The following is a 57671-nucleotide window of genomic DNA, read 5'->3' as shown; positions in this document are numbered from 1 at the left end:
CCGCTTCCGTAGCGGCGATCCGGCTCTATGGCGATGTCGATGCGATCCAGAGCCGAACCGAGCTGGTCGGCAAGCGTAGGCGTGACTTTGCCGTTCGCCGGCATATCGAAGCCCGCAGCCTCCAGCATGTTGCGCATCTTCGTGCTGGCGCGTTTGTGCTCGCCCATCGAGCGATGCATCTTTTGGCCGAAGAGGTGAATGCGGCCATCCGCAGGGTCTTGTTGCAGCGGCTCCGGCAGCAAGAGTGCAGCCTGCATGGATTCGCGGGAATCCGGACGCCGTCCGACGAAGCGACTGAAGCTGTCGAGTTCGTCCGTGCACTCCTGCACCATCCTCTTCAGATCGGCCGAGCCCTTTCCCGAAACCTGACAAATGTCCGGATATCGCTCATGGCCACCCGATATGGAAACCTCGAACGCGCCGCTCGCGGCCTTATAGCTGAGGCGGATGTTGCCGGTCGCTCGCAGCGCAAGGCCGCTGGGATAGCGCTCGTTGAACCGATAGCGAAAGAGCCGCTCGAATTCCTCGAAGCACCGAACTGCGGGCGTCCGAAGATAGACATCCGGAATTGCGAGCGCCCAGAGCAAGGCTTCGTCGGCTCCGAGCGCTCCGTTCCGCTGAAGCGCCTGCCCCAGATGCAATCGGATCGCGACATCCACTTCGGAGGATACTGTCCGCTCCGGGGAAGGAGTTGGCGGCGAGATCGGGATCCCGGCGGCTATTCTGGCATAGCTCAAAAAGCGCGTGGCGTAGCCGCGGAAGGAGTTGTTGTCCGCGTAGACAGTTAGCAGCCGCTCCACTTCCTGAACGAGAGCAGGCAAGGATGTAGGATTCGTCTCGATGAAGGCGCGGTGCTCCAAACCGTAGAAGAACAGGAACACGTGCCCGACCCCGTAAGCTCGGCTGCTGCGCCCTTCCGCCATCCAGTTCAGAAATGCACGACGAGCGGCGGGCGTGACGCCGGCATAGGACGGCCAATAGGGCATCGAGCTTCCCTCGACGTCCGGCCGAGCCGCGCTTGCGGAAAGCTTCGGATTGATCGCGTACTGATCCGTCGACCGCCCGTCGTCCAACTGGACGAAATCACCCAGATAGAACAACCCGCCCGTGATCTGCGCGCCCTGCACGACCACAGTCTCCGAAGGACCCACCCACCGCGCTGGAGCCCGCTTTGCTGCCTGCCGGTTCACCGGCGCCGCAACGGAACGCTGGTCGGTCTGCGCGGGCAACGGCGGGGGAGCTTTTCGCGAAGACAGCGCACGCGATCCTATCGACCAGATCAGGAGTAGCACCCCAACAACAATCGCAAACGCCGCGATGGCGGCACCATTCTGCAGGACAAAGTGATACGCCGCGCTCAGGGCCAAAAAAATGAGCCCTAGAACGACAAGAATACCCATCCCAAAGGAGTTGCTGTTGCGTCGCCCCATCGCTCAATTCGTGATGCTGGTCGGCCCCCGCCAAACGCAGGCTCCGGTGGGAGAAGGTCCCATGGAGTTGCCGCCGGTCGCAAGTGCAATCGCGGAGCGCCCTTCCCGTTTCCACGTCTTTCGACAAGCGTGAGCGGGATATGATGTTGAGTTAGCAGCAGGATTTATGCGCGCTCACCGCCATCAGATCGCCCTCGCCGCCGTTTCAGAAACTCCCTCGCTGCCTGCTCCATGATGTCCCAGGCCGCCCGATGCTCGTCGATGGCGACCTGCTTGATGTCGGCGATAACCTCCGGATGCATCATCGTCAGGAACTGAACCCTGTCCCCGATCGGGGTTCGCTTTCCCCGTTTCGGCGCCCTCTTTTTCCCGACCATCCATCCATCCGCTGCGCGAATCCCTGTCGTTAACCATACGGCGGCAGCGGCGCCGGCACCAGACTAGGTCGAGATCGTCTTATATAACAAGGCGATGGCTTCTTATATAAGAAGGAAGCGCTAAGCCCTTGACTCCAGCTGACCTTCCTGCTTTGACTGTTCTCGTTATGTTCACGGTGGCGTTGAGGTCGGGATGTCGGGCGTCGTTGGAAATTGGAGGGTTGAGCTCATCGAAGCTCACCGCGACCTCTTCGATCCGCCGGCCGACGCCCTGCTGGCGGCCCAAGGCTCGCCCGAATGCGATGCTGGCTGGCGCGACCTGCTCGATCGCCTGTGCGTCCGGATCCGGACGGCGGTCCAGACCGACCGCGGCACCTTCCGCTTCTCACAGATCAAGGAAAAGTACGGCACCCTTCGCGTCTACTGGGACGGCAGGCTGTCTCCGGAGGCCGACGCCAAGGTCGAGGAAGCCATCGATCTGGCCGAGGCGCGCAGCGCCGTCACGTGCGAGGTCTGCGGCGAGCCCGGCGTGCTGCACGGCCCTGGCTGGTTCACCACGCGCTGCGGGGCTCATGCCGAGGGTCGGCGGGCGATCGAGGCGCAGCCTGGAGACGATATCCATGTCATCGAGCGCGTTGTCGAAGGCCGCCGGCAGACGCTGCGCCGCCGCTACGACCGCGACAGCGACAGCTTCGTCGAGGTCGATCCGTTCACTCTGGGCCCCGAGGAGGACTGAGATGGCAATGGATTGGGGGCGCGACCTCATGCTTTGGCATCCGCGGTTGTTTCTGACGATGGCGGAGGAGCCCAGCCGCTCGATCGGCTACCCGCACTGTGAACGCGGGTGGCAGGACATCCTGGTGCGACTCTGTCGCCGGATCGAAATGGCGCTGCGCGGTCGCGGGACCTTCGAATTCGTCCGCATCGCGCAGAAGATGGGCATTCTCCGGATCGACTGGAGCGCCGAGGCTTCGCAGGACACCGAGTCCAAGATCGGGCATGCCGTCGATCTTGCCGTCGCCCGCTCAGCCTGCACCTGCGAAATCTGCGGCCGCGAGGGACGCCTGTACAACAACAAGGGCTGGCTCGAAACCCGCTGTACAGAACACGCCGTCGGCGAGCCCGTCCCGCCCCGGTACGGACCCGGCTTCGAGAACGTGCGCCGGCTGCGGAGATGGCGGGGCCAGGCCGACATGTACTTCGCGAGCTACGACCGCTCGACCGACACGCTGACCGAGGTGCCGCCGCCCTCGTTCGGACAGGAGGGATAGCGTTGGCCAAGTTTCGCTGCCGCGCATGCGGCAAGGAAGGCACCTGGGTCTACGACCCGAACCGCTTCACGTGCCCGGTCTGCGATTCGATCGATGTGCACTTCGAGGTCTCGAGGCAGGAGCTGCCGGATGACGACCCGGTGGCTCAGAAGATGGACGCGCTCGCCGAGGCGGAGCGCGAGAAGAGTTCCCAGAGCGGAGCGGAGGACTAGCGATATGGCCAGATTCCGCTGCGGCGCCTGCGGCAAAGACGGCGAGTTCACCTACGATCCGACGCAGCACAAATGTCCGCGCTGCGGCTCGAACGACGTCGTGTTCGCGCTCGCGATGGACGAGTTGCCGGATGAATTCGCGCAGGCGATCAGCCGGGCCGAGCCGCTGGACGACCATCCGAACGATGAGGACCGCTGACGTGCGCCTTTGGACCGTTTCCGATCTGCATCTCGAGATGACCCGCGGCTGGGACCTGCCGGCGCCGGCGGACCGCCCGGCGTTCGACGTCATGATCGTCGCCGGCGACCTAATCCCGCGCATGGAGAGGGGCGTCGCCTGGTTGCGCGAACGAGTCCAGGATCGGCCAGTGCTCTATATTCCCGGCAATCACGAATTTTACGGTTGCGACATCGACAGGACGGTCGAGAAGGCGCACGCCGCCGCAGCCGGGACGAACATCCACGTACTGCAGAACGATGCTGTCACCATCGACGGCATCACCTTCCTCGGCGCCACGTTGTGGACGGACTTCGATCTGTTCGACGACCCGGCCTACGCGATGTCTGTCGCTGGCGACGTCATGAACGACTACCGCAAGATCAGGCACGGCAACTACGAATTCCGCCTGCGTCCGGAGCACACGCTGTCGCGGCACCTGCAGTCGCGCGACTTCATCGCGCGCGAGCTGCGCAAGGACGGCCGGCATGTCGTCGTCACGCACATGGGGCCGGTGCCGGAGGCGACGCGGCGCGGCTGCGAGCGCGACATCTCGTCGGCCGCGTACACCAGCGATCTCCGAGGCGTGATCCGCGAGGGTGCGCCCGAACTTTGGGCGTTCGGCCACACGCACGAAAGCCGCGATTTCGAGGTACGCAGCACGCGCATGGTCAGCAACGCCAAGGGCTACGGCCCCTGGCCCGGCCAGCAGGCCACCTGGGACAATCCGAACTTCGATCCGAACTTCGTCATCGAAATCTAACCGAGGGGACGGCCATGACCGACGCCGACAGCGAGAAGCACATCACCGAAACGCGCCCCGCCCTTTCCATGGTTTCGGATGCTTTCGCATGTTCCGCCCCAAGGCCCGCAGCGGCCACCCCCATCTCTTCTCGTCCGCCAAAACCGCGTCCCCGGTCCCAGCTCGTCACGCTGCGCTCCGAGAAGCGCTCGCGCACGCATCGCTCGATCCGACGGTGCTCGCGATCTCACACGTTGCGTCGGCGCATGCTGGGTCCCCGCAAGTAGCGGTCGAGGTCGACGCCGTCGTTCTGACGAGGAACGACGGCCGCTTCTACCTCGACGTGGTCCCGGCCCGGCGGGTCCGAGACCTCGACGAAGAAGGCCTTGCCTTGATCGCGCTGCGCGAGCTCGGCCTGCAGCAGCTCGTCGTCACGGCCGAGGATCTGCGGTCCGAACCGCGCCGGTCCAACGTCCGCCTGGTCTGGTCCTACAAGGACCGGCCAGTCGCCGTCCCGCTACGCCTTCGCATCCTCAAAACTCTTGTCGACGAGGGGCCGATGCAGCTTTCCCAACTGCTCGAAATGGTCCGCAGCGACCTCGATCCCTCGCCGGCGGTGATGTCACTCGCCTGCTCCGATCTCCTCGAACTCGACCTGAGGTCCGAACCGCTCGGACCGTCCACCATCGTGAGGTCTCGCACATGAAGAAGACGACACGACGTCCCTCGCCCGGCATCACGGTCCGCATGGCGCCCAAGCGTCTCGTCGACCAGCGCTGCCTGCCATCGGGCTCGGTTCTGATCGACCGCGTCTTCGACCGGAAACTCGGCCGCTTCGAGGAGCCTGAGGACGAGCCCGAGATCGAGGGAAATTTCTACCTGGATCCGGAGGAAGCTCCCCCGCCTGCCCGGGGCGCGCGGCAAGAGGCCATGGCGGCCGTCGTCGGGGCGGCGTTCGAGGCCGCAGCGTCTCCCGATCTGCGGCGCAAGTTGCGCCACGGCCAGGCGCTTTCCGTCATCATCCTGGTGCCGACTGTTGCCTGGGTTCTGCCGGTCTCGGACCACTTCCGCCGCGCCTTCGGCGACCGCTGGCTGCAGCACACAAGGAGCGGTCCGAACTTGCATGGCGTAGGAGGCTCATCCGGCTCGAGCGCGGTGTCGGCGGCCTTGTCCGGCGGCCGGTCTGTGGTGGGCATTTCCGCCGACGTCGGCCTGCTTCCCCGGGCCCTGGTCGGCGCCGCGGACCTCACGATCCGGCTTGCGCCTCCGACCGGCGCCGTCGTCAAGGCGGCGATCGGGCGCTTCGCCGGGCGGGCCCCGGTCGAGATCGACGACGCCACCCTCGCCGAGCTCGACCTCGACGACCTGCTCGCGGCCTTCCGTCCCGGAACGGGCGCGCAACGCATCGCACAACGGCTCGCGGCGGCGACAGCCGCCCTGAGGGCAATCACCGATATCAAGGAGGACAACACATGCTCGTCGTGAAAGTAGAACTCTGGCCGTCAGGCAACGGCGCGCTGCGTCAGCCGATCGGCACGATGCATATCGGGAACGTGAGCAACCTGGCCGACCTGAGCGACTACCAGGTCATCGCCATGGAGACCGCCAATCCTTTGACCGGCACGCCGCCCGGCATCGCAAGATTTTCCGTCCTGGCCCATGCGCGCCGGCAGCGCGTCTGGGCTCTTCTTCAGCGCGCATGCGAAGCGGCGATGGCCGCCGACTGGACCAAAGTCTGAGGCGGAGAGCAGCAATCATGTGGCTTCAGAACCAATTAGACGGCTTCCGCAGCGCCAAAAAAATGGAGCGCGCGGGATACTCTTCGGCCCCTCGAGAGGAAGAATCGGTCCCCGGGCAGCGGGGACGCCGAAGTTTTCCACGCCTTTGTCGACCCCTGTTGAAATCCGATTTTCGAGGCGTGCCGGCGAAGCGCAGCAGCCGAAAATTGCTCGCCCGCTCCACCGGTCGGCGGAGTCCGATCGCGTTGGGATTTCAAGGATTCGAATTCCGGGCCGGCAAAGAGGAAGTTTCGATTCCGCGGCCTCGGAGCGCAGGCTCGCATCACGCGACGTACTGCAAGTCACAAGCCGGCTTGCGGCCGTGCGATCGGCCCCGAAAGCGGCGTCGCCGGTGCCTCCGCGAGCCTGTGCGGCGCCGCCCAATCTACGATCGTCACTTTCGAGAATACAACTGTCTGGTTGAATCCGGCCAAGAATCCGATTGCGCCGGGCAATCGCGATCGTCACCTTCCCGCTCGTAGACGCAACCCAGGGCCCAACCGGAAAGGAGACGGACAACCCCGATAGGCCCGAACGAAAAAGGCGACCCTGCGCTAACAGGGCCGCCCTTCGTCAGGGGTAGGCCGAACCTGGAGAGAAACCAGGGGCGCGCGCAGACCACCTCACAGAGGCCCGCAGTCGAGCAGCTCGACGCGGGAAAGGCAAGTCTGCGCGCGCCCGGTTTCTCTCAGATCCCCGCAATTCACCGCTCACCGACGGGAACAACCTTCCCGGCGACCGGCGGAGTCTTGCCCGGGCCCGGCCGATCCGCAGCACTATGTCCAAGAAGCGTCCCAAACTTGAATCCGTCCGGATCGTCCGCGCGAAGGGCGGCGGTCCGATCAGGACCGTCATCCAGGCCGTGCGGAAGATTCCGACCGGCGACTTTCCTTCGCTGAAGGTCGGCAGGCCGCTGCCCTGGGAGGGCATTCCCGAACGCCACTTCCTGTGGGTCTGCGAGGCGGACTGGAACGTCCGCAAGTTCATGACGCAGCCTATGCGGATCGAATTCCACATGAGCGACGGCAGCGTGCTCATCTACTTCCCCGACGTCGAGCGCCTGCTCGCCGACACCGCGATCGAGGTCGTCGAGATCAAGAAGAAGGAAGACGAGGCGCGGAAGGATCCCGAGTACGCGTTCAAGCTCTGGCTGGCCCGCCGGGTGTGCGAGCTCCGCGGCTGGAAATTCCGCATCGTCACCGCCGAAAAGTATCTCGCCGAAGGCCACCGCCTGGCCAACTCGAGGCTGATCAGGATGGACCGGTTCACCGCCATCTCGGCGGAGGACTACATCCGCCTCGGCGACGCGTTCCGGCGCACCGGCGCCGAGATCACATGGGGCGAGGCCGTCGCCGTCCTCAGCCGCACCGATGACGAGTGGAGCCCGAACGGCCTCGCGCGATTGCGTGCGCTGATCGTCCGCCGTCACGTTCGCATCGACATCGATCTCCGCATCACCCAGCAGACGCCGGTCATCCTGACCGAGAGCGCCGCCATTCAGGTCGGCAAGTAAGGAGTCCCCAAATGTCCCAGCATCTCTCGCGCCCGCAATCGACCGTGGCCATCGACGCCGAAACCCGGATGATCCTCGGTCATCATATCGACTTCGAGCCGCCCGGCATCCGTACCGCGCTGCTCGCGATGCAGCAGGCCATCCAGAACGCCGATCCTTGGTACGGCTGGGGCCGCCCCGCGGAAATCCTGATCGACCGGTCGGGCGAGTTGCAGTCGGCCTCGCTGCGGCAAGCGCTGAGCCGGCTCGAGAACGACACCACGCCCAAGACCGATCCGCAGTCCTGAGTGCCCGCATGCCCACGATCGACATCAAGAAAGGCGACCTGATCCAGCACTTCGAGAAGGGGCTCTGCAGCTTCGACCGCTGGAAGGCCTTCAACGTGATGTGCTTCGAAAAGGTGGGCGGCGGCGAGGTCAAGTTGCCCGAGCACAAGTTCAACGAACTGCACGCGTTGCGCAAGATCAGGATGGTCGAACAGGACAAGGACGGCAATCCGATCGAACTCCGCGAATTCGGCCCCGACGAGTTGTGGACCGACTCCGGCGACGCCGAGCAGGCGAAGCTCACGCCCGAAGGCCGCAAGGCCCTTGCCCGGCAGTTCTACACCAGGAAGTGGGACGAAGAGGGCAACGGCACGCTGGGCGACGTGGGCCTGCAGAGGGTCATCAACAAGTGGCGGAAGAGGGTCTTCAAGCTCGAATACGAAACCAACGAGATCGAGGAGGGCGAAAGCGAGCCGTACCGAGTTAAGGTCGCTCGTCTCCGCCACTGCGTCAAACATTGCGGCCGGCCCGGCGCGCGCCCCCTCGAGGCCTTCAGGGACAACCGCGGCAAGAACTCGCCGCGCCGGCTCGCCGACGAGATCGAGACCGAGATCCCCAAGGCCATCGACCACTATTACAGCGCACGCGGGGTCGACTACAACGACGCCTATGGTCGCTTCCGCGAAGCGATCAAGCAGCTCAACAAGAAGCGACCCGAGACCGAGCAGCTCAAGTATCCGCGACCGGAGGTACTACGGCGGCGCATCAACGATGCGCTGACCTTCGACAACTGGGCCCGCAAGACCAGCCGCAGCGAGGCCTGGCGCAAGATCCACGGCCACCGCGGGCATATCGCGGCGGAGCGGCCGCTCGAACTCGCCATCATCGACAGCACCCCGCTCGATGTCCATGTGCTCGACAGCAAGCGCCTGCTGCCGCTGGGCCGGCCGTATCTCACGGTCTGCCTGGACGTCTATAGCCGGCTGCTGCTGGGCTTCTTCATCACGTTCGAACCGCCGAGCCTGTACTCGGTGTTGGCCACGCTCAAGCGGGTCAACCGCCACAAGGGGTACGTGCAGAAGCTCTATCCCCAGATCAGGAAACCCTGGGACGGCTGGGGGCATCCGACGGAGATCCTGGTGGATCGCGACTGGTCTCAACAGTCGCCTTCGTTTCAGCACTCGATGGCCGAACTCGGCACGGAGGTCCACTACGCGCCGGCGGACACGCCGCAATACAAGGCGATCTGCGAGCGCCTCTTCGACACCATCAACAAGGGGCTCATCCACAAGCTCGCCGGCGCCGTGCGCTACAACGTCTATGTCATGCGCCAGGTCGGCCTCGACCCCGCAAAAGGCGCGCTGATCACGCTCGAAGACCTCAACGAGCTGCTCCACGAATGGAACGAGGTCTACAGCTACCGCCCTCACGATGGCATCAACGCCGTCCCTGCACGCGTCTGGCAGGAAGGACTCGCAATCCAGCGCCGCCGCTGGATCAAGGACGTCGCCGCCCTCGATCATGTGCTCGGCGCCGTCCACACCGCGAGCATCTCCGGCAACGGCATCAAATTCAAGAACATGCGCTGGCACGACGAAGCCGTCACCTCGCTGCTCCTGAACGATCTCGTCCGCTTCGAGAAGAAGCGCTCTCAGGATCCGCGCACCTTCGGCCAGTCGCGCGCACGCGTCGTCGTGAAGTTCAATCCCGCCGATGCATCGAGCATCAGCGTCTGGAATCGCGGCGGGGAGCCGCGCCCCTACTGGGTGAGGATGCCCAACGTCAACGCCGAGGCCTTGAAGGGCCTGACGTTCTGGCATCTCGATCGAATCCGCGAATTTGCGAAGGAACGAGATCTCGAGTTCAGCCCTGAGGATGATCGCTGGGACGCCGCCAACAGGCTGCGCAACCACTGGGAGACGCTGGCGGGCCAAATGCCCATGCGCCAGAGCCGCCAGGCTCGTCGCGGCCTCGCCTTCGAACTCGGCCAGTTCGACGACACCACGGTCAACGAGCCCATCGACATCACCATCGACGACATCAAGGACGTCGAGGCCGAAGCCTCGACCGCCGGGCTCAACAAGGTCGAGCCGGAGGGCGTCCCCGACCAGATCGCCGCCGAGCTGCTCGACCGCGACAACAAGCCGAACAAGGGCCGCACCCCCAGCAAGGTCGCGGTCGCGAAAGGCCAGCGGACCGTGACGCGCAAAAAGGCGGAGCAAGAGCGCGCCGAGCACGAAGCCTACGTCAAGGAAGCGCGGGGCGATCCGACCGGCCAGCCCAAGGCGCGCGGCTCCCCCGTCATGGACGACGACACCGACGACGAGGGCTGGACCGAGGCCACCGAGGCCCCGACCACGGCCCCCATCGAGCCACCCGACGACGAATTCGCAGACGACGAAGGCTGGTAGCAGCAAAAAGGACTGGAAGACATGCGTAACCTCATCCGGAATATCATCGAACGACTGCGCGGCTTCATCCGCAACGACGCACACGACACGACCGAGCCCAAGGTCAACGACTCCACGCACCCGATCTCCGACGAGGCCGAACTCGACGTCGATCGCGGCTACACCAGCACCGCCGTGCTGACGCCGTCCGGCATCCTCTTCAAGGGGATCCGCTACAACAGCGCCGCGCTCGCCGACATGCTGCCGAGGATGCCATCCCGCAGCCGCGTCGAGGTCAGGATCAAGGATCCGTCCGACGCCTCCAGTATCTTCGTGTGGGACGGCACAGCCCACCCGGCTCCACGCTGGATCACGGTGCCGGCGGTGGACGTTCCGGAGAAGATGTCGTTCGCAGAGCACGCGCGGCTGCGCGATTACGCAAAGAGCCGGGACCTCGCGTTCGGCTCCGAAACCGAGCGGGCGGAAGCGCTGCAAAGGCTTAGGCGGCAGTGGCAGGAGCTCGCCGAACCGCCGCCCATGCGCGAGCGCCGGACCGCGAGTGCGTGTGGCGACCCGACCAAGGACGACATCGGGATCGCACCGACCGAATCGATCTCGTTCTCGGCGGCCGAGAAGCTCCCGAAGGATCGCAAGCCGGGCAAGCCCGCTCTCGCCAAAGCCAAGCGCACGAAGGCGCGCAAGATGGCCGAAGCCAAGGCGAAGGTCCCCACCCGAGTTTCCCGCACCAAGCGCAAGTAACAGGAGTACACGATATGACCGCCAAGGAACTCGCCGACGCACATCAGCGCTTGCGCGCCTTCAGGAAGATTCTCATCAAGCATCCCCGCCTCGACGTGGTCAGAGGCAAGATCCATTGGCTGTTGACCGAGACCGCGAGCGTCGTCGAGGACAATGAGGCGCGCCGCGTGGCCGCGCGCCTCCGCCCCATCAAGATGGAAGAGCTCTGGATCCTGCCCATCGTCGGTCCTTCCGGCGCCATGAAGAGCACCTCGATCCGCATGGTGGTGGACGAGATCAACGTCGACGAGCGCTTCCCGGCCGACGACATCCCGGTGATGGTGGTGTCCATGCGCGAAGTGAAGAACACCCGCGCTTTCCTGGGCGTCGTTCTGGAGCACTATGGCGATGCCGCCAAAGACGTCGTCCCGAAGTCGGGCCCCATCGACGCCCAGGTCGTGACGCGCGCGATCTATCACATCGCGCGATCCCGCCGCACGCTGCTCCTGATCATCGATGAAGCCCACGAGCTGCTGCGTCACGACGGCGGCAAGACCGGCACGGCCATGGCGATGATGCTCAAGTCGCTCGTCAATGAGGGCGCGTTCAGCATCGTGCTGGTCGGCACCGACGAGATGCTGCAGCTCTTCCACATCTCCAAGGAGCTCAAGAACCGCTGCGTTCCCGAGGAAGTTACGCTCCAGGCCTGCGATATCAAAACGGGGAAAGACCGCTACTATTTCTTCAAGTTCCTCAAGCGCATCGAAGAGGAAATGGTCGCGGCCGGCGTGGTCGACACGGCTCTCGGCTGGGTCGATACGCTCGAGGATCGCGCCAAGATCTTCGACATGTGCGAGGGAATTCCCGGAGTGGCGTGCCGCGTGCTGCGCATGGCGCTCGAGCGCGCTTTCCGCAACGGCCGCTCGTCCCTCGAATGGAGCGATATCGAATCCTCCTTCCGAGCGTTCAACAACAATCAGAAGAAGCCTGGCTTCGATCCGTTCGCCGAGGGTCCGAAGAAGGACACGCTCGCGCGCCTCAAGGCGGAGGCCGAGGCCAAGAAGAAGTCCGGCGGCAAGAAGGCGGCCTGATGCTCGCGAGCCCGCCCCGGAAATTCATCGCGACCGTCGGCGCCCCGTTCGCCGACGAGAGCCTGCGCGGCTATCTCGGCCGCGCGCTGTCGGTGACTGCCGTCAGGAACGTCGTCAAGATGCTGAAGCTCGCCGATGCCATCAAGCCCAACGCGGTGGCGCTCGCGACGACCCTGACGGACGAAGACGAGATCGCGCGCATCGCCGCGCTGATCGGATGCACGCCCCAGGACATCGTCGCGCGCACGTACCGGACGGGCGAGTTCGCGCATTCCGGCTCCGAAAGCATCGACTTCTTCGACACCCAGGTCCGGCTTCACTTCCGCGAATGCAAATTCAGGCGGGTGTCGCCGCGCGCGCTCGAGACCGCCCAGTATCACCGGGCGATCTGGGAGCTCCGCCCCATCGCCTTCGACCCGCAGACCAGGGAGAAGCTGCTCGGCGTCTGCCCGGCCTGCGACCGCAAGCTCGGCTGGCTGCGCGCCGACGTGCCGACTCTCTGCGACAAGTGCGACGTCGATTTGCGAGATTTCCCGCAGCCGGTCTCGCCCGTCGAAGACGAGGAGGCCTACAACTTCGTGGTCGGCCTGATCGATCCGGATCCGACCAAGAAGGCAGCGGCCCGCCGACTGCTGCCGGACGCGTGGCGCGAGTTCTCCAGCGGCGACCTGTTCGAGACCGCAATCGCGCTGGCGTCCGGCCTGACGATCGATCCGGCCCGGACGGCGAAGAGCGCCCAGGGCCGCGGCAAGAGCACCGAGCAGTTCGAGGCTCTGACGCCCGAACTGCTCGCCCTCGCCGGCCGCGCCATCATCGGCGGCGAGGCCGGCTTCGCCGCCCTGTCCGGACGCTACCGCGCCGACATGGAGGAGCGGCCCCAGCACTACGGGAGGAGGAAGGAGCTGGGGCCCCTCGCCTACATCACCTACGACAAGCACATCGAGCCGAAGATCCGGGACCTGCTCGGCGCCCTGATCGACGCCGACATGAAGACCACCTCCCGCGATCACTCGCTGCGCAGGGGCGCGGACGCGGACAGCTCGATGCTGTCGATTCAGCAGCTCGCGGCGACCTTCGGCGTCGAGCGCCCGATCCTGCAGCGCCTGGCCAACAGCGGCCTCGTTCCGGTGGTCCGCGCGCAGAACGTCCAGTCGCCGGTCCGGATGGCGGTCCACGACGTCATGCCGTTGCTGTTGCAGATGAAGGACGCCGTCAGCGAGACCGTAGCGGCCGGCCTGCTCGGGCTCCCGCCGACCGTGCTGCCGAGCCTGGTCGACCGTGGCCTGATCCGTCGCCTTGAGGGGCCGATCTGCGGCCTAGTCTCCGGATATGCCGGCTACAGCAAGTCCTCGATCGAAGACCTGATGGACAAGGTGTTGTCCGCGGCCCGCCCCGCCGGCGACAAGGGCCGCTCGATCGCGGTCGCGGCCCGCTCCATCGGCGCCGGCGAGACGCCCTGGGCCGCGATCCTCTCGGCCATTGTCGCCGGCGACGTCGAGGTCTTCGACAAGGACACCAGGCGCCGCAACCTGCGCTTCAGCCTCGCCGTCGAGGACATCGACGCGTTCGTGGCCGGCGTCGCTGGACACCTGCACGGCGATCCCTCCGACTCCCAGCCGCCGGAATGGATCGCCCAGTCGACCTCGGCCGAAATCCTGCACGTGAACGTCGCCTTCCTCTCCCGCCTCGCCCGCACCAGGCCGGACCTGCTGCAGCAGCGCGGCCCCGGCTACACGCCCTACGCGGCGGTCGAAGTCCACGCCCTCGCCGGCGTCTACATCTTCGTCGCCGAAATCAGCCACCGAAGCGGGATGCACCCCCGGAGCGTGCCGGCCTGGCTGCGGTCCAACCGCGTCCATCCGGACATCGCCCTGCAGGAGAACCGCGACTTCGGATATCTCCGTCTCGCCGTCGAGCCGCTGCTGATCGAGTTCATCGGCGAGACCGCCGGGAAGAAGGCCGCACTTGCGGTGGCGCCCGAGACCGTGCGCACCAGGTTCATCGCCGCGGTCGCCGCCGGCGCCGGGCCGAAGGCCACGGCCGAAGCGATGGGGCTTCCGTACCGCGAGGCTAGGCGCTGGATCGAGGTCTGGCGAAAGACCGGAGCCGTCGCGCAGCGCAAGTTCGGCTACCGCTCCAAGCTCGACGAGCAGGAAGACTTCCTCCGCCAGCTAGTCGCCGAACGCCCGAACATCAAGCTCGCGGAGGTCCACGACGCGACCACCGGCCGTGGCGTCAAGACCAGCAAGACCGCGGTCTGGAATGCGCTCGAGCGCTTCGGAATCAAGCTCGCCGACCGCGACGCCCGGCATGCCGCGGACGTCCAGAAGCTCCCCTCCGAATCCTAGAAACGAAGAAAGGAATGCGAATGAAGTCCAACAGCACTTTCATGCCGAACAAGCCCGCCCATCAGATGATGCGCCCCAATGTGGCCTGGGCGGTCGATTTCGCGGTGCTCGATTTCGCTCATCGCCCCCTCGTCATGCTGGTCGTCGACGTCGGCACGCGCCGTCCGCTGAGCGCGACGATGTCCCTCGCGATTGCCGACGACGTCGTCGCCACGCTGGAGCGCCTGGCCCGGCGGTCAGGATATCCGCAGGAGCTCTGGGTCGACCATGGCCGTGAAGACCACTTCCGCCCGATCCAGACCTGGTCGGAGCGGCACCGCATCACGGTCACCTACGGGCCGTCGCGGCGGACGAAGGCAGCCGCCGAGCGGCCCCTGCGCGACCTCAGCGCCTCCCTCCGCGACAAGCGCTTCCCGACGCTCTTGGAGCTCGGCCACGAGATCGAGCGCTGGCGGCAGTCCTACGCCCCGGCCGCCCCCACCATTCCCGACGTCAACCAGTAAGGGGAGTACACGATGATCATCATGACCGAAGAGCGCATGAAGGGCCTGACGAAGCGGCTGCGCCGGGTACTGCGCGAGCTCGGCGTCGAGCTCAGGCATACCGATTGCCTCAAGCTGGCGGCCCGCCTGTGCGGCTTCGATGACTGGTACCATTACCTCAAGCGCGACCTCGATGCGCCGCTCAGCCTGCTCGACCACGACCTCTCGGAGGAGGCGTTCGCCGCTCGCGACGCGTTCCAGATGTCCGTGCTGCTGTCCGCCGGATTGGGCGAGGTCGCGCGGGAAGTCCTGGACCGCGCGAATCCCACCGGCTCCTGGGCCCAGCAGGCTCCGGAGGTGCCGACGATCCAGACCGTCGGCGGCAACGACCCGGGCCGCTGGAGCGAGGACGTGCCCGCGCCGGCCGAGGGCTAGTTCGGCCAGGGCGTCCGCCAGAACGGCGAACGCCCTCAGGCGCCCTCTGGGTCAGATTTCAGGACTTCGTCGTCAGGAGGTGCGTTTCCGCCGACGAGGGCGGGCGACGGAACAGGTGGACAAGCTGCGGCCCTGCCGTTTCCGAATCCCTGTCCCGTGCTAACCGCCGGAACGAACCAGGGGGCGCCGGGATTCGCCCCGGTAGGAGCGGCCTCGATGGTGATGACGAAGGAAAAGCGGCCAGCGATCCGGACGCTGCGCGGCTGGGCGATCTCGCGGCTACAGGAAGCAGGCGCCATCCGCGAATGCGAGAAGCACGGCTGGATGCAGGATCGTGGCGACCCGCACGCCCGCGAGCGCGCCGTCGACATCGCGCGTCGCGATCCGCCGCCCGGCATCTCTTCGGATGAGGCCGTCACTGAGGTCCGCGATGTGCTGGATTCGATCGGCGACACCTGCCCGGAGTGCTCGTCCGAGGACTGACGCCCTCCGGAGCAAGATCTATCCTCGGAGCGTCGCCGTTCTCAGTTCCACGGATGGACAGGCGGACTCGATTGCTCCAAATTTGGTGACGCAATCCCGCAGTCGGAGTCAGGTGAACGTGCGTAGACCCCGGAAGGCCGCCAAGCCCGAGCATCCCAAGTACGAAGAGCGCATCATTCTCTTTCTGGACTTTCTTGGGTTCAAAGAGATCGTGGAGGGGACTGTAGGCAACCCGACGAATCTTGAGGTCCTACTCGGCGCGATCGACCGACTCTATCAAATCGGAGACGACGACAAAGACCTCTACGCTTCCGTGAGCGCGACTACGTTTTCGGATTCGGTCGTGCTGTCGTATGCGGTACGCGAACAATCCGCCGTTTTCTACCTTCTTCTCGATATCGCCTTCGCAATCATTGACCTCGCAATCCGCGGATTTCTCGTCAGGGGCGCAGTCACGATCGGAGAACTCGTCCATACCGAGAAATACCTCGTTGGCCCGGCGATGGTGAAGGCATATGAGATGGAATCGAAAGAGGCCAAGTTTCCGCGCGTCCTGCTGGATCCACGCCTTGTCGAGATCGCGAGGAAAGCGCACGCCGACCATCACGACCCGGAAGACGAAGCTGCCTACGTCAAGCTGTTCATGACGAAAGATCGCGACGGGAAGCATTTCATCGACTACGTCTCTTGGGACGCGGTGGTGAGAGTGACCGGCATGGACGACGAGGGATACCCGAGTTACCTGGGCGACATTTCAACGATCCTACGTCGCGGTCTCGAGAAGTCGCATCCGGGCGTACTCGAGAAGTATCTATGGATTCACGGTCAATATATCGCCGCGATCGCCTCATTCGAGGATCTAAAGCCCGACCACCCCTACAGGATTGAGAGTCCCGAGAACTATGAGGCGGTGATCGACCTGCCCAAGCTTGAGGATGAGGCGAATCGCGCCAGGCGCGCCGTAGCGGACGCCTCGAAGCTCGCTAAGGTCAGCATTCAAGCTTGACCCGCGCGGAGTGTGTCACCGGCGCCGGGCGCAATCATCAGGTCTTGGGCTTTCGTTTCGCTGCCGCCTCGCGAGCCAAGCGCTCCGCCTTCAAGCGCTCCCGGTTTGCATGGAATGCCTGCTGGGCGCGTTCGTACTCCGACACTGCTACCTTGGCATCCGCACCTCTAAAGACCTTTCGAGCTTCCAGTTCGGCCGCGGTCGGCGTCCTCCGGTCCGATGTGCGATTGCTCATTGCTACCTCCTCCGGGCGCAAACGGTCCTTGCGCGATGGTGCGCATCAGGGACCTAAGTGGGTAGGTTTTTCCCCCGGCGGGGCTTTAGGGGGGGGCGGGGGCATGGATTCGACGCGCGGCGAACCCGTTCGTTCCATTCCGCCCCGGTGAGACCTCGCCGCCCCTCTCTTCGCGGCAGCCTCGCCAAAATGCGTAGGTTGACCCGACCCGGACTCCCACGAAGTCCGCTTGCGCGCCACGATCGGGGTTATAGCGGATATCAAATGGGCCCGATCCGGCCGCCGCGATATATCGAGGACGCGCCCTATCGGTTCGCCAGCCACAGGATTACGCTTAGCACCACGGAGATGATAAGCGAGGTCGTCAGCGGAAGGTAGAAGGAAAAATTCGGCCGCTCGACGTAAATATCGCCGGGTAGCCGGCCAAGCCCGAACTTGCCAAGGACGGGCCAAAGCAGCCCAGCGGCGACCAGCACAAGTCCGAAGATGATGAGCGTGCGCGACATCTCGCACCTCCATCGGCGTTGCGGCCCTTATCGTGACATCGCGAGACTTCGCTGTGTCAGCACTGCGATTTTGCCTAACCTCAGACGGTCGACATCCTGCGCCTTCAACACGCCTAAGCCGACTTCCGCTGCGGCCTCGCCGCCGGTTTTTTCGCCGCCGCCTCCTTCGCCGGCTTCTTGCCCTCGATCGGCATCAGCATCTCCTTCTGGCCGCTCGAGGCCTTGCGCGGCTTCTTGGCAGGCTTGGCCGCCTTCGCCGGCGCGGCCTCCTGACCCACGCTCCGCCGCAGCGCCTCCATCAGGTCGACGACGTTGGTCGAAGCGGGCCGCTCCTTCGGCACGATCGGCTTGCCGGCGCGCTTGGTGTTGATGAGGTCGATCAGCGCGGTCTCGTAGCGATCCTCGAACTTCTCTGGCTCGAACCGACCGGCCTTCTGGTTGACGATGTGCTTGGCGAGATCGAGCATGTCCTTCGTCAGCTTCACCTCCTGGATCTCCTCGAAATACTCCTGCTCGCTGCGCACCTCGTACGGATAGCGCAGCAGCGTTCCGGGCCGTCGTCCTTGTACCGACGTTGGATATTATGCAACTTCTCGTTCAGCCTTCGGTTCTGCAGGTTGCGCTTGCGGATCGGCGGGCGCCTTGATCCGGAACCAGGCGATGTATAGCGCCGGCAGGAACAACAGTGTCAGCACGGTGCCGACGATGATGCCGCCCATCATCGCATACGCCATCGGCCCCCAAAATATCTCGCTCGCAATCGGGATCAGCGCGAGGCTGGCCGCCAGGGCCGTCAGCATGATCGGCCGCATCCGGTGCTCGGTTGCTTCAACGACGGCGTCCCACGCGTGCCGCCCTTCGTCGCGCAACTGCTCGATCTGCACGATCAGGATCACCGAGTTGCGGATCAGGATCCCGATCAATGCCAGCACGCCGAGGATGGCGACGAAGCCGAGCGGGGCCCGGCTCGGCAGCAGCGCCGCCACGACGCCGATCAAGGCCAGCGGCGCGACCGCGGACACCAGGAACAACTGCTGGAAGCTCTGAAGCTGCAGCATCAGAATCGTCGCCATGATGAACAGCATCAGCGGCACCACGGCGACGATCGGGGCCTGGCTCTTGGCGCTCTCCTCAACGCTGCCACCGGTCGCCACCGAATAGCCGGCCGGCAGTTTTGCGGTGAATGCCGCGAGTTGCGGCTTGAGCTGATCGACGATGGTGGCCGCCTGCACTGAATCCAGAATGCCTGCCTTCAGCGTAATGGTTGGCAGGCGCGAGCGCCGCCAGATCGTCGGCTGCTCAATTTCGTAGCGCAGCGTAGCCACGGCGGCGAGTGGCACGGCCTGACCGCTGGTGCCGGTGAGTTGCAGATTCCGCAGCGTTTCAATCGAACGGCGTTCGGTGGCTTTGGCTCTCCCGAGCACCTTGATCAGGTAGATATCGTCGCGCACCTGGGTGACTGTGGTGCCGTCCAGCACGCCGTTCAGCGCCGTCGCGATGTCCTCGGAGGTGACGCCGAGCTGCCGCGCCTTGTCCTGCAGAACATCGACCTTGACGACGCGCGCAGACTCTGCCCAGTCGAACACCACGTCGCCGAGATGCGGATTGCTGCGCAGGATGCCTGCCAGTTGTCGGGAATACTCCCGTACCCCGGCGATGTCGGGACCGCTCATACGGAACTGCACCGGCCGGCCGACAGGCGGCCCGATCTCGAGCAGCTTCACGAAGGCGTCGGTGCCCGGAAACGTCTTCTTCAGATAGGTCTGCAACTCAGCCTTGACGCGGTCCCGCGCCTCCAGACTCTTGGTGACGATGACGATCTCACCAAATGACAGGTCGGCCGGCTGCACGTCGAAGGACAGCACGAAGCGCGGCGCGCCTCGCCCCACATAACTCGACCAATGATCGACTCCCGGATTGCCCTTGAGCGCCTCCTGCTCGAAGCGAGCTATCTGCGCATCGGTTTCGGCGACCGAACTGTTCTGCGGCAGGCTAAAATCGACAATCAGTTCGTCCCGATCGGACGCCGGAAAAAACTGCTGCTGCACGAAGCCCATGCCGGCGAGCGACAATCCGAACACCGCAAGCGTGATCGCGATGGTCGCCCAGCGCCAGCGCATGCAGAAGCCGAGCAGACGGGAGAAGCCGAGCTCTAACCGGCCCTTGTGCCCATGGTGGCTCTTCATCGTATCCGGCAGGATCGTGACGCCCAGCAACGGCGTGAACAGCACCGCGACGATCCACGACACGACAAGGGACACCGCGATGACGACGAACAGCGTGAAGGTGAACTCGCCTGCATTGCTGTTGTTCAGCCCGATCGGAATGAAACCGGCGACCGTGACCAGCGTTCCGGTCAGCATCGGAAACGCGGTCGAAGTGTAGACATGGGTCGCCGCCTTCTTGAGCGTATCTCCGACCTCCAGACGCGCCACCATCATCTCGACCGCGATCATCGCGTCGTCCACCAGCAGGCCGAGCGCGATGATCAGCGCGCCGAGCGAAATGCGCTGCAGCGAGATGCCGGCGGACGCCATGACCAGGAAAGTAATGGCGAGCACTAGCGGAATCGAGATCGCAACCACCAGACCAGCCCGCATCCCCAAGCTAAGGAAGCTGATGGCAAGCACGATAACGACGGCTTCGAATAGCGCCTTGGTGAAGCCGGACACCGCGTGATCCACGATGACCGGTTGATCCGATACCAGATGCACACCGACCCCGATCGGCAGGTCGGCCACGACCCTGGTCATTTCCATTTTCAACGCGGCGCCGAATTCCAGCAGATTGGCGCCGGCCTTCATGCCGATAGCGAGCCCGATCGCAGGTTCTCCGTTAAAGCGAAACAGGTTGGATGGTGGATCGGCATAGCCGCGCGTGATCGTGGCTACATCGGTGAGCGGAAAATACCGGTCATTAACCCGAAGATTGACCGCCTTCAGGCTGGCCTCGGACGTGAAGTGTCCACTGACGCGCGCGCTGATCCGCTCCGGCCCCGCCTGCAGAACGCCCGAGGGCGCGATTGCATTTTGCTCTTGCAACGAGGTCAGGATCGCGCGCTCATCGAGCCCTAGTGCAGCGATCTTGCGGGTGGAGAATTCGAGATAGATGACTTCATCCTGCGCGCCGATGATATCTACCCGGCCGACATTCGGCACGGTCAGAACTTTGGAGCGGACGTACTCGACCCGGTCGCGTAGCTGACGCTGGCTCAGCCCGTCGCTGGTGAACGCGTAAATGTTGCCGAAGACGTCGCCGAACCTGTCGTTGAACGTTGGCCCGATCACGCCTTGCGGAAAGTCGCCCTTGATGTCGTTGATCATGTTGCGCACACGCACCCAGGTCGGAACCACGTCCCGCGCCTTGGTGTCGTTGCGAAGATTGACGTAAACGGTTGTTTGTCCGGCGACGGTCAGGCTCTTCGTATAGTCGAGCGATTCCAGCTCCTCGAGCTTCTTCTCGATCCGCTCGGTGACCTGACGCGTCATCTCCTCCGCGGACGCGCCGGGCCATTGCGCCTGAACCAACATGGTCTTGATGGTGAACGCGGGATCTTCCTCGCGCCCCAATTGCATGTAGGAAAACAGCCCAGCAGCCATGAACGCGATCATGAAATACCAGACCAGCGAACGGTGCTCGAGCGCCCAATCGGACAGGTTGAATGACTTCTTCACGGCTTGGCTTCCTGATCGATGCGGACCTTCTGGCCGTCTACAAGGCTGTGCACGCCCGCAGTCACCACGCGCGAACCTTCCTCGATGCCGGCGACGATACGTGCGCCGCCGCCGTCGTCAGCCGAACTGGTGACCTCGCGCAATGCCACCGTGTCTTTGGACGGATCGACCAGCCAGACCAGCGTTTTACCGTCTTTGACGAGAATGGCCGACACCGGCAGTCGGAGCGTCGGATGGCTGCTGGTGACGGGTGTCATCACCGTCGTCCCCAGCCGGAATGTCGTGGGAGGATTGTCGAGCGTAATGCGGACGCGGCGCGTGCGCGTCACGGCATCGGCCTGTGGTGCGATCTCGCGGATCCGGCCTTCGGCCTGGATCGCGGGGTCGAGTTGGAGGCCGACCGTGAAAGGCTGGCCGATCCGCAACGTGCTGGCCACGTCGTCGGCGACATCGACGACGGCTTCGCGGATCTCGGGGCGCGCGACCGTCACGACGGTTTGGCCGGATGACACGACCTGGCCGACCTCGGCACCAACCGCGGTGACGACGCCGGCAAATTCCGCCTTCAATTGGGCGTAGCCGAGCTGTTCGCGCGCCTTGGTCAAATCGGCCTGAGCGCGGACCAAGGTGGCCTGCGCCGAGGCGGTGGATTGCTCGGCGCTTTCCATATCTGCTTGGCTGATGACCTCAGTCTTGAGCAGCGTACGCTGGCGTTGCTCGAAACCGCTGGCGTTGGTCAGCTTGGCCTGACTGCTCGACACGTCTGCAATCGCGGAGCGTACTGCGAGTTCAAGCGAGGTCGGGTCGATCGCTGCAACGGTCTGTCCCTTCTCGATCGTGTCGCCGATGTAGACCGGGCGCGCAATGAGCCGTCCCTGCACGCGGAAGCTCAGATCGGTTTTGAACTGCGGCTCGACGGTGCCGACGACGACGCCACCTTCGGCTTGGCCCGGCGTGACCACAGTCGACAGCACCGGGCGCACCGGTCCAGGTGCGGCCGCTTCGTCTTGGCATCCGGCCGCCGCAAAACAGACGCTCAGCATTGCACTAACACGAATTCCGGGTTTCATCATGCCCCGCCCTCCCGGTCGAATGTCACCGCTTGTCCGGGGCTGAGCAGCTTGCCGCCGTCGGTGACGACGCGATCACCAGGCTGCAGCCCGCTCTTGATCACGATGATTCCGGTCTCATAGTCATCGACAACGATCGGCTTCAGCGAAACCGTGTTGCTTGCGGAGTCAACGACCCAGACCGCGGGCGCGGTGCCGTCGGCCGTCATCGCACTCCAGGGCAGAACGATGCGATTCTTTGGCCTCCAACGCACCGTCCCGGTGACCGCGCTTCCCAGCGTCATCGCTGCAGGCGGATTGTCGATCGCAATCTTGACGCGCACCGTCGCCGTCTTCGGATCGATGGTCGGGGAGACCTCGCGTGCACGCCCCTGCGCCTTGACGGCCGGATCCGACACCAGCGTCAGGGTGATGGCACTACTCTCTGGCTGCCCGAAAAAAATCGACTCATACACATCGAACACGGCGTCCCGGGCGCCGTCCTCCGCCAGCGTAAATGCCGACTGCGCCGCCTGGGCGACCTGACCGACTTCGATATTGCGTGCTGTGATCACGCCATTGGCCTTGGCGCGCAGCTCGGTAAAGCTCAAATTATCTTTTGCGGTGCCGACCTCGGCCTTGGCGGCATCGAGCGACGCCTCCGCCGTGCGCAACGCCTCCTGCGCCTGCTCGTACGACGATCGCGTGGTGAAGCCCTGCGCGATAAGGGTTTTTTGTCGAGTGAAGGTGGCGGAGGTGACGCGGACCTCGGTTTCGGCGCCGGCCACCTTGGCGATCGCCGCGTCGAGATCGGCTTGCTGCTCGGTCGGATCGAGGCGCGCCAGCACGTCGCCTTCGTTCACGTGGGCTCCGACATCCACCAACCGCTCGATCACTCGGCCGCTGACGCGAAAGGAAAGCTCAGCGCGGACCCGGGCCTGAACGTCGCCCGTCAGCGTGGTCGAGCCCTGGCGATCCTGGAGCCGCACCGTTTCAGTGCGAACCAGCGTCGGCGCCTTGGACGATCCGCCGCTCCGATCGCTACAGCCCGCCAGCGAGACTGCAACTGACAAAAAGCAGGCGATTGGGAAGCTGCGTTGAGGGCGAGATCTCAAGCAACAGCGGGCGCGATGAGCCATGGCGACTCGCTCAGGTTGGCGAGACAAGCTGAACTGGCCCGATACGTACCGTGACACGGATCGCATTGGATGCCACCTATCGTTGGCGTGGCCTCTTGTGCTGCAGTGACGCACGGTGCGGTCCGCCGGCTACTCCACCGACGGTCCGGCCGGCAAACTAGTAGCACGGTGGATAAGGGTAATATCCACATTGGGGGCGGGCGTAATACGCTCCGGCGGCGGCAGCACCGACGCCTACGACAGCGGCACCGCGAGCTACGGGATGGCGATGGACGTGATGGACGTGGCCGACGCCGGGACGGCCGACCCCAACGCCGGGACGACCGGCTCCCACTCCGGGGCCGCCGACCCCACCAAACCCACGTCCGGGACGCGCAAATGCGTCGGAGGAAACAGTCACAATAGATACGACGCCGAGTAGAACGGCCGCAAGTAAGACGCTTCGATGAGACATGATAGTGCCTTTCCCGAGCTTAACGTCTTCGAATAATCGCTGCATCGCGAGCCTGTCGATATCCGCAACGCGGTCGAACAATTCCCACTCTGAAATTTGCCGAGCCCGGCGCGAAAGCTTCGCCGCGCTGATAGCCAACTCTTTCCGAGAGGTTGCGGTGTTCGCGGCCATGTCGCTCGTGGCCATGTCGCGCTCCCCATCGAGTTGTCTTTTTTTCTTGACGAGGAGACTAGAACTGTCGCGCCATGCGATCCAGTGTACGTGGGTAATGATCAGTGTCGAAAAGGTAAAGAACCCTATACGTCGGTATAGCCCCGATGTTTTCGCCGGCCGAACATGTGGCCTTGGGAAGCGGTGACCAGGCGTGTTTGAGCGGAGGCCGCAGAAACGATGTTGAACTAGGTGTTCAGCGAACCCTGGTGCTCTTGAGTGCCTTGTCCAGGCATCGGATCAGGCATTCATCATTGAAGGGCTTGCTTAGGAAGCCGAGCGCTCCAGCTCCCAATACGCGCGCGCGAATTTTCTCTTCGGAAAACGCGGTTACAAAAATAATCGGCGTATGGCAGCCGTCGGCTATCAACCGATCCTGCAGGTCGGCTCCGCTCATACCCGGCATGTGCAGATCGGTGATCAGGCACGATGAGCTCTCAACGCAATCGGACCGCAGGTACTCCTCAGCGGAAGCGAAGGTCGCGACGGTGTAACCCATCGACAGAACAAGGGCCTCCGTGGCCTCTCGGTTAGGTTCGTCATCGTCAACAATGGAGATCAACGGAACCTTCAACTTCCGGCGTCCTTGCTGGGGGTGCTCCAAGGCGCATCGCGCCACTGTGCATTGGGAAGCAGAAGGAACCAAGGCTGATGGAATATACATAAGTATATTGGAGATTATTTCGGCTTGCGGCGAACGCCCAATGCCTCTGCCATCAGCACTAACTCGGCGAGCGATTTTGCGCCCATCTTTCGCATAATGCTGCCGCGGCGGACTTTCACCGTGACTTCGCTGACTCCAATCTCGTCGGCGATCTGCTTGCTCATCAGACCAGAGGCCACGAAGCCCATGATCTGCTGCTCGCGCGGAGTCAGGGAATCGAAACTCAACTTCAATCTGGAGGCATCGCTCGCGTCCTTGCGTCGGTGTCGGTCCTGCTCAAGGCCGGCCCGTACTGCATCCAGCATGTCCTGGTCACGAAATGGTTTGGGCAGAAACTCAACCGCGCCGGCTTTCATGGCCCGCACAGTCATCGGTATGTCGCCATGGCCGGTCATGAAGACGATTGGAATGTGAATGTTCGCCTTGGCCAATTCCGCTTGGAAATCCAGTCCACTTGGTCCGGGCAGCCGGACATCAAGCACCAGGCAACTGGCGACGTCGGGACGCTTGCTCGCAAGGAACTCCGGGGCGGAAGCGAACAGCTCGACCTCTAATCCGACCGATTGAAACAGGCTGTCGAGCGCGTCGCACATGGCTTTGTCGTCGTCGACGACAAAAACGACCGACTGGCTCTTGAGTTCGTCTTTCTTCATGCGCGGTCCACCCTCCCGGTCGGCAGAACAACGCGAAAAACGGCACCGTGTGGATGCCCCGGCGACGCCGAGAGGCTTCCACCATGAGATTCGACGATCGACCGGCAGATCGCGAGGCCCATTCCCATGCCCTGGGGCTTCGTCGTAAAGAACGGGTGGAAGATATGGCCGAGATTTTCCCGATCAATTCCTGGTCCGGAGTCCTCTACGCTGATCAAGGCGCTATCAGGTTTGCTGATCGCAGTTCTTACTCGCAGTGTCCGCGCGCGACCGCTAACCGTGCTCATGGCCTCAATCGCATTTGCAATCAAATTGGCGACAACCTGCTGGAGTTGCACACGATCCGCGAACACTGGCAACGGGTCCGGCATCAGCTCGGCCTGGACCTGAACCTGATCGCTTCGCAACTCGGAATCCAGTATCGCGAGCACTTCGCGGATCAGATGGTTGACGTCCAGCGTGGCCTTTTCTCGGCTATCGTTCTTGAACATCGCCCGAATGCCGTTGATGACTTGACTCGCCCGATTGCCCTCCCTGACGACGCGCTCGAGCGCGGTGCGAACTTGCTCGAGATGATCCGCCCTTGGATTCGATAGCCAGCGCAGGCCCGCATTGCCATTTGTTACGATTGCCCCGAGCGGCTGATTGATTTCGTGCGCGATCGACGCGGCCATCTGTCCCACTGCAGTGAGGCCTCTAACCCGTGCAAGCTCAGACTGCGTCGCCCGAAGCTCGGCCTCGGAGCGCTTACGAACTAGCGCCTGGGCCATCACTTCTCCAATGACTTTTATCCGTGCGATGAACTCGTCCGGCCATTCCCGACTGGATTGGAACGCAACAAAGGCGATCATCGCAACGACGTTGCCATCCACGGTCAGTGGAATTAAGAGCTGCGGGACGATGCCGCGTTGGCGATAGTGTTCGTCAACGGCTGCACGTACCTCCACGGGATAATCGTCCCATGAGCGGAACGTGATGGTACGTCCAGAGTATAGTTCTCTTTCAGCCCATTTTCTGAAATCCGTGACCGGGCCACGCGGAACCGGTTCTAAGCCCTCGGCCGCCGCCGAGCACAGAATAGAAAGTTGGCCTCCGTCGCTGAACTCCCCAAAGGTACCCCGAGCAAAGCCCAGAAACTTGAAGAGTTGCCTCAGCGCGGTTTCGATTTCCGCGACGACCTGGTCAGCGCCAACGTTCGCGAAGCGAGCGGAGAGATCAGAAAGCAGCCGTTCAAACGCCAGGAGTTCGTCCAGCGAAGGTTCGGCCGTGCGGCTCTTTAAGGCCACCTTCTTGCCGCGGGAAACTGGCTCCTTCTCGGCGCGCTTTACCAGCACTCTCCCCCTCATGGCAGGCCTCCGCCTGAAACCGCCCGCCTCAAAGTCGTCTAGCGGCGAATTGGCATAAAGAGATTACCACCTGCTGGTCTTTAAGCCTATGGCCGGAAGGTGCTCGCGACTCGGCTCAAGCGGCGGCGCTCCGACCGCGAGACCTGTCAGGTCCGGTTTTACTCCGAGAGCAGCCTTTGCGGTCGCTCATGGGCAGTTCGCCTAGGAGCCTACAAGCTTGGCGCCCTGGGCAGCAGCTCGGTCACGCTTTGCATCGGGTGAGCTTTCGGGTGCGCGATGGGTGATCGAAATGGCTCGGCGGCGGTGCTAGAGCAGGGCCCGGCCAGCGCGACAAGATTGCGACGGTTGACCGACATGGTCAAACGCAGCGGCGAGACTATGGACACCGCTGATACGTCTTGAGGCTGCTGAAATTGGGGCCGGCCGAAATTTTGTTCGTGTCGTCGGGCCGGATGACCAGATTGGATTCCGACCAGCCCTGCTGCTGCGTGCGCTTGTTCGGGCAGCGCAAATGGGCGGAGTAGATAGCACCTTGCGGGCCAGGGGTTTCGCTCACCCACATCACGGTGCAGTTCCCGGCGGGGCCGGCATAAGTCTTGGCTGCTAGGGCGACGCCGGATTTGTCCGCGCCGTTGCAGACATCCGCGCTCGTCGCCCATGATCCCCGCAGTGCTTCCGGAATCGACGCATGCCGCTTTACGCCGGCGACTGCGACCTGCGACGAGATCGCGATCAAGATGACGAGAGGAATAGCAGTACGCATGACACACGCTCTTGCTGGTCGGGACATGGACGGGCCCGGGCGCGCAATTGCCCCAAGGGTGCGCGCCTCGACCGTGGTCAGTTCGCAGTCGTCGTGCTGTCGTTAACCGGGCGTCAGGCCTCCAATTGCTTCAGAATGCGGTCGCGATCTTGCACGTGGTTCGCCTGGGTCCGCGTTCATGGTGGCGAGGATCGCCCTGGCGTCGGCGGAATCATGCCCGTGGCGCTCCAACTCGACGATCAGCGCTTCCTGCTTCGCCAGGTGAATTATCCCTTGGGCGACATGGCGTTTGGCCATGGCCAAGTGCTGCAGCACGATCTGTCGATCCATCGCCCAGCATAGCACCGGTCCCGGCCCCTTGTTCGGCTTGACTCTCTGCGAACAAAAAGGGAACAATACGACATGTCCGCAACTTCGGAAGCCGCAGCGCCGCTCGCCGTCGAGCTGGAAACCGCCGCCGACCAGGCCATCGCGGCCTGCGGCGGCGACGCGCGGGAGGCCGTGAAGGCCCTGATCGTAGCGAACGACTTTCTCGAGACCCAGCTCGACGAACTCCGGACGAAGGTGTCGACCGGCTACGCCCGGGGACGGCTCCCAGGGGCGCGAGAACGCAAGGATGAGGCAGATGACTGACGTGACCTACTACGTCGCTCTACCGTTCGTTTTCTCCGACGACGGCGTGGCCGCCGGCGAGGCGACAGAGTGCTTCAGCGCCAATGCGGCAGTGATGCGGGCCGAAGCGCTGTCGCGCAAGCCCGGTCACGCCGGTGCCATCGCCTTCTCGCGGACGGGAGACCCGTCCAGCGGCGACTTCAGCGACGCCACGCTGATCCGGAAATTCGGCGACGTGCCGGACGATTTGAGCGCGCTGTAACGCCGACCCTTCAAGCGCCCGGCAGCTTCAGCGGACCGTCAGCCCATCTCCGGGCGACAGGATTTTCCAGCGGATCCACGTCCAGCGGATCTACGCCATCGCAATTCGTACAAACATAGCGATCGCGGCCCTTGGCGGCGTCGTCGGGCATGCGCTTCATCGGCTTGCCGCACAACGGACAAGGCTTTCGCACGTCGAAGGTCGTCGTCGACATCTGAGCCGTCCCCTGCGGCTTCGAGCATAGTGCGGAATCCCGCAGCCTCTCAAGAGATCAAAGGCGTCCTGATCGAGCGCCTCGATCACGGTACCGACATCGGCTTCGACAACGGCAACTCAACGCCCTCCGGAAGATCGTCCGGATCGATCTTCATCTCGAGCCGGAAGCCGTTGAGCGTCGCCCGCCGATGGCTAAACCGCGTGCCGTGCGCCACGAAGAACTTGAACCGGTCGGCGATCATCATCTGCAGGATCGGCGGCAGCGCATCCTCCGGCAACGAGAACAGGCCGGTGATCTCGTCGCCGTAGCCGTCGAGGGATCCGACGAGAAGCGGCCGCAGCGCCTTCCGCGCCTCCGGCTCCAAATCCTTCGACGGCAGGAACGTCAGCACGATCCGGTCGGTCCTCAGCCCCTTCGGATGCAGCAGCCTGCCCCGCACCTGGAGATGCCGGAATTCATGATAGGGGTCGACCGCCTTCCGATCCGTGTTCAGGCTGAGCGAGTAGCTCCAGTCCCAGCCATCGATCGCGACGACGTAGTAGACGTCCGGCTCGCGCGGGCTGCGCCGGCGCTTCTTCCTGGTCGGCTTCGGATCGGCTGCCATCGAAGGGTCCCGCGTCTCGACCAGCGGCGCCAGGCTATCCGAGTCGGGGCCCAACCGAAATCGATCGAATCCTTAGGCCGCGCCCACGACCGCCCGCAGCGCCGCGAACGTGCCGCCAGTCTTGAGGAACGCCTCGACTTCCGCTTCGAAGTCGGCGCGGGGCATCCGCGCCAGGTCGCGCCAGCGTCCGGTGGCGTGCGGTTCATAGAGCTCGTTGTCGAAGACCAGCATGAACTGGGTCTGCACCAGCTCGTTCTCGCGAAGGCGGTCCCGCAGCGGCGCCACGGTGCCGGCGGCCTCGTTGACAGCGCCGACCCTCGAGGTCTCGCCCCGCAGCGCCTCCTTCAGCTTCTCCTCCATGAAGTCGAGGAGGTCGAGGACGAAGTCGGCGAAATCGGTACGTCGTGATGTCATGGCAATCGCTCCGTTCGGTGAAGGCACCGTGACGGAGTAGCCGGCGAAGGTTTCACATGGGTCTCATTCGCAGCCGCTGCGGCAACATTTGTTGACGGAAGTCGTCGCGAAGAAAACTTAGCTTCCCATCGCCTCCAAAAATCTGCGTAGAGCGAACCCGACAGCGCTCTTTGGGATTGAAATCGGATTTCCAGATCCTGCAGAATTCTCCCGCGGAGCTCCGGCGATGGCTTCCGCGAATTCGGTGGCGTTTCGCTTGTACCGCGTCGTGATGTCCTAGAATTCGTGGAACTGTGAATGCGTCGTCGTTTCGTCGCTACCGCTGGCTCTTGCGTGCTCCGCTTCGTCGCGGTCGCCGTCGCAATCGCCGTGACGCTGGCAGTCGCAGGTCCCGCGACGGCTCAGTTCTTCCTGCGCCAAGTCTTTCCGGACAACGCCTTCTTCCGTTTCAAAGCGCAGTACGTGGTTAAGGCCACCGGCGAGGTGGTCGACTTCGACCTGGTGCGGCCGTGTCAGCCGAAATACGCGCGAGACGCCACGGGCGATTCTGTCGATCTCGGTCCCTTGGGCGGCGGCAAACTCGAGCCTGACAGCCACTTCGGCGCAGTAGATCGGTTTCCCAAGGTGACGAAGGACCACCACGTCATCGTGGTAAAAATCCCACGGGCCTGCGACGGTCAGACGACCGCCAACGGCAGGGTGCCTCCGGATCTCCTCCCTTACGCCTCCTGGTATGAGGACGCCGACGACATCTCCGAAGGCCTGCTCTACGCGACCGAGGATGCCTACCGCAGCCCCGTCGCCAAGATCGAATTCCGCGGAGCTTCGATCAAGACGGGCACTCCAGAAGACTTCCGGAACTGGGTCCAGCATGCTGCCGACGGCTTTCGGCCCTCGAAAGACATCACCAGTCCTCTCGGCTTCACGCAGAAAGACACCTTCGGCTGGGGCCACATCTCGCAGACCTGCGAAGGGGTGGAGCGGCTGGCCTTCCCGCCGGAGATCGTTCCTCGCATCGCCGAGATCTGGCCGTCCGGCCATCCACATTTCTGGAGCTGGAGAGCCACCGAACAGGCCGGGCACCGCGAGGCGTTGCGCGAAGTCGATGCTGACATCTTCGCCTACAAAACGAAGCCGTACAGTTGGGTCGATGGAATTTCGCCCAAACAATATGGGAATTATGAGAACCGTGAATCGGTGCCGACGAGAGCGCACGGCTCGATCGACAAATCCGGCAGACGCCCACTGCCGGTCTTTCCGTTCTCGCACATTCCGGACGGTCTGAACTCGACGCCCCCCGGTAAAACGCCAGATCCATCCTCCTTCTATTTCAACCTCGATCTGAGGCCGGAAATGCAGGGCTTCCTGTATTGCCGCCAGCGCGATCCGCTGGTCGGCGAGATGCCGCCACGACCCGAGATGGGCGAGCATGTGGTCGAACACCGCGCGAACGGAGAGCCGATCTTCGGGGAAGTGAAACGCGCGCGCTTCATGGCCCAGGCCACCGAACGCTTCTTCGAAGACGACAAATACACCTACTACGTCACTCGAGCTCATTGAGGGCAGACGATGACACTCAGCCTTGCTGCGATCTATGCCGCCCTCTCCGAGGAAGTCTATCAGCGCGATCCGCGGGACATTCCGCTCAAATTGCAGGCGATCTTCGACAGCATCCCATCGATCGTATCACCGCCTCTTCCTTCGAGCCTTGTGGCGAACTCCGACACAGGCATGATCTATTCGTCGACGGGTGATGGCTTCGCCGCCCAAGTCATCAAGGTCGGCGCCAACTATGTCGTGGCCTTCCGCGGCACGGACCTGGGAGGCACGACCTTCGACTTCGACGCCGGCGACCTGCGCTCCGACGCCGCGCTGGGGGCCGGCACCGATCTTCACAGGCAGGTTGCAGACCTCCAAGCCTTGATGACGGCAGTGAATGACCTGGCCGCCAGAGATAACAACGCCAACGTTACGGTGGTCGGACAATCGCTCGGAGGCGGCCTCGCGCTGCTCGCCGGCGCGCTCTACGGCGTGCAGACGTACGCCTACGATCCCGCTCCGTTCGCTCTCGAGCTCTGGACCATGGCGTACCAGCAGGCGGCCCAAGAGCTCAATCTTTCCGGCATCATCGACAGCGCCGCATCCATGACGTCTGACGTGATCTCTCGCCTGACGTCGGCCAACCCTGCCGTAACGTCAAAGGCCGCGGCCTACATGGCAGGCTACCTGCAAAACCTCACGAACGCGAACCTCGTTCAGGCCTACCGAGTGGCCGGCGAGGTACTCTCGGTGTCGAACAACTGGCTTTCCTTCGGCATCAGCAAGGTGGCAAGCAAATTCGACAGCGTAGGACTCGCCGTAACCACGCTGAACGCCGGCATCGGCGACGGAAGCACAAGCGATTCCATATCGCTCCACCATCCGGCTCTCATCGCACTTCTTCTCAAAGAGGCATCACTAAACGACGCTTCGACGACCAAGCCTTCGCTCGCACAACTGACAAATTCCGACGCGGCTCTCCGAAACGCGCTGTGGGACGAGGGTCAAATCATCGCCGGACCCAACGACCACGACCGAACGGACCCAGCCAACATCAACGGAGCCGCCATCACCAGCAAGGTCGCTGGCGGAGGCCAACAAACCGGCATCCTGTACCGCGCACTTTGGCTCGACGACGACTTCCGAGGGCGCTTCGAAACCGCTTTCCAAAAGATCGAGTACGGTACCGCCTCTTCCGGACTCAGTGTCGGCGGCCTGCCCAAGTATGATTTCAAGTCTGACCTGGTCAACGACCATGAGCTGATCCACCGAGCCCTCCTCGAACTGGGTATCCGGGTGGTTCGGGACGGCATTCACTCGAGCGCTTCCGATGGCACCCTCTCCGTCGATCCTGCTGCTCGCTACGTCTTCGATCCGATCCACAACGGAGACGACGTCGCAAGCCCGAACGGCAACTATGCCATCGTTAGAACCGACGATTTCAAGTTCAACGACAAGAATCTGGCCGACTACTCCCTCATCGACGACGCGCACGCGGCAATCGACAACGCATTCGAAGCGATGGTCGACCGCAACCTCAACACCGCCATGGGCTGGTCGTGGAATTCGAAGTTCAGCGAGCCGACCCTGCCGTGGAAGGTTCTGGTGGTGCAGGACGGCGCGGCAGGCGCCTCGATGAACTACGCCCCTACCGAGGAAGTTGCCGACAAGAGCCACATGATCTTTGGCGGCAGCGGTAACGACGAGATCTACGGCTCCTCGGAAACCGACTATATCTTCGCCGGAGACGGCAACGACACACTCATGCTCGGCAACGAGCCACAGGGCGGCGGGAAGGGCGACTTCATCGACGGCGGCGCCGGATGGGACACCCTCGACTACAGTTTTTCGAACTCCCCCATCAAGTTCGGATTGATCCAGGAAATCCGCTATCACGAAGACCTGGGTCCGATCATCAAGGAAAACTACGTCGTTTCCGACGACCTCGACGGATATCGCCACGACGTGGCGACCAACGTGGAATCGATCATCGCACCGTGGAACCCCAATTTCGTCAACTACTTCAACATGAACTCAAGCGCCGGGTTTCACGCCGACCGGATCACCCTCTACGCCGGCACGAACTTCATCACCGGCGTCAATGAGGGCGACTTCATCGATGGAGAAGGCGGGTTCAATATCGTCGAACTGCCGCTGGGCTGGCAGTTTTGGTCCGTCACTCGCAAGGGCAACGACTGGGTCGCGAAATTGCATCATAGTCCGGGTGTCGTCGATCCCTATGAGGTCGATCTTCACGGGGTTCAGGCGCTGACGTTCTGGGAGGACGACTACGGCCTGTTCGGCGCTGGAGGGTTCATCAACAACACGCCCTTGGCGCTCGATCACTACGGAGAGAACAATAACGGCGGCACGCTGTGGGCGAGCGCCACGCCGGGCGCTCCGAACCTGTATACCCTCCACGACGAAAACAGCGACAACCATGAGGTCAAAGTCGAATATTACGGCGCTGCTGCTCATCACGGGACGCTGACGGCAGCGGTCCAAAAGGAGACCGCCACCAGCCTGGGTCTCAACCCGGACAAAAACGGCGTCATTCCGATTCACACCAACGGCGCCATCGCGCTCACCTACACCCCCAATCCGGACGCAAAATATTGGGGTAACGAGTATTACGCGGTAACGATCTCCGAGAAGGACAATGGTTACAAGACGACCTTCTTCGTGCGCGAGTCCACCGGCGGGACGCTATATGCCGCGACGGCAAGCCTGGCGGACGGCTCGACGCCCGCAACGGGCACGGTCGGCGAGGCCATGGAGTCCGCGGCGAACGGTACGGCGTCCACCTCCGGCTCGATCGCCATCTCGAACACCTACGCCAGCGACATCGAGACCGCCACCTACAGCTTCGTCTCCTCCTCGACGGGCAAACCGCCCGTCGGCAAGTTCTCGGCCGAAGTGCAGCAGAATCCGGATGGAGGCCAGCACGTCGTCTGGAACTACGTCGTCGACGACGATGCCTTTCTGCGCATGGCCGAAGGAACGAGCATCCAGGAGACCTACAAGCTGTGGGTTGTCGATCAGTTCGACATGAAGAGCGCGCCGAAGGACGTGGTCGTCACGATCGCGGCGAAGCCGTCGGCGACGACCCAGATCGGGGTCGCGGATTCGTCCGGAGCGGTGATCCAAGGTCAGGATCCCAACGACCTCCAGATCGCATCCGGAAAAATCCTGCTCTCCGACACCGACCTGAAGGAGATGCACTCCGTCGCCTTCAAGCAGGTCGGCGGGGCGACCGACCAAGGCTACTTCCAGGTCTCGATCGTTGCGGACACGGCCGGCACTGGCGCCGGCGAGCTCCGCTGGCAGTATTTCATCCAGAACTCGAAGATCGCGGTCGAAGGCAACACGACCCACAGCTTCGATGTCGCTGTCGCGGACGGGCGCGGTGGCGTCGTGCATCAAACCGTGGCGATCACCAGCTACGCATTCAACCCGAATGCTGCGCCGTTCCTCTATGCCCCGGCGACGCTGATGGCCCAATCTGGCGCAACGGCGAGCGAAACCGGCACTTTTATGGACGCGAATTTCGGCGCGCACCACACGCTCTCGGTGACATCGCTCGACCAGGGCGGTAGCGACTGGGGACAGGTCTCGGCGACCATGCTGCAGGATTCCTCGTGGCCGACGCCGGGCGCCGGCTCCTACATGCTTTCGTACGCGCCCGACCTCACCGCACTCGATGCGCTGCAAGACGGCCAGACGCACGTCGAACACTGGCAAATTTCCCTTCTCGGCGACAACGGCAAGTCGGACAGCAAGACCTTGACCGTCGTCGTCGGACGGCCGCCGGATCAGACGTCCGTCGACCCTTCGGCCTCGACGACTTCTGCATTCCTGGTTGCGGACACTCACCAGACGGCGACGGAAGCTGCATCCGGCAGCGTGTCCTTCGTCGACGCCATGACCCGCGACGTTCACGTCCTCTCGTACACGTTCCTCTCGTCCGACGCAGGCCTGACGCCGGTCGGAATGTTCGCCGCCTCGCTCGCCGCCGACAGCACGGGCGGGACGGCTCCGGGCCGCGTAGACTGGTCTTACGAAGCCCCGAACACTTACCTCGAGGGGCTCGCTCCCGGGCAGGTCGTTAACGAGGTCTGGCAGCTCGCGCTGGACGACGGCCACGGCGGCACCACGCTCCAGAACGTCACCATTTCGCTGAGCAAAACTCCGCCGAACCAGCCGCCGGTGGTCACTGCGTCCCACGGTGACCTATTCGCACAGATTTCGGAAGCCGCAGCGATCACCGGGAGCCTCGCGCACGACCAGGCGTCGGGCGTCATCTCCTTCACCGATCCGGATTACTACGACGCTCCAACCGCGAGCATCTCTTCGGTTGTCGCAGCCTACCTGGACGCCTCTGGAAGTCCTGTCACGCTTACCGCCGCGCAGCAGGCGGCCATCGCGTCGGCATTCACCATCGCGCCGGATCCTTCGAACGCGCAGAGCGGCACGCTCGCCTGGGCGTTCGCGCCGATCGACGGAAACCTCGACTTCCTGTCGCGCGGCGAGCGGATCCAGGTGAAGGCCGTGGTAACCCTCGACGACGGCCACGGCCATGCCGTCGACACGCCGGTGTCCATCTCGATCCAGGGCGCCGACGATGCGCCGATCGTGACTGCGATCGATGCCGGAACGGTGTCGGAAACGGCGGCGCCCCTCACCATCGACTTGCTGCAGAACGCGTCGGACCCGGATCGCGCGGACACGTTGCACCTCGCCTCGGTCCCGACCCTCTGGTCGAGCGACGGCCATGCCGTCGTCGCGGACGTCACGGACCACAGCATCTCTCTCGACCCAACGCAGTTCGCCTATCTCGGCAACGGCCAGCAGACGACGGTCACGGTCTATTTCTCGGTGTCGGATGGCCTACTGTCATCGCCCGGTGCCGCCACGCTCGTCGTGACCGGCACGAACGAAGCGCCTCAGATCGAGGCTCCCAAGATCCAGATGGATCAGCGAGACCAGCTAACTTTCATCGACCTTCTTAAGACAGCTACCGACGCCGACAACTCCGACGCGCTCGCGCTCGTACCAGGCAGCTTGTCGGTCGTTGCCAGCGACGGACATCAAGTGCAGCTCTACGACTATGCCGATGGCCTTGGAATCAATCCCTCGCAGTTCGCTTATTTAGGCGCAAACCAAAAGGTCGAACTCACGGTAAACTATGTCGTGACAGATGGCATCTCCTCGACAGCGGGGCAGCAGGTAATCGAAGTCTCCGGTGAGAACGACGCACCTATCCCTGTGAATCTGCCTGCAATCACCGTATCCGAACGCGATCCCATTCAATATTTCGACTTACTGCAAGGGGCGTCCGATCCAGATCAGGGGGACACACTGTCGATCGTGGCCAACTCGGTCACTGTACAGGGTCCGACGGGCACTCATTTCGCCGATATGAACGGCACCGAGATCGCCCTCGATCCATCGGAATTCCGCTACTTGCATGCCGGAGAATCCGACTGGTTTTCGGTGGAATACGCCGTCACCGACGGTCAAAACTGGACCTGGCTCTCCCAGCGTTTTCTAACAGTAACTGGAGTGGACAGCCCGCCGACGATTTCTCCTATCGATGTGGGCAACGTGAACGCGAATCAAGTCGCCTTCGAAATGATTGATCTGCTGGAGACGGCAGACGACCCGGACGGGAAGTCCACTCTTTCCATCGTGGGGACCCCGACGGTGACGGCGTCGGACGGAAAGGCTATCGACTTCGGTGTTGCGGGAAGCCTTCTCGTCTTCGCTCCCTCGCAGTTTGATTACCTGCAATGGTTCCAGTCAGACCTCATCACGATAAACTACGACGTGACTGACGGCCAGACGACGATCCACAACACTGCCACAATGACCGTCATCGGCGAAGTGGACGTGTCTGCGCCTCGTCTGATTCTGAACGGCACCACGCCGGCCACCTATACCTACAGCTTCAACGGCCTGACGAACGTCTCCTCGCCCGACCAGGGAGTGACCTACCAGTACGCGATCGTCGCGGGCTCGGTTTCGGCGACGTCGAGCGATGGCCACGCCGTTGCGGTCGGCAATGCCGCCGGCAGCTCCACCATCACCATGGACAGGAGTCAGTTCACCTACTTATCCGTGGGTGAATACACCACCGTCACCTTCGAGTACGACGTCAACATCGTCGGTTCGTCCCTGCCGGCCACTCACGCAACCGCGACGCTGCAGGTGATGGGCGTCAACAGCAACCCGTCCTCTCCGCAGCCGTCCGCTACAGTCGTCACCGAAACCTCTGGTCAAGATGTCTTCGGCGTTCTTACCGGTACGCTGACGGCGACCGATCCAAATCTCAGCGACGGGCAATTCTGGACCGGATACAATCAGGCGCCGGCCGATTCAGTCTACCGCGGCACATATGGCGCCGCCGTCATCAAGCCCGACGGCACGTACACGATCATCCTGAGCTCTAGCGCCATCAACGCCATCAAGAGCGGAACAGGCGTCGATAGCTATTGGACTCGTCTGGACGATGGCCATGGCGGCAGCGCCTTTCCCACTCTCGGCGTCAACTTTGTCGGCACCGATGACACTCCGTACTCACCCTATTTCAATACGGGTGGGGCCGTTCTCGAACACGCCGCCAACGGAACCTCCGTCGGAACGCTGAAGGTCATCGATCCCGATACCTCCGATACCGTTTCCTGGACGCTGATCGACAACGCCGGCGGCCGCTTCGCCCTGTCCGCCGGCGGCGCATTGACCGTCGCGAACGGCACTCTTCTCGACCATGCCGAAGCCGCTGGGTACGACATCGTCATCAAGGCGACCGATGCGGCCGGCCAGTACGTGCAGCAAGCCATCCACGTGACCCTTCTGCAGATTCCGACGGCGACCATTCTGGGCACGTCAGGGATCGACACGCTGACCGGGACGTCGGGCAACGACGTCATCGTTGGGCTGGCCGGCGGCGACACGATCAACGCGGGCGCCGGGGACGATCTCGTCCTTCCTGGCGCCGGCGCGAACCATTCCGACGGCGGCACCGGCATCGACACGATATCCTACGTCGACAACACGACCGCCTTGACGGCCAACCTGGCCACAGGCGTCATTTCCCACGGCAGTTCCGACACCGCCACCAATTTCGAGAACATCATCGCCACGTCGTTCGACGACACGATCTACGGCACGTCCGGAGCGAACGTGATCGACGCCGGCGCCGGCAATGACAAGATCTACGGCAGGGGCGGCAACGACGTAATCGACGGCGGACTCGGCGTCGATACCGTCTATTTCGACGATGCGGCCTCGGCCGTTGTTATCAACCTCCAAACCGGCTTCACCGGCGGAGCCGCAGCGGGGACGACCATCATCAACGTCGAAAACGTCGTCGGAAGCTCGTTCAACGACACGCTGACCGGCCTCTCGACGGCCGCAAGCTCGATCACCTCCGGCGCCGGAGACGACGTCATCATCACCGGATCCGGAAACGACACGATCGACAGCGGCACCGGCCACGACATCGTCTACGGCAGCGCCGGTGCCGATACCATCACCGATATCGACGACCTCGTCCTCGACTACAGCGCGTCCCCGTCGTCGGTGGTGCTCTACTCCAGCGGATCCTATTACATCGGCATCGGCGGCTTTGCGGATGCCGACCTCATCTACATCGGCGACGCCGCACATCTGGGGTCGGCCAAGCTAGAGCTCCATCTGACCGATTACGTCGATGCCGTCCGGCTCAGCGCCTACGACATCAACACGGTCTATGCTGGCGCTGGCGACGACAACATCTATGTGATCAGCAACACCAATTTCGCGATCCAGAGCAAGGAAACGATCTACGGCGGGGACGGCTACGACATCATCCACCCCGGCAACGACGGTTACGATTTCATCGATTTCGGCGCCGGCGGCGGCATTCTCGATTACCAGACCACGACCGGCTACGTGAACTTCCACTGGGCCGAGCCGGGCGGCACCAGCACCGTCGAGGTCTACAGCGGTACCTCGACGGCCAATATCGCAGACCACGGCCAGACCCTGGTCACGGGCGAGTTCGAGACCTTCCAGGGCGGTAGCCTGGCCGACATGATCTTCGGTAATTCCGCCGACAACTTCATCTTCGGTAACGGTGGCACGGACTACATCGACGGCGGCGCCGGCAACGACCATATTTCCGGCATCGGCACGATCCACGGCGGCGCCGGCGACGATGCGATCTATGTCACCGGAGCTTTGACTACTACCGGAGATCCGGTCAACATTTACGGTGACGACGGCAACGACAGCATCCAGGTCGCCTCGACTGCGCCTTTAACCGTCTGGGGCGGAGCCGGCGACGACGTTATCGACGTTTCGGCGGGGTCGGCTAGTGATGTCGTACACGGCGGAGCTGGTGCCGACATCATCCGGATGGTCTCTCAAACCTTATCGTACTCCGATGCGACATCGGCGATCTGGATCTCCGGAACGGTCGGCAAGGCCGGCGACGCGCTGGGGGACGTCATCGTTGCGACGGGTTCCGCCAAGATCGTCGGAAGTGATTTCGGCGACGCATTCGAAAATACCAGCTTCGAACTGCATCTGGGAGCCGGCAACAATGTCGTCGTCAACAACACTGGCACCGTCTACGGCAACACCGGCAACGACACTATCGTCGGCCGAACCTCCGGCACCGACGTCATCCACACCGGCGGTGGCCACGATTTGATCATCGGCAATGGCGGCAACGACCAATTCTATTTCGACCACCCCGGCACGAACGACCAGGCCACGCTGCAGTATGCCTACGGCGACGGGGCGGACACGATCTACGGCTTCACCCATGGGCTGGACGCCATCGACATCGTCCGCCTGGCCGGCGATCCGGATCCTACCGTCACCCTCACCCAGGCCAGCGGCAACACCACCGTGCACATCGCCTGGGACGCGTCGCACTCGGCCAACATCGTCCTGAACGGAGTGCTGCTTTCCAGCTTCGTTGCCGGCCAGGACTATCACCTGATTTGAGCGACAAGACACCTGCGAGCAGGCCGTTCAAAACGGCCGGCGCGCCGAAAAATCCGCGTAGATTCCTGATGCTTTTTGAATGGCTTACGCGATCGAGTCGTTTTCAAAGCGAAAAACGGGGTGATCGAGTCGTTTTCAATCCGGAAACCGAGTCGGTTTCAAAAGGCGAGGCCTAGCAATATCAAGGTGATAGCCGAGTCGTTTTCAAAGTGGCCCCACAAATCATTATGAGCAGAGACTTTCATTTCACCGATTATTGGTCACCGCACCAAAGACGTTTCTCGTTGCCACTCACGGGTCGACAGCCAGGAGGGAGCGACCACGTCGCCCCTCCTCACTGATCGGGACTAACGCGCGAGATGAGCCTTGATCTCAGCTGACATCTGACGGATCGCAGCCTCCGGCTCGGGATCGGTCAGAATGCCATTCAGCAAGACGAAGTCGTGGATCATACCGTTGTAGCGGGTCGCGATCACTGAAACCCCGGCCTCCTTGAGCTTACGGGCGTAAGCTTCGCCTTCGTCGCGCAGCGGATCGTTCTCCGATGTGATGACCAGCGCCGGCGGAAGCCCGCGCAGTTGTTCAAGGCTGGCGCGCAATGGCGAAACATAAGGGTTGTCGCGCGATGCGGCGTCCGGTGCGTACAAGTCCCAGCCATACTTCATGAAGGCGCGAGCCAAGAACCGACCGGTGCCGAATTCATGGTAGGACTGAGTGTCCACGCTGGCGTCGGTCGCCGGGATCATCAGCACCTGGTGACTGATCTTGGGGCCGCCGCGGTCCCTGGCCATGAGCGTCAGCGCTGCGGTCATGTTGCCGCCGACCGAATTGCCGGCCACCGCGATCCGGCTGCCATCCGCGCCAAACTCTTCGGCATGGCTCCCCCCCCACTTCAACACAGCATAGGATTGATTGAGCTGGGTGGGAAACCGCGCCTCGGGCAGGGAGGTGTATTCAACGAACACGCCGATCTGGCCCGAGCCGACGACCAGGTCCCGCAAAAGGCGCTGGTGGTTCTGGAAGTTTCCGACAATCCAGACGCCACCATGAATAAACAGCAGCACACCCGGTTTACCGGAGATCTGCTCGGGCTTCATGATGTAGATTTTCACGGTTTGACCATCCTGGGTGATGGTCTGCTCGGTCGTCCTCACCCCCGACATGTCGACCGGGGTCTTATTCTGCAGGCCGGTCAAGATGTCCTGCGGCTTCGGTTGAGGAAGCTCCCAGAAAGGACTTGAGTCCTTGTTGATTTCTTTCAGAAACGCACGAACCTGCGGGGCGATGCGAGGATCGGTTGCGGGATCTGGTGTTGCGGCTTGTGTCGTTTGCGTCATAACCGTCACTCCAAGAAGGATTGCTGAAAAAAGAAGGGTGCGTCGCATGTGTTACCTCTGCCGTTCCGACGGTCGAGCGCGTATCCAGAGCACTTCGAGCGAGCTCCGCGCTGTGTTGACGACTTGTTCGACCGTCCGATGCTCACCGCCACGCGCAAAGTTAAGCTCGTTTCGCGCGTGAATTCCCTGAGCGTGTGCTGAGAAGTTCTGAGGATTACTCGATCTACTGGGGTCGCCGACTTGACGGAGCAAAGCCCAAAGGCCGTTCACGCGTCGAATGGATGGGAAGTCGATCTGGCCCGGCGCGAGTTGCGGTCCCGAGGTGCCTCCGTGCCGATTGGGAGCCGTGCATTCGAGATCCTCGAAATTCTGGCTCGATCGGGCGGCAAGCTCGTCAGCAAGTACCACCTGATGGAGCGCGTATGGCCCGGCGCGGTCGTGGAGGAAAACACCCTCCAATTTCATATTTCGGCCATCCGAAAGGCGTTTGGCGCCGACCGCGGCCTGCTGAAGACGGTCGCCGGCCGTGGCTATCGCCTGCTGGGACGCTGGAACGTGCTGGAGGCGCCCGAGCCGGAACATCGGTTCGATAACGCTGAACGCAACCCGAAACCGCCATTTCGATCCAATGTGCCGATTGCAGCATCGGCTCTGATCGGCCGAAGCGAACCGCGCCAGCATCTGCTGGATGTCCTGTCGGCTTATCGTGTCGTCACGCTGACCGGGCCAGGCGGGATCGGAAAAAGCGTACTCGCTCTCGAGGTTGCGCGCAGCATCTTTCCGACGCTTGAGGGCGATTGCTGGATCGTCGAGCTGGCCTCGCTGTCGGACCCGGCACTCGTGCCGGCCGCGGTTTCCGTCGCGCTGGGACTGAGGCTCGCGGGCAGCGTGATTTCCGCCGAATCCGTAGCCCGGGCTCTCGACAGAGAGAAGCTGCTGCTCGTGCTCGACAATTGCGAGCACCTCATCAACGCCGCAGCGAAGCTTGCGGAAACGATCGTCCGTCTATGCCCGAATGTGTCCGTGCTTGCGACGAGCCGGGAAATCCTGAGAATCGAGGGCGAGTACGCCTATCGCGTTCCACCGCTCGACGTGCCACCTTTGCGCCAGGACGACGAGGATGTCATTCGCGGGTACAGCGCAATTCAGCTGTTCAATGCCAGACTGATCGCCCTCGATGCCGGCTCGTCGGCGGGCCCTGGAAACCTGCCATTCATTGCCGCGATCTGCCGGCACCTCGACGGCATTCCGCTCGCCATAGAGTTTGCGGCGGCGCGAGTCGCGACGCTGGGCCTTCAACAGACGACTGACCTTCTAGATGATCGCTTCAGTCTACTGACCGCCGGCCGCCGAACGGCTCTGCCGAGGCACCAGACCCTGCGTGCGGCGCTGGATTGGAGCTACGAATTGCTGCCAGAGGCCGAACGGGCCCTGTTGAGTCGGCTGGCAATTTGCGCCGGCGGGTTCACGCTCGAAGCGGCGACCGCGATCATGGGCGATCTCGGCGTAACGGCCACCATGGTTGCCGAGGGGATCGCAAGCCTGGTGGCCAAGTCGCTCGTATCCCTGGATGCATCGGCATCGTTCGGCCGCTGGCGACTGCTCGAAACAATTCGGGCCTATGCGCTCGACAAGCTGGCCGAGAGCGGTGAGGGCGAACAGGTTGCCCGTCGGCACGCTGAGTTCTATCGCGATCTGTTTGCACTGGCCGCCGCGGGCCCATCCGTGGACCTCAATGATCTGCCCCGTTACGTTCGAGACATCGACAATATGCGAACGGCGCTGGAATGGGCATTCTCTCGCGACTCGCAAAAAGTCGACATCGGAATCGGACTTGCCGTCGCCGCCGGGCCCGTCCTGCTGGCAACGTCCATGCTGCCCGAATGCTATCGCTGGTCGGAGCAGGCCCTGCTGGTCCTCGACGACACCAGGCGCGGAACGTCCGATGAAATGCGTTTGCAGGCCGCCCTGGGCTATTCGCTGATGTTCACGCGCGGCGGCGGCAACGAGGCGCGCGCGGCTCTGGATAGAAGCCTTTCCATCGCCGAAGTTCGCGGCGATCTAACTTATCAAATGTGGTTGCTCAGCGCGCTGAACATCTTCCACTTTCGAGGCGGCAATCGCGAGCTGACACTGCAATGCGCAAAGCGCAGTCTGGCAGTAGCCGAAGCCCTCGGCGACCCGGCCGCCTTCGCGTTGGCGCATTTCGTGCTGGGGAACTCACTTTACCTGACTGGCGATCTCAGGGGCGCCCAAGCGGAATTTGAGACAGCGATAGAAAACCGGTCACGCGCACAGCGCGCCAGCAAGGTCTACTTCGGCTTTGACGTTGCCGCCCCGGCCGCCATGGGTTTGGCGAGCACACTATGCCTGCAGGGATATCCGCGTCAGGCCACCGAACAAGCGCACCTCATCCTTGAGGATGCCCGTCACATCAAGCACTCGATCACGTTGAGCTTGACTCTAATCCACGCCGTCTTGCTGTTCCTCTGGACGGGCGATCTGGAGACTGCCGAGAAAGTCACGGATTGGTATATCTCCAATGGCCGGGCCCATTCCCTGGCGCTACAGGTGTTGGTCGGGCGTGGTATCAAAGCGCTGCTGGCGATCAGCCGCGGCGATTCTCAAATCGGAGTCGATACCTTGCAGAATTGCATGCAGGAGCTTCGCGCTGCACGGTACGGGATGATGGCTTCGCCATTCAATCTTTCGCTCACGGAAGGGCTCGCCGCGACCGGCCGATTTGACGAAGCCATGAGCGTGATCAATGACGGCATCCAATTGGTCGAGAGGAACGGCGACCTCATTTATATGACCGAGTTGTTGCGGGTGAAAGGCGTTCTTCTTCTCTCAATGCCGCAGCCTGACGTCGAGGAAGCGGAAAGGCTCTTCGACCGTTCGCTCGAACTCAGTCGTCAACAAGGCGCGCGGGCGAGCGAACTGCGGGCCACGGCCGACCTGGCAAAGCTCATGAGCGCTCATGGACGACGCGAGGACGCTCGGATCCTCCTGGAACAAATGATCGCGTGGTTCAAAGGCCAAGACACGGCGGATCTGAAAGCGGCGGAACGCCTCCTGACGACTCTGGAATTGAAGTAGTTGCAGCGGGACGTGAAGATTAAAGCCACGTCGCCTGAGTCCGGTCACAGGCGGCAGCGCCACAGCCTCTCCACGCGATCGCAGATTCGGCGGCCCTTCGCGCGAAAGGGCTATGCAGTATGCAAATGTCCTCGCAGCAGCGTTTCTACGCTGGCCGCGATCTCCAGCAAGTGCCGGTCGGCGTTCCTGCGACCGATCAGCATGAGGCCGACGGGAAGACCGTCGAGCGGCAATGGCAGCGAAATCGACGGGCAGTCGAGCAAGTTGGCGATGCGTGGATTGCGCAGGACGAGACCGTTGAGCTCGTGAAATGTCGCATCCTCCGCAATGGAGGAGAGAAGCGGCGCACGGGTCGGCGTCGTCGGCAGGATGAACACCTCGTTGTTGCCGAAGAGCTGTTCGAAGGACCGGATCGCCGCCTGCCGCAGCCGCACCATGCGCACATAGTCCGTGCCGAGGATGCCAGCGCCGGCTTCGATGCGAACCCGCGTTCGGGGATCGACACCGTCCAGCCCGGGCAGGCCCAGACCGCGCAGCGTCGCGCCAACCTCGATTGAGGGAAAAGTGCCGATCTTGTCGATCTCCGCGACATCATCGAGAGCAGACTCGATCGATCCCTCCTCTATCCGCAAGCCACCAGATCGAAGCCGCTCCATGGCGGCCTCGAACGCGCCGAGTACGTCGGGCTCGCAGCGATGAAACAACCGCCCGCGGGCAACGATAAGGCGGAACGTGCCGGGAGGGGCCGGGCGCAGCCGCGATGGCGCGCCTTCACCTGAAAGCACCTGATCAGCCGCAAAGCAATCGGCGACATTCGCGGCGATCGGGCCGATCGTATCGAGGCTCGAGGATAGCGAGAATGCGCCGGCGGTCGGCACGAAACCGCTGGTCGGCTTGAAACCGACCGCGCCCGACAACGCGGCCGGGATTCGGAGAGAACCGCCGGTATCGCTGCCGATGGCGATCTCGGCCATGCCATCGATCACCGACACCACGGCGCCTGATGACGAGCCGCCCGGCACGCGCTCGCGGTCTCGCGGATTGCCTGGCGTTCCATCATGCGGGTTCGTGCCGAGCGCGGAGAAGGCAAATTCTGTCATCTGGGTTTTGCCGATGACGATGGCACCTGCAGCCCGCAGCCGTCTCACGGCTTCAGCGTCCTCAACGGCCGGTGGCAGACGGCGCAACGCGGCCGATCCGGAGCTCGTGACCGTGCCGGCAATGTCGAACAACGCCTTCACCGAAACGATGCGGCCATCGAGCGGGCCGCGAGAGCGACCTGTCGCGGCGCGCCGATCGGCAGCCTCAGCCTCCCATCGGGCGCTATCCGCGAACACCGCCGTGAAGACGTTCTCTGCTTGCGGCGACTGGATCCGCGCAATTGCCTGCTCCAGCCGCGCAACGGCAGACGGATTTTCTCGATCGATTGTGGCTGTCATGGAACGGCACCTGAGTGCGACGGTCAGGAGACGACCGGCAGCACGTCGACATCGTAGCTGTGCGTCAACCTGCGGCCGAGCACGGGATCATCCAGCTCCATTTCAAAGCGCGTTGCCGGCCGGATGCCGCCGATCGCACCCGGCGTCCCACAAAACATCAACGTGCCGGCCGGAAGGGTGGCCGAGCCGGTGTGGCGGCGGATGAGATCGCGCGGCGTCCTGAGCGAGGAAACGGGGCTCTCCTGGTAGAGCGTCCGCTTGCCGTCGATCGTCGCCCACGAGCGAAGGATCAGTTCGTCCCAATGCGCCTCGACATCGGCATAAGACCAGAGCTGCGAGCCGACCGGCTTGCCACAGAGCTGCTTCGACAGAGCGATGCCCGACGCCTCCGCCTTGCGATCGGTATGGTCAGATCCGATGCCGACCCAGAGCCCGTCAGCCATGGCGACAATGACGGGCTCGACCTCGCCGGAACTGTCAGGGCCGAGTACGGTGAGGCAGGCATCCTGGGTCAGCGTTTGTGCGGCGACGCGGTAATAAAGCGGCGTCGTCGAGGGGCGCGGAATGCCGAGCGCGGCGAGTTCCTCGATATGGTGCTCGATCGCCGCGGCATCCCTGCCCGCCCAGCCGGCAATGACGAGAGAGTCGATCTCGACGCTGACGCGGTCGGTCCTGTCGTTTGCGAGGCGGTCAAATTGCAGCAGCATGGGAGGGCCTACTCTTGGTCGATGTGGTCAGGATTTCACCGCGCTCGATCTGCAGCGTCGTGTCGGCGATCCGATCGAGCAGCGCCGGCGAGGATTCGGTGATCAGCATGGAGAGGTCCGGCCGATGCCTGCGCAGCTCCCCAAGCGTGCGCGCATAGTCCAGCGCGAGGGCCGGCGCCAGGCCCTGGAAGGGTTCGTCGAGCAGCAGAACCTTGCGCGCCACCGTCAGCGCGCGGCCCAGCGCGACCATCTTTCCCTGCCCGCCGGACACGCCGCCCGCGGGCCTGGCGCGCATCACGTGCAGTTCGGGCAGCAGCTGATAGATTTCGTCGAGCCTGCGTGCGATCTCGGCACGATCGAGCTTCAACGCCAGCGCCGGCAGACGGATGTTCTCCTCGACGCTCAACTCCGGAATCAGGCGGCGGTCCTCCGGCGCGTAGCCGATGCCGGCACGGGCGCGCGTGTGGGCGGGCCTGCGGCCGAGATCGTCGGCATCGAGCCGGATCGAACCCTCGTCATGCGCGATGAGCCCCATGATCGCGCGCAGCGTCGTGGTCTTGCCGGCACCGTTGCGGCCGATCAACACGGTCGTCTTGCGCGCGACGATCTCGCAACTGACCGCGCGCAGCACGCGAACGCCCTCGATCGAGACGCTGACCTTGTCGAGACTGAGCATCAGGCAACTCCCACGACGCGCTGGCGGACTTGCGCGTTGCTGAACACCTCGTCGGGCCGCCCCTCAGCCATGATGTTGCCGGCGTTCCACACCAGGACCCGGCTTGCGTAGCGCGCGACCACGTCCATGTCGTGCTCGACGAACAGTGCGGTGATGCGGCGCTGGCGCAGCGCGCCCATCAGGGCCTCCATCAGCGGGAAGCGTTCGAGTGCGCTTACGCCACTGGTCGGCTCGTCGAGCAGCAGGAGGCGCGGCCGCAGCGCCAGCGCAACGGCAATGTCGAGCAGCTTGCGATGGCCTTCGGGAAGCGTGCTGCTGATCCGGTCGGCATCGCCAGCGAGACCGACGAGGTCGAGCAGCGCCGTTGCCTCGTCACGTCGCTTCGCGGTCTCGAGCGGCCGGATCGCGCTCCACAGGCCATCCGTTGCCGCCAGCGCCAGCATCATGTTGTCGATCACGCGCTGTGCCGAGAAGAGCTGCGGGATCTGGAATGCACGGGCGACACCACGGCGCGCGATAGCGCGTGGCGACAGGCGGGTGATGTCGTGACCGTCGAGCAGCACGCTGCCCGATCTCGGACGGATATAGCCCGTGCAGATGTTGAGCAGAGTCGTCTTGCCTGCCCCGTTCGGGCCGATGATCGCGAGGAACTCGCCCTCGTGGATCGCGATGCTGACGTCGTCGGCAGCCTTGACCCCGTTGAACGAGACGTGGAGACCTCTGGCTTCCAGGATGGGACGCGTCATAGGCTCGCCGCCTCCTTGCGCGTGAACAATCCATAGATCCCTTGCGGCATGAACATGATCACGATGATCAGCGTCATGCCCACGATCAAATTCCAGGAATCCGTGACGGTCACAGCCGCACTGTGCAGCAACTCCAGAAACAAGGCGCCGATGAACGCGCCCGGAACACCGCCGATACCGCCAAGCACGGCGATCAGCACGAGGTGACCGGATGCGGTCCAGAACGCGAAATCGGGGACCACGCGACCGATCGCAAAGCCGGCAAGCGCGCCGCCAAGGCCGGCGAGCGCCGCCGAGACGACATAGGCGATCAGCAGCACCGCCCAGACCGGGATGCCCAGATATTCGAGCCGGATCTCGTTGGTATGGACGGCCGAGAGCGCATGTCCGAGCGGGCTGTTCAGGTAGCGCTGCACGGCAAGGCCGACGAGCACCATCAGTCCCAGGCTGAGATAGAACAGCACGTTCTTGAACGCCGGTTCGCCGAGGACGACGCCGAACACAGCCGGCACTGGCACAGGCATGCCGTCGGTGCCGCCGGTGACGCCATACAGCTTGGCGCACAGCGCATAAAACACCATGGAGACCGCAAGGTTCAACATCGCGAAGAAGATCGCGCGATAGCGGACGAGAAACGATCCGGCGACCACGCCGACGAGCGCTCCGGCCAACACCGAGAGGATCAGCAGCAGCGCAAGATCATTGATGCCGGCGCGCGCCAGGAACGCGACGCCATAGGCGCTCGCGGCGAAGAACATCGCGTGACCGATCGAGATCAGCCCGGCGCGAAGCAGCACGGCGACGCCGAGCGCCGCAAAGCCCTTGGCGATCGCTAGAGTCAGGACGAATTGAAGCCAGGGCGCGGCCACAGGCAGCAGCGCGAGGACGAGGACCGCCGCGGCGGCAATGATCGTTCGCATCATATCCTCCGCGCCGTCACGGACCCGAACAGCCCGTAGGGACGGATCAGGAGAACGACAAGCATCGCGGCATAGGGCGCGACGGCATCCAGCGACGGCGCCAGATAGATCGCGAGCACACGCGCCAGGCCGACGATCAGCGAGGCCAGGGCGGCCCCCTCGATCTGTCCGAGACCGCCGATCGCCGCCACGGCAAAAGCAAGCACCATCGTATCGGCTCCGAGCCCCGGCGCGATGCCGGACGTCGGCGTCGCCAGCGCGCCGCCCAATGCTGCCAGGAACACGCCGAGTGAGAACGCCAGAATGAAGATCCGGTTGGTGTCGATACCAATCGACTGCGCCATCTCGCGATCAGTAACCACGGCCGTGATCAGGCGCCCAAGCCGGGTGTGGTTGATCAAGAGCCGCAGGCCGATGACGACGAGGAACGCCATCCCGATCAGGAGGATCTGGTAGTTGAGATAGACGACGCCACCGATAGAGGTGGTCCCGAGCAATCGCATCGGCGCGTCTTCGTAGAAGGATTGCACGCCAAAGATCACGCGCTGGAGATCCTCCAGGATGAGGAACAGCCCGAACGTGATCAGGATCTGCACGGCCTCCGACTTGCCATAGGTCCAGCGGACCAGCCCCCGTTCGATCAACGGACCGAAGATCGCCGCAACGCACACGGCGCTGAACAGGAGCGCCGCGAACGATAGATAAGGATTGAGCTGCCGGCTCGCGATGAACAGGCAGATCGAGGCCGCGACATAGCCGCCGATCGAATAGAGGCTGCCGTGGGCAACATTGAGGACTCGCAGCACGCTGAAGACGAGCGTCAAGCCGACCGCCGCGAAGAAGATCAACGCGGCGCTCGCCAGGCTGTCCAGCAGCAAGGGGATGATTGCATTCAACATCGGCCTGAGCCTTGCGTTGTTGGCGTCGAGTGAAACGCGATCGCGGGCCTATTTGTAGCTTCCAGGCTTCGGCAGACTTTTTGCGAACTCGGGCTTGAGCGTCGCGATCCAGGCCAGCGGATCCTGGCCCGCCTGCGGCATCAGGCTGTCGCCCTTGTAGCGGACCATGTCGCCGATCACGGGAAACTGCTGCCCCGGCGTCTTCGCGGTGACGCCGACGATCTGGTCGACGAGACCGTCATTGTCGGCGCGCGTCTGCGCGGTGCCGGTCAAGGTCCCGACCTTGCTCCCCTTCATGGCGTCGGCGAGCTCGGCGCGCGTCGGCCATTTGCCGCCGTTCTTCTGCATCGCAGTGTTGTAGGCCGCCTTCACGTAGATCAGCGCGTTGGCCATCTTGATCGACGGGAATACCGGATATTCGCCGAAGCGCGCCTTGTAGGCGTCGGCAAACTTCACCGTCTCGGGCTTGGCCTTGGCGTCCGGCGACATCCACCAGCCGTCGCCGAGAACGCCGACGATCACGCCGTCGGGCAACGGCACGCGTTGCAGTACGGTCTCGCCGAGTGCCAGGATCACCTGACTGCTCGTGAAGACACCGCGCGGCGCAGCCTGGCGAACGAAGTTCTCGAGGTCCGCGCCCCAGAGATTGGAGAAGACGACGTCCGGTCGCGCGGTGGCGAGGCGGGAAATCTCGGTCTGGTAGTTCGGCGAACCCAGCTTCGGATAGAGTTCGGCGACGATCTCGACGTCCGGCTTCAACGCCTTCAGCGCGGCGATGAAAATCTTGGCCGCGTCATGGCCGAACGCATAGTCCGGATTGATGATCGCAATCGTCTTCACGTCCGGTTTGCGGTCCAGCAGGTAGATCGCGTAGGCGATGAATTCAGGCACCGTGTTGCCGTTGGGGCGGAACACATATTTGCTCTTGCCGTCGATCAGCAACTGATGGGTGTCGCAGTTCCAGCCCACGGTGGGAACCTCGAGCTGCTCGGCGAGCGGCGCCAGCGCCAGGCAATTCGCGCTCGACAACGCGGCAACCATGACCTGGTTCTTCGCGTCCCCGGCGAGCCGCCGATACTCCGCGATCACACCCTGCGCGCCCTGCGCCTCGTCGACATAGGTCGCGCTGACCGGCACGCCCCCGATGCCGCCCGCAGCATTGATCTCGTCGATCATGAGATCGGCCGCGTTCTTGCCCGGCATGCCGTAGGCCGCAGCGGGGCCCGACGTGAACGTGAAGATGCCGAGCCCCAACGAGCTCGGCTTCTCCTGTGCGGCGACCGGCGAGGCGACCACGACGCCGAGAGCGAGCGCGCCGGCAAGACCGTCCACCACCAATCGAAGATTGGCCTGCGGCAAGCCTCGATCCAGCCGGAACGGCAACTCAAGTGACGAGAGCCAACGCGCAACGACGATGGAGATACCTTTGAACGTCATGATTTCGCTTCCCCTGAGCCGGTCGAATGATGTTGTGCAGCAGCGATCCGGAATCACACCGGATCGAAATAGTGAATCTCCAGAAGCAGGCAGCCGTTCACGGACTTGAACGGCCCATGCGGCGCATGCGGCGGCCGGCAGGCGTAGGTATTCGGCGGGAAGCTCTTGCCGCCCTCGCCGTTCGCATCGTTGCCGACGATCAGGTCACCCGAGACGAGATAGACCTCCTCCCAATACTCGTGGGAAAACGGCGCCGTGGTGTAGACTCCGGGCGCGAAGCGAAGCAGCCGGGTCCGCGTCCCGCCGCGTTTCTCCTCGTCGAGGCCACCCGAGATGATCTTCTGCTGGATGCCGGCCGGATAGCCTGCCGGCACTTCCCAACCGGTGGTCATGTCGAGCGTGTAGAATTCGTCGTGCTTCTTGTTGACGGGCATGAGCTGTCTCCTGATTCAGGCGGCTTTGCTGGCGGTCGAGACGCCGTTGAGGTCGTAGGAATCGAGCATGGTCTGGACCAGACGGTCGGCGCCGGCCCAGTCGTAGGTGCGATAGGAGTGACCCTTGGTGACGAAGGTCGCGCCGGCGTAGAACATCTCGTATTGCTGGTGGCGAGAGCCGAACTCGGAGCCCACGGCATCCCAGGCAAGCTTGTAGAACTTCACGCGGTCATGCGAATTGGCCTTCGGCGACTGCTGGGTCTTGCCGATCAGGCCCGCGATCTCCGCGTTGTCGAAGTCCGCGACCGACGAGGGCAGCATGATCATGCCGCCGCCGGCGAGCTCACGAAGCGTGTTGATGACATGAGCATAGAGCTGCTGCGTCAGCACTTGCGCCGAATACAGCGTGTGCCGGTCGGGGATGAAATAGGGACCGACCTGCGCGCCCTTCGCCTCCATCGCCGCCACCAGCGCGTCGACCATGCCGGTCTCCGCCGCGAGCTGGCCGAGCATTTCGCGTACCTGCGGGAACTGGGTGACGCCGTTCATGTCGGCGGTGCGATGCGCAAGGCCGGTCAGGAATTTGAGCTTCACGCTCAACCGCACCATCGCCTGGTAGTTCTGATAGACGTGGCAAGGCGTCGCGTGAAACTGCTTCTGGCACATTTCGACGTTGCCTTCGATGAAGACGCGGTCCCACGGAACCTTCACGTCGTCGAAATAGAGAACCGAGTCGTTCTCGTCGAAACGGCTCGACAAGGGATTGTCGAACACGGCGCCCGCTGCATCCTCGTAGGACTTGCGCGACAACATCTTCAGGCCCTTCGTGTTCATCGGAATCGCGAAGGACATCGCATAACGCTCTTCGCCCGGACGCATCGGTTGGATGGTCGTGACGAAGACCTCGTCGGCCACCACGCCTCCGGTGGCGAGCATCTTGGCGCCGCGGATCGTGATCCCTTCGGCGTCGCGATCGACGACACCGGCGGTGAGGAACGGATCGGCCTGTTCGGCCGCACCCTTCGAACGATCCGCCTGGGGATTGATGATGACGTAGGTGAGGTAGAGGTCCTTGTCGCGGGCGTAGCGGTAGTAGCTCTCGAGCGCGCCGGCGCGCGCGGGATCATGGGCCTGGAAGACGTCGAGTCCCATGTAGAGCCCGGAGATGCAGGAGGCGACATGGTCCGGGGCCCGGCCCATGAAGCCGGCATGCAGCGAGGCCCACGCCTCGAGCGCCTTTCGCCGCGTCACGAGCTCGGCATAGGACGAGGGCAGCTGCCAGATGCGGTTGGCGCGGCCCGCCCCCGTATCGAACGTCATCAGCTCCGCATTCTCGGGCGCGCTCGCGAAGTCGAACAAGCCGGCCATGGAGCTGGCGAGATTGCGGAAGGCACGGTGCGTCGTGACATCGCCAACCGAGGCGCCGTTGATGTAGATGGTCCGGCCGTCCTTCAGGCCTGACAAATATTCCTTTGCGCTGCGCATCGCGGTTTCTCCGGTTCGAAACTAGTAGTGAATGGGAAGCGGCCAAGTCGGCTCGCGCTGGGTTTCATCGATGAGATCGCGGTATCGGCCGCGAAAGAAGATCAGGGGGGCGGCTGCCTCCGAGCGGCTCGCGTGTCGAACGACACGGACGACGAAGATGACGTGGTCGCCGCCGTCATAATTGGCGTAGGGCGCGCACTCGAAATGCGCCATCGCGCCCGAGATCAGCGGCGCCTCGGCATGGCCGACCGACGTCTTCACCTGGTCCCATTTGTTCGAGAGAGCGCGCGCGAACTGGTTGGAGATGGCTTCCTGGTCCCGCGCCAGGATGTTCACGGCAAAGCCCTTGGCATCCAGCATCGCGGGCAGGCTGCGCGCCTTGCGATCGACACTGAAGAGAACGAGCGGCGGATCAAGCGAGACCGAGTTGAACGAGCTCATGGTCATGCCAATCAGCTCTTCGCCCTTGCCGCGCGCGGTCACCACCGCCACGCCGGTGGCGAATTCGCCGAGAGCACGCCTGAATGCACGATCCTCCATGGACTCCCGCCTCGTCGCCTCGCACCTGATTTATAATTCTCAGGTAGCTTTCTGACAAAGCTATTTAGGAATGTCAAGCCTACTTGCTGGGCGGGCGCATGCGTGCTTTTTAAGCAAGCTCGCAATGCCATGATTTGGCGAGGAGATTGACCGCGTGACCGATGCACTCTTGACGGCGTCGAAACCCGAGCTGCTCGACAAGGAAGGAGACCGCACGCTTCGCGGGCTGCTCTACGACTATTTCGCGTTCGGACGCAGTCTGGAAGCCTGCCGCGAAATATTTGCGGGCTTTGTCGACCTGTCGCCCACCCAGTATCTGATCCTGATCGCGATCAAGAATTCGACTGCGGAAGAACCGATGGGCGTGAATCAGGTCGCCGAACGGCTGTATCTGAGCGGCGCCTTCGTCACCAACGAGATCAACAAACTGGTGTCGGACGGCCTGCTCGAGAAAAGCCCCCATCCCGAAGACGGGCGGCGGGTGCAGCTTGCCCTCACCCAGCACGGAATGAGCCTATTGACCCGTCTTGCCGCCTTGCAGCGACCGGTCAACGACGCGCTATTTGGAATGCTGACGCGCGAGGAGTTCAAAATGCTGGCCCAACTGCTGTCCCGGCTTGCGTCAAACGCTGATAGCGCGTTGAAGCTGGCCGAACATGTGCAGGCTACGCTCAAATTGCAGGAGGATCAGCGGGCCTCCGCGGCGAGTCCGCCCGACTCCCGCAAGAAGCGGCGTGCAACGCGCCGCAACGGTCGATAACGCCAATCCTAGGTTAGCGTTTTGCCTCATCCCGCAGCTCAATTAAGGCGGAAGATACGGAAAACAGAAGCTGAAAGCTCAGACCAGCCGCACCAGTTTCGCACCAGAAGCAACCTGATCGAAACGCAACGAACGCGGACCGAAATCAAACGAAAACGCAGCAAAATCAACAACGCTGTTCAATATTCTCCCGCTCATAACGGTCTGGTTGCAGGTTCGAGTCCTGCCGGGCCCACCAAATAAGACCAACAACTTACAACGGCGCATTTTTTACACGGCGCGTGCCCACAGAAACAATTGCCGCTGAAGCGGCACGCTTCCAGGTTAGCGATAAGGTGCGGAAAAGGGACGGCGCGGAGCGTCCGCGCGATTTCCGCCTGAACGCGAACTCGGACTTGCTCGATACTGTTGGCAGGTCTCAAAAGGGCGAGGCAGACTCCAGTCGAAAATGCTCGGGTCTGAAAGAAAGACGATCCCTAGCTATTCGCCCACTCCGCCGCCTGGCGCGCATACTGCTTCAGCATGAGCACGTCGAACCCGTAGACGAGGATGCGGTGACCGCGGCGGATGTTGCCCTGCGCCTGCTCGCGCGTGAGCGCGGATGCGCCGAGCGCGATACCGGCGTTCAGCACCACCTGCTCCACGTGCTTCACAGCGTCGAGCAGGATTGGCGCGTCGAACTTGCCGGGCACGCCGAGCTCCGTCGAAAGGTCGAACGTCGCCACGATCATGTAGTCGATGCCCTCCACCTTGCAGATGTCCTCGATATTGTCGACGGCGGCCTTGGTTTCGATCAGGAGACCGCACACCGTCTCGGACCCACGCTTCGGTAGATAGTCGTGCAGCTCGACGCCCCACCGCGAATGCGCGATGAACGGAGCCCAGCCGCGTCGCCCGTGCGGCGGATAGCGCGTCAATGCCACGCATTCGGCGGCCTCCGCGGCGGTGCGCACCAGCGGAAACATGATGCCCTCGGCACCGGCGTCGAGCGCAGGCTTCACGCACGCTTCATCGCCCTTGACGACGCGCACCCATGGTGAGCAGGCGGTGCCCGCCGTGGCCGCGATCATCGCATGTAGATTTTCCATGCCAATCGGGGCATGCTCCTGGTCGATCACCAGCCAGTCCGGCCCCGCCGCGGCGAGCGCCTGCGTCACGACGGCGGACGGGATCACGCACAGATATCCGCCGAGCAGGTCCTTGGTCTTGTGGATACGGTCCTTCATGCTTGTCATCGCAACGTTCCCTTGGCCATGCTTATCTTGTGACCCCAGCTTGCGGGTCGGTTGGTGCGAAGTCATGAAGCCGCGCTGAAGAATTTCGGAAATGATTTTGAATCGAGCCATATGATGACGACTAACTACCGGTTTGGCTCATTTCGACTTGATGAGGCCGCGGAAGCCCTCTTCCGCGGCACGGAGGTGACCGGGCTTGGACGCCGGCCCGTTGCGCTGCTGCGTGTGCTGGTGCAGCAAGCGGGCGCGCCGGTCTCCAAGGACGCGCTTATCGCGGCGGCCTGGAACGGACTTGCGGTCGAGGAGAGCAATCTGCCGGTGCAAATCGCGGCACTGCGACGCGTGCTCGCTGAGGAGCCGGGCGGCGAGACCTGGATCGAGACACTGCCCCGTCGTGGTTACCGCTTCGCCGGCCCGTCGGTCGCTGTCGAGGACGGGCCGGAACGTCTTGCGGCACCTGCTGCTGCGCAGGTCGCACCCCGTCCATCAGGCGATCAGCCTTCGATCGCGGTGCTGCCGTTCGTGGAGTTCTCCTGCAATCCCAATCAGCAGCATTTCGGCGACGCGATCGCCAACGACATCATCACGGCGCTAACGCGCTTCCGCTGGTTCTTTGTCGTCGCGCGGCAATCAAGCTTCGCATTCCGCGATTCAACGATCGACGTGCGCGAGATCGCGAACAGGCTCGGCGTGCGCTACGTGCTCGAAGGAAGCCACCGGCAAGCCGGCCAGCGCATGCGCATCACAGCGCAACTCATCGACGCCACGAGCGGTAGCCACATCTGGGCCGATCGCTACGAGCGCGACGTCGCGGACATCTTCGCGATCCAAGACGCCATCGCCGACAACGTCGTCGGCGCGATCGAACCGGAACTGCTCAAGACCGAGTCGCGTCAGCACGCTACGCAGACGGGCGGCATGACGGCATGGGATCTTGTGCGCCGCGGCGTATGGTACTTCCACCACATCGCGCCGGAAACTCATGCTGAGGCGCGCGATCTCTTCCGCGCTGCCGCGAAGCTTGAGCCGCGATCGCCCGATCCGCACATCTGGCTTGCGCGTGTGTCCGGCGGAATCGCGCTATGGGGATGGAGCGAGGATCCCGAGCCCGTGTGCCAGGAGGGCCTGGCGGCGGCGCTCACCGCGATCAACCTCGACGAGAAGAACCCTTACGCCCACTACGGCCTCGCGATCACAAGCTGCGGGGCCAACCGACTAGAGCAAGCTGAAAGGGCCGCTGAGAAGGCGATCGAGCTCAGCCCGAGTTTTGCGCTAGCGTATCTCGTGCAGGGGATGGCGAGGCTTTACCTCGGCAAGGCCGCGGAGGCGAAGGCCGCCCTAAAGAACGGACTGCGGCTAAATTCGCACGACCCGCACAATTTCGTCTGGTTCGACCTGCTGGCTCTCGCGCACCTGTTTACCGGCGAGACCGCGCAGGCCGTCGAAGCCGCAACGCAGGCGCTGAAGATTCGGCCGGCGGCGCAGTTGACCCTTCAGGTCATGGCGGTCTGCGAGGCAGCAAGCGGCCGGATGGACGAAGCAAGACAATATCTCGTTGCAGAGCAGACCTCCGCTCAATCCGCCGCGATCATTGGTCACCTCAGGGCGCGCAACCCGCTATGGCGCGAGCAAATCGACGGCCTGCTAAGGCAAGCGAGTGGCCGGCCATGAACTGAGCGCGCAAGTGGTGAACTTCGTCCGCCACGGGTCATGCGCGACCTACCCAGTGAGATACTGCTGCCGTATTGTATTCCTTCAAGGACCCACTGATCAGCGTTCCGCATACCAGAAATCCCACAGAAACCCCGCGAACAAACATGCACGACCGTGCACGAAAGGAAAC

The 57671-nt window shown here is 63.2% G+C and carries 52 protein-coding genes and 1 pseudogene (1 of these 53 running past the window's edge); 26 read left to right on the top strand and 27 right to left on the bottom strand.

The window, feature by feature from the left end:
• Both BRAGE_RS0147350 and BRAGE_RS0147345 read right to left on the bottom strand, forming a co-directional pair.
• A protein-coding gene (locus tag BRAGE_RS0147350) for a TerB N-terminal domain-containing protein (RefSeq protein WP_027562679.1) crosses the window boundary here: on the bottom strand, window positions 1-1430 show its 5' portion. Its footprint begins 964 nt before the window's first position; only the first 1430 of its 2394 coding nucleotides appear in the window; its start codon is at window positions 1428-1430; its stop codon lies off the left edge, out of view.
• A 164-nt stretch (window positions 1431-1594) separates the two neighbouring features.
• Window positions 1595-1807 (bottom strand): hypothetical protein, encoded by a 213-nt coding sequence (locus tag BRAGE_RS0147345; RefSeq protein WP_027562678.1) that lies wholly within the window; start codon window positions 1805-1807, stop codon window positions 1595-1597.
• A gap of 193 nt (window positions 1808-2000) precedes the next feature.
• On the opposite strand from BRAGE_RS0147345, the gene BRAGE_RS52060 reads away from it, so the two are divergent.
• From BRAGE_RS52060 to BRAGE_RS0147255, 18 genes are all read left to right on the top strand, one after another.
• Window positions 2001-2543, top strand: coding sequence for a hypothetical protein (locus BRAGE_RS52060; RefSeq protein WP_051378387.1), 543 nt, complete (start codon window positions 2001-2003; stop codon window positions 2541-2543).
• A gap of 1 nt (window position 2544) precedes the next feature.
• Window positions 2545-3078, top strand: coding sequence for a hypothetical protein (locus BRAGE_RS0147335; RefSeq protein WP_035730803.1), 534 nt, complete (start codon window positions 2545-2547; stop codon window positions 3076-3078).
• A gap of 2 nt (window positions 3079-3080) precedes the next feature.
• The gene (locus BRAGE_RS0147330) at window positions 3081-3290 is read left to right on the top strand and encodes a hypothetical protein (RefSeq protein ID WP_027562676.1); all 210 of its coding nucleotides are present in this window, start codon (window positions 3081-3083) and stop codon (window positions 3288-3290) included.
• A 4-nt stretch (window positions 3291-3294) separates the two neighbouring features.
• The gene (locus BRAGE_RS0147325) at window positions 3295-3489 is read left to right on the top strand and encodes a hypothetical protein (RefSeq protein ID WP_027562675.1); all 195 of its coding nucleotides are present in this window, start codon (window positions 3295-3297) and stop codon (window positions 3487-3489) included.
• A 1-nt stretch (window position 3490) separates the two neighbouring features.
• Window positions 3491-4270, top strand: a complete 780-nt coding sequence (locus tag BRAGE_RS0147320) for a metallophosphoesterase (RefSeq protein ID WP_027562674.1) — start codon at window positions 3491-3493, stop codon at window positions 4268-4270.
• Between the two features lie 88 nt (window positions 4271-4358).
• Complete coding sequence (locus BRAGE_RS0147315; RefSeq protein ID WP_027562673.1) at window positions 4359-4955, top strand: hypothetical protein; 597 nt, start codon at window positions 4359-4361, stop codon at window positions 4953-4955.
• Window positions 4952-5734 (top strand): hypothetical protein, encoded by a 783-nt coding sequence (locus tag BRAGE_RS0147310; RefSeq protein WP_027562672.1) that lies wholly within the window; start codon window positions 4952-4954, stop codon window positions 5732-5734. Before BRAGE_RS0147315 ends, BRAGE_RS0147310 begins: the two co-directional genes overlap by 4 nt.
• Window positions 5722-5988: a hypothetical protein gene (locus BRAGE_RS0147305; protein WP_027562671.1), complete on the top strand. Its 267-nt coding sequence runs from the start codon at window positions 5722-5724 to the stop codon at window positions 5986-5988. The genes BRAGE_RS0147310 and BRAGE_RS0147305 overlap by 13 nt, the downstream gene beginning before the upstream one ends.
• 817 nt (window positions 5989-6805) lie before the next feature.
• Window positions 6806-7540, top strand: coding sequence for a TnsA endonuclease N-terminal domain-containing protein (locus BRAGE_RS0147300; RefSeq protein ID WP_027562670.1), 735 nt, complete (start codon window positions 6806-6808; stop codon window positions 7538-7540).
• 11 nt (window positions 7541-7551) lie between these two features.
• A complete protein-coding gene (locus tag BRAGE_RS0147295) occupies window positions 7552-7827 on the top strand; it encodes a hypothetical protein (RefSeq protein ID WP_027562669.1) in 276 nt (91 codons plus the stop codon).
• An 8-nt stretch (window positions 7828-7835) separates the two neighbouring features.
• Window positions 7836-10217 carry a DDE-type integrase/transposase/recombinase gene (locus tag BRAGE_RS0147290; protein WP_027562668.1) on the top strand — a complete coding sequence of 794 codons (2382 nt, stop codon included), beginning with the start codon at window positions 7836-7838 and terminating at the stop codon, window positions 10215-10217.
• Between the two features lie 21 nt (window positions 10218-10238).
• Window positions 10239-10955, top strand: a complete 717-nt coding sequence (locus BRAGE_RS51495) for a Mu transposase C-terminal domain-containing protein (RefSeq protein WP_035730800.1) — start codon at window positions 10239-10241, stop codon at window positions 10953-10955.
• Window positions 10956-10969: 14 nt separating this feature from the next.
• Window positions 10970-12025 (top strand): ATP-binding protein, encoded by a 1056-nt coding sequence (locus tag BRAGE_RS0147280; RefSeq protein WP_027562667.1) that lies wholly within the window; start codon window positions 10970-10972, stop codon window positions 12023-12025.
• Entirely contained in the window at window positions 12025-14373 is a 2349-nt protein-coding gene (locus tag BRAGE_RS0147275; protein ID WP_027562666.1) for a hypothetical protein, read from the top strand. The genes BRAGE_RS0147280 and BRAGE_RS0147275 overlap by 1 nt, the downstream gene beginning before the upstream one ends.
• A 20-nt stretch (window positions 14374-14393) precedes the next feature.
• Window positions 14394-14876, top strand: coding sequence for a DDE-type integrase/transposase/recombinase (locus tag BRAGE_RS0147270; RefSeq protein ID WP_027562665.1), 483 nt, complete (start codon window positions 14394-14396; stop codon window positions 14874-14876).
• Between the two features lie 12 nt (window positions 14877-14888).
• The gene (locus BRAGE_RS0147265; protein WP_027562664.1) at window positions 14889-15290 is read left to right on the top strand and encodes a hypothetical protein; all 402 of its coding nucleotides are present in this window, start codon (window positions 14889-14891) and stop codon (window positions 15288-15290) included.
• Between the two features lie 216 nt (window positions 15291-15506).
• Window positions 15507-15773, top strand: a complete 267-nt coding sequence (locus BRAGE_RS0147260; RefSeq protein WP_027562663.1) for a hypothetical protein — start codon at window positions 15507-15509, stop codon at window positions 15771-15773.
• Window positions 15774-15891: 118 nt separating this feature from the next.
• A complete protein-coding gene (locus BRAGE_RS0147255; RefSeq protein ID WP_141263223.1) occupies window positions 15892-16779 on the top strand; it encodes a hypothetical protein in 888 nt (295 codons plus the stop codon).
• Window positions 16780-16816: 37 nt separating this feature from the next.
• On the opposite strand, the gene BRAGE_RS0147250 is transcribed toward BRAGE_RS0147255, so the two are convergent.
• The 10 genes and pseudogenes from BRAGE_RS0147250 to BRAGE_RS0147200 form a co-directional block, all read right to left on the bottom strand.
• A complete protein-coding gene (locus BRAGE_RS0147250) occupies window positions 16817-17014 on the bottom strand; it encodes a hypothetical protein (protein WP_027562661.1) in 198 nt (65 codons plus the stop codon).
• Window positions 17015-17319: 305 nt separating this feature from the next.
• The gene (locus BRAGE_RS0147245; protein WP_027562660.1) at window positions 17320-17520 is read right to left on the bottom strand and encodes a DUF2905 domain-containing protein; all 201 of its coding nucleotides are present in this window, start codon (window positions 17518-17520) and stop codon (window positions 17320-17322) included.
• 113 nt (window positions 17521-17633) lie between these two features.
• Window positions 17634-18071: pseudogene (locus tag BRAGE_RS51490) on the bottom strand (Ku protein); the annotation flags it as partial.
• A 30-nt stretch (window positions 18072-18101) separates the two neighbouring features.
• Entirely contained in the window at window positions 18102-21194 is a 3093-nt protein-coding gene (locus BRAGE_RS51485; RefSeq protein ID WP_035730798.1) for an efflux RND transporter permease subunit, read from the bottom strand.
• Window positions 21191-22267, bottom strand: coding sequence for an efflux RND transporter periplasmic adaptor subunit (locus BRAGE_RS0147230; protein ID WP_027562659.1), 1077 nt, complete (start codon window positions 22265-22267; stop codon window positions 21191-21193). The genes BRAGE_RS51485 and BRAGE_RS0147230 overlap by 4 nt, the downstream gene beginning before the upstream one ends.
• Window positions 22264-23382, bottom strand: a complete 1119-nt coding sequence (locus BRAGE_RS0147225; RefSeq protein WP_084334743.1) for an efflux RND transporter periplasmic adaptor subunit — start codon at window positions 23380-23382, stop codon at window positions 22264-22266. Before BRAGE_RS0147225 ends, BRAGE_RS0147230 begins: the two co-directional genes overlap by 4 nt.
• Window positions 23383-24242: 860 nt before the next feature.
• Window positions 24243-24620: a response regulator transcription factor gene (locus BRAGE_RS0147215; protein WP_231164119.1), complete on the bottom strand. Its 378-nt coding sequence runs from the start codon at window positions 24618-24620 to the stop codon at window positions 24243-24245.
• Between the two features lie 104 nt (window positions 24621-24724).
• Window positions 24725-25363, bottom strand: a complete 639-nt coding sequence (locus BRAGE_RS0147210) for a response regulator transcription factor (protein WP_027562655.1) — start codon at window positions 25361-25363, stop codon at window positions 24725-24727.
• Window positions 25360-26697: a sensor histidine kinase gene (locus BRAGE_RS52055; RefSeq protein ID WP_159073957.1), complete on the bottom strand. Its 1338-nt coding sequence runs from the start codon at window positions 26695-26697 to the stop codon at window positions 25360-25362. The genes BRAGE_RS0147210 and BRAGE_RS52055 overlap by 4 nt, the downstream gene beginning before the upstream one ends.
• Window positions 26698-27085: 388 nt before the next feature.
• Window positions 27086-27472 (bottom strand): hypothetical protein, encoded by a 387-nt coding sequence (locus tag BRAGE_RS0147200; protein WP_027562654.1) that lies wholly within the window; start codon window positions 27470-27472, stop codon window positions 27086-27088.
• Window positions 27473-27691: 219 nt separating this feature from the next.
• Between BRAGE_RS0147200 and BRAGE_RS57710 the strand changes: the two genes are divergently transcribed.
• The 3 genes from BRAGE_RS57710 to BRAGE_RS0147185 are packed head-to-tail and all read left to right on the top strand — an operon-like array spanning window position 27692 to window position 28346.
• Entirely contained in the window at window positions 27692-27814 is a 123-nt protein-coding gene (locus BRAGE_RS57710; RefSeq protein ID WP_283808078.1) for a hypothetical protein, read from the top strand.
• A gap of 60 nt (window positions 27815-27874) precedes the next feature.
• Window positions 27875-28105, top strand: a complete 231-nt coding sequence (locus BRAGE_RS0147190) for a hypothetical protein (RefSeq protein WP_027562653.1) — start codon at window positions 27875-27877, stop codon at window positions 28103-28105.
• On the top strand, window positions 28098-28346 hold the full coding sequence (locus BRAGE_RS0147185) for a hypothetical protein (RefSeq protein WP_027562652.1): 249 nt from the start codon (window positions 28098-28100) through the stop codon (window positions 28344-28346). The genes BRAGE_RS0147190 and BRAGE_RS0147185 overlap by 8 nt, the downstream gene beginning before the upstream one ends.
• Window positions 28347-28356: 10 nt before the next feature.
• On the opposite strand, the gene BRAGE_RS0147180 is transcribed toward BRAGE_RS0147185, so the two are convergent.
• The 3 genes from BRAGE_RS0147180 to BRAGE_RS0147170 all read right to left on the bottom strand — a co-directional run bounded on the left by BRAGE_RS0147180 (window position 28357) and on the right by BRAGE_RS0147170 (window position 29581).
• Window positions 28357-28560: a zinc ribbon domain-containing protein gene (locus BRAGE_RS0147180; RefSeq protein WP_035730794.1), complete on the bottom strand. Its 204-nt coding sequence runs from the start codon at window positions 28558-28560 to the stop codon at window positions 28357-28359.
• A gap of 85 nt (window positions 28561-28645) precedes the next feature.
• A complete protein-coding gene (locus BRAGE_RS0147175) occupies window positions 28646-29167 on the bottom strand; it encodes a hypothetical protein (protein WP_027562650.1) in 522 nt (173 codons plus the stop codon).
• Window positions 29168-29239: 72 nt separating this feature from the next.
• Window positions 29240-29581, bottom strand: coding sequence for a hypothetical protein (locus tag BRAGE_RS0147170; protein ID WP_027562649.1), 342 nt, complete (start codon window positions 29579-29581; stop codon window positions 29240-29242).
• Window positions 29582-29878: 297 nt separating this feature from the next.
• Here BRAGE_RS0147170 and BRAGE_RS0147165 point away from each other — a divergent pair, with 297 nt between their 5' ends.
• Both BRAGE_RS0147165 and BRAGE_RS0147160 read left to right on the top strand, forming a co-directional pair.
• Window positions 29879-31141, top strand: a complete 1263-nt coding sequence (locus BRAGE_RS0147165) for a hypothetical protein (RefSeq protein WP_141263220.1) — start codon at window positions 29879-29881, stop codon at window positions 31139-31141.
• 9 nt (window positions 31142-31150) lie between these two features.
• Window positions 31151-40114, top strand: a complete 8964-nt coding sequence (locus tag BRAGE_RS0147160) for a beta strand repeat-containing protein (protein WP_027562647.1) — start codon at window positions 31151-31153, stop codon at window positions 40112-40114.
• Window positions 40115-40461: 347 nt separating this feature from the next.
• Here the strand turns inward: BRAGE_RS0147160 and BRAGE_RS0147155 are convergent, their stop codons facing one another.
• Window positions 40462-41499 (bottom strand): alpha/beta hydrolase, encoded by a 1038-nt coding sequence (locus BRAGE_RS0147155; RefSeq protein WP_028146534.1) that lies wholly within the window; start codon window positions 41497-41499, stop codon window positions 40462-40464.
• 192 nt (window positions 41500-41691) lie between these two features.
• Here BRAGE_RS0147155 and BRAGE_RS0147150 point away from each other — a divergent pair, with 192 nt between their 5' ends.
• Window positions 41692-44550: an ATP-binding protein gene (locus BRAGE_RS0147150; RefSeq protein ID WP_027562645.1), complete on the top strand. Its 2859-nt coding sequence runs from the start codon at window positions 41692-41694 to the stop codon at window positions 44548-44550.
• Window positions 44551-44660: 110 nt separating this feature from the next.
• Here the strand turns inward: BRAGE_RS0147150 and BRAGE_RS0147145 are convergent, their stop codons facing one another.
• Genes BRAGE_RS0147145 through BRAGE_RS0147100 form a run of 10 tightly spaced genes read right to left on the bottom strand, consistent with a single transcriptional unit; the run spans window position 44661 to window position 53833 of the window.
• Window positions 44661-45989 (bottom strand): amidase family protein, encoded by a 1329-nt coding sequence (locus BRAGE_RS0147145; RefSeq protein ID WP_027562644.1) that lies wholly within the window; start codon window positions 45987-45989, stop codon window positions 44661-44663.
• 23 nt (window positions 45990-46012) lie between these two features.
• Complete coding sequence (locus tag BRAGE_RS0147140; protein ID WP_027562643.1) at window positions 46013-46696, bottom strand: DUF2848 domain-containing protein; 684 nt, start codon at window positions 46694-46696, stop codon at window positions 46013-46015.
• Window positions 46680-47372: an ABC transporter ATP-binding protein gene (locus tag BRAGE_RS0147135; protein ID WP_027562642.1), complete on the bottom strand. Its 693-nt coding sequence runs from the start codon at window positions 47370-47372 to the stop codon at window positions 46680-46682. Before BRAGE_RS0147135 ends, BRAGE_RS0147140 begins: the two co-directional genes overlap by 17 nt.
• Window positions 47372-48118: an ABC transporter ATP-binding protein gene (locus BRAGE_RS0147130; RefSeq protein WP_027562641.1), complete on the bottom strand. Its 747-nt coding sequence runs from the start codon at window positions 48116-48118 to the stop codon at window positions 47372-47374. Before BRAGE_RS0147130 ends, BRAGE_RS0147135 begins: the two co-directional genes overlap by 1 nt.
• Window positions 48115-49038, bottom strand: coding sequence for a branched-chain amino acid ABC transporter permease (locus tag BRAGE_RS0147125; RefSeq protein ID WP_027562640.1), 924 nt, complete (start codon window positions 49036-49038; stop codon window positions 48115-48117). Before BRAGE_RS0147125 ends, BRAGE_RS0147130 begins: the two co-directional genes overlap by 4 nt.
• A complete protein-coding gene (locus tag BRAGE_RS0147120; RefSeq protein ID WP_027562639.1) occupies window positions 49038-49937 on the bottom strand; it encodes a branched-chain amino acid ABC transporter permease in 900 nt (299 codons plus the stop codon). The genes BRAGE_RS0147125 and BRAGE_RS0147120 overlap by 1 nt, the downstream gene beginning before the upstream one ends.
• Window positions 49938-49985: 48 nt before the next feature.
• Window positions 49986-51374, bottom strand: a complete 1389-nt coding sequence (locus tag BRAGE_RS0147115) for an ABC transporter substrate-binding protein (RefSeq protein ID WP_231164120.1) — start codon at window positions 51372-51374, stop codon at window positions 49986-49988.
• 53 nt (window positions 51375-51427) lie between these two features.
• Entirely contained in the window at window positions 51428-51808 is a 381-nt protein-coding gene (locus tag BRAGE_RS0147110; protein ID WP_027562637.1) for a cupin, read from the bottom strand.
• A gap of 15 nt (window positions 51809-51823) precedes the next feature.
• Window positions 51824-53293, bottom strand: coding sequence for a 4-hydroxyphenylacetate 3-hydroxylase family protein (locus tag BRAGE_RS0147105; protein ID WP_027562636.1), 1470 nt, complete (start codon window positions 53291-53293; stop codon window positions 51824-51826).
• A gap of 21 nt (window positions 53294-53314) precedes the next feature.
• Window positions 53315-53833, bottom strand: a complete 519-nt coding sequence (locus BRAGE_RS0147100; RefSeq protein ID WP_027562635.1) for a flavin reductase family protein — start codon at window positions 53831-53833, stop codon at window positions 53315-53317.
• 154 nt (window positions 53834-53987) lie between these two features.
• On the opposite strand from BRAGE_RS0147100, the gene BRAGE_RS0147095 reads away from it, so the two are divergent.
• Window positions 53988-54593 (top strand): MarR family winged helix-turn-helix transcriptional regulator, encoded by a 606-nt coding sequence (locus BRAGE_RS0147095; RefSeq protein ID WP_027562634.1) that lies wholly within the window; start codon window positions 53988-53990, stop codon window positions 54591-54593.
• A 476-nt stretch (window positions 54594-55069) separates the two neighbouring features.
• Here BRAGE_RS0147095 and BRAGE_RS0147090 read toward each other — a convergent pair whose 3' ends face one another.
• Window positions 55070-55828, bottom strand: a complete 759-nt coding sequence (locus tag BRAGE_RS0147090) for an HpcH/HpaI aldolase family protein (protein WP_028146533.1) — start codon at window positions 55826-55828, stop codon at window positions 55070-55072.
• Between the two features lie 114 nt (window positions 55829-55942).
• Between BRAGE_RS0147090 and BRAGE_RS51475 the strand changes: the two genes are divergently transcribed.
• Complete coding sequence (locus tag BRAGE_RS51475) at window positions 55943-57499, top strand: winged helix-turn-helix domain-containing protein (protein WP_159073956.1); 1557 nt, start codon at window positions 55943-55945, stop codon at window positions 57497-57499.
• The last annotated feature ends 172 nt before the right edge of the window (window positions 57500-57671 follow it).

Origin of the sequence: Bradyrhizobium genosp. SA-4 str. CB756, from assembly GCF_000473125.1 — a bacterium.
Taxonomy (GTDB): domain Bacteria; phylum Pseudomonadota; class Alphaproteobacteria; order Rhizobiales; family Xanthobacteraceae; genus Bradyrhizobium; species Bradyrhizobium arachidis.
Note: the sequence above shows the minus strand (reverse complement) of the source record. Positions and strands in the feature narration are given on the sequence as shown.

Excerpts from the sequence above, each read along its gene's own strand:
- BRAGE_RS0147345 (WP_027562678.1), bottom strand. The coding sequence starts at position 1,807 with ATGGTCGGGAAAAAGAGGGCGCCGAAACGGGGAAAGCGAACCCCGATC.
- BRAGE_RS52060 (WP_051378387.1), top strand. The coding sequence starts at position 2,001 with ATGTCGGGCGTCGTTGGAAATTGGAGGGTTGAGCTCATCGAAGCTCAC.
- BRAGE_RS0147335 (WP_035730803.1), top strand. The coding sequence starts at position 2,545 with ATGGCAATGGATTGGGGGCGCGACCTCATGCTTTGGCATCCGCGGTTG.
- BRAGE_RS0147325 (WP_027562675.1), top strand. The coding sequence starts at position 3,295 with ATGGCCAGATTCCGCTGCGGCGCCTGCGGCAAAGACGGCGAGTTCACC.
- BRAGE_RS0147315 (WP_027562673.1), top strand. The coding sequence starts at position 4,359 with ATGTTCCGCCCCAAGGCCCGCAGCGGCCACCCCCATCTCTTCTCGTCC.
- BRAGE_RS0147310 (WP_027562672.1), top strand. The coding sequence starts at position 4,952 with ATGAAGAAGACGACACGACGTCCCTCGCCCGGCATCACGGTCCGCATG.
- BRAGE_RS0147305 (WP_027562671.1), top strand. The coding sequence starts at position 5,722 with ATGCTCGTCGTGAAAGTAGAACTCTGGCCGTCAGGCAACGGCGCGCTG.
- BRAGE_RS0147300 (WP_027562670.1), top strand. The coding sequence starts at position 6,806 with ATGTCCAAGAAGCGTCCCAAACTTGAATCCGTCCGGATCGTCCGCGCG.
- BRAGE_RS0147295 (WP_027562669.1), top strand. The coding sequence starts at position 7,552 with ATGTCCCAGCATCTCTCGCGCCCGCAATCGACCGTGGCCATCGACGCC.
- BRAGE_RS0147290 (WP_027562668.1), top strand. The coding sequence starts at position 7,836 with ATGCCCACGATCGACATCAAGAAAGGCGACCTGATCCAGCACTTCGAG.
- BRAGE_RS51495 (WP_035730800.1), top strand. The coding sequence starts at position 10,239 with ATGCGTAACCTCATCCGGAATATCATCGAACGACTGCGCGGCTTCATC.
- BRAGE_RS0147280 (WP_027562667.1), top strand. The coding sequence starts at position 10,970 with ATGACCGCCAAGGAACTCGCCGACGCACATCAGCGCTTGCGCGCCTTC.
- BRAGE_RS0147275 (WP_027562666.1), top strand. The coding sequence starts at position 12,025 with ATGCTCGCGAGCCCGCCCCGGAAATTCATCGCGACCGTCGGCGCCCCG.
- BRAGE_RS0147270 (WP_027562665.1), top strand. The coding sequence starts at position 14,394 with ATGAAGTCCAACAGCACTTTCATGCCGAACAAGCCCGCCCATCAGATG.
- BRAGE_RS0147265 (WP_027562664.1), top strand. The coding sequence starts at position 14,889 with ATGATCATCATGACCGAAGAGCGCATGAAGGGCCTGACGAAGCGGCTG.
- BRAGE_RS0147260 (WP_027562663.1), top strand. The coding sequence starts at position 15,507 with ATGGTGATGACGAAGGAAAAGCGGCCAGCGATCCGGACGCTGCGCGGC.
- BRAGE_RS0147250 (WP_027562661.1), bottom strand. The coding sequence starts at position 17,014 with ATGAGCAATCGCACATCGGACCGGAGGACGCCGACCGCGGCCGAACTG.
- BRAGE_RS0147245 (WP_027562660.1), bottom strand. The coding sequence starts at position 17,520 with ATGTCGCGCACGCTCATCATCTTCGGACTTGTGCTGGTCGCCGCTGGG.
- BRAGE_RS0147230 (WP_027562659.1), bottom strand. The coding sequence starts at position 22,267 with ATGATGAAACCCGGAATTCGTGTTAGTGCAATGCTGAGCGTCTGTTTT.
- BRAGE_RS0147225 (WP_084334743.1), bottom strand. The coding sequence starts at position 23,382 with ATGGCTCATCGCGCCCGCTGTTGCTTGAGATCTCGCCCTCAACGCAGC.
- BRAGE_RS0147210 (WP_027562655.1), bottom strand. The coding sequence starts at position 25,363 with ATGAAGAAAGACGAACTCAAGAGCCAGTCGGTCGTTTTTGTCGTCGAC.
- BRAGE_RS0147200 (WP_027562654.1), bottom strand. The coding sequence starts at position 27,472 with ATGCGTACTGCTATTCCTCTCGTCATCTTGATCGCGATCTCGTCGCAG.
- BRAGE_RS0147190 (WP_027562653.1), top strand. The coding sequence starts at position 27,875 with ATGTCCGCAACTTCGGAAGCCGCAGCGCCGCTCGCCGTCGAGCTGGAA.
- BRAGE_RS0147185 (WP_027562652.1), top strand. The coding sequence starts at position 28,098 with ATGACTGACGTGACCTACTACGTCGCTCTACCGTTCGTTTTCTCCGAC.
- BRAGE_RS0147180 (WP_035730794.1), bottom strand. The coding sequence starts at position 28,560 with ATGTCGACGACGACCTTCGACGTGCGAAAGCCTTGTCCGTTGTGCGGC.
- BRAGE_RS0147175 (WP_027562650.1), bottom strand. The coding sequence starts at position 29,167 with ATGGCAGCCGATCCGAAGCCGACCAGGAAGAAGCGCCGGCGCAGCCCG.
- BRAGE_RS0147170 (WP_027562649.1), bottom strand. The coding sequence starts at position 29,581 with ATGACATCACGACGTACCGATTTCGCCGACTTCGTCCTCGACCTCCTC.
- BRAGE_RS0147165 (WP_141263220.1), top strand. The coding sequence starts at position 29,879 with ATGCGTCGTCGTTTCGTCGCTACCGCTGGCTCTTGCGTGCTCCGCTTC.
- BRAGE_RS0147160 (WP_027562647.1), top strand. The coding sequence starts at position 31,151 with ATGACACTCAGCCTTGCTGCGATCTATGCCGCCCTCTCCGAGGAAGTC.
- BRAGE_RS0147155 (WP_028146534.1), bottom strand. The coding sequence starts at position 41,499 with ATGCGACGCACCCTTCTTTTTTCAGCAATCCTTCTTGGAGTGACGGTT.
- BRAGE_RS0147145 (WP_027562644.1), bottom strand. The coding sequence starts at position 45,989 with ATGACAGCCACAATCGATCGAGAAAATCCGTCTGCCGTTGCGCGGCTG.
- BRAGE_RS0147140 (WP_027562643.1), bottom strand. The coding sequence starts at position 46,696 with ATGCTGCTGCAATTTGACCGCCTCGCAAACGACAGGACCGACCGCGTC.
- BRAGE_RS0147135 (WP_027562642.1), bottom strand. The coding sequence starts at position 47,372 with ATGCTCAGTCTCGACAAGGTCAGCGTCTCGATCGAGGGCGTTCGCGTG.
- BRAGE_RS0147130 (WP_027562641.1), bottom strand. The coding sequence starts at position 48,118 with ATGACGCGTCCCATCCTGGAAGCCAGAGGTCTCCACGTCTCGTTCAAC.
- BRAGE_RS0147125 (WP_027562640.1), bottom strand. The coding sequence starts at position 49,038 with ATGCGAACGATCATTGCCGCCGCGGCGGTCCTCGTCCTCGCGCTGCTG.
- BRAGE_RS0147120 (WP_027562639.1), bottom strand. The coding sequence starts at position 49,937 with ATGTTGAATGCAATCATCCCCTTGCTGCTGGACAGCCTGGCGAGCGCC.
- BRAGE_RS0147115 (WP_231164120.1), bottom strand. The coding sequence starts at position 51,374 with ATGACGTTCAAAGGTATCTCCATCGTCGTTGCGCGTTGGCTCTCGTCA.
- BRAGE_RS0147110 (WP_027562637.1), bottom strand. The coding sequence starts at position 51,808 with ATGCCCGTCAACAAGAAGCACGACGAATTCTACACGCTCGACATGACC.
- BRAGE_RS0147105 (WP_027562636.1), bottom strand. The coding sequence starts at position 53,293 with ATGCGCAGCGCAAAGGAATATTTGTCAGGCCTGAAGGACGGCCGGACC.
- BRAGE_RS0147100 (WP_027562635.1), bottom strand. The coding sequence starts at position 53,833 with ATGGAGGATCGTGCATTCAGGCGTGCTCTCGGCGAATTCGCCACCGGC.
- BRAGE_RS0147090 (WP_028146533.1), bottom strand. The coding sequence starts at position 55,828 with ATGACAAGCATGAAGGACCGTATCCACAAGACCAAGGACCTGCTCGGC.
- BRAGE_RS51475 (WP_159073956.1), top strand. The coding sequence starts at position 55,943 with ATGACGACTAACTACCGGTTTGGCTCATTTCGACTTGATGAGGCCGCG.